Below are 55,285 nucleotides of genomic sequence, written 5' to 3'. Positions count from 1 at the left end.
CCACGAGGTCGTGGTCCGGCAGCGCACCGCCGCCGACGAACAGTCCATCGGCTACTACGTCCTCACCCCGCTGGTGCTCGGCGACGGCGACGACGTGCTGGTCAACCGCGGCTGGATCTCGGCGGGCGACGACCTCACCAAGTTCCCCGACGTCCCGCCCGCCCCCAAGGGCACGGTCACCGTCACCGGCCGGATGATGGCCGACGAGACCACCGCGGTCAGCGGCATCAAGGACACCAAGGGCCTGCCGCCCCGCCAGGTCATGCTGATCAACAGCAAGGAACAGGCGAAGCGGACCGGCCGGCCGATGCTCGGCGGCTACATCGAGCAGAGCGCGCCCGAGCCGCCGGGCGGCACGCCGGAGCTGGTCCCCGAGCCGGACCACGACTCCATCGGCCCGCACATGGCGTACGCCATCCAGTGGTGGCTGTTCGCCGCGGCGGTACCGGTCGGCTGGGTGGTGCTGGTGCGCCGGGAGCGCCGCGACCGGGCGAAGGCGGCCGAGGAGGCCGCAGCGGGCGCGGACGGAGCGGACGGAGCGGACGACGCGACCGAAGTGGCCGAAGTGGCCGGAACGGGACGGGAGAACGGCGGCTCCGCCGACGTAGCCCGGTCGGCCGTCAGCACCGACTAGGGCGCCCGCACCGCGGGAAGGCGAGCTGCGTGCACCCACATATCGAGGACTACGCGCTCATCGGGGACCTGCAGAGCGCCGCGCTCGTCAGCAGCAACGGCTCGATCGACTGGCTGTGCCTGCCCCGCTTCGACTCGCCCGCCTGCTTCGCGGCCCTCCTCGGCAGCCAGGACAACGGCCACTGGCGGCTGGCCCCGCAATCGCCGAAGGCCCGCGCCCACCGCTCGTACCGCGGCGAGTCGCTGATCCTCGACACCATCTGGGAGACCCCGACCGGCCGCGTGAAGGTCACCGACTTCATGCCGCAGCGCGACGTCCAGCCCGATGTCGTACGGATCGTGGAGGGCCTCCAGGGCCGGGTCGAGATGCACGGGGTGCTGCGGCTGCGGTTCGACTACGGGCGGGTGGTGCCCTGGGTGCGGGCCGCCGAGGGCTCCCGGGTCGCGATCGCCGGCCCGGACTCCGTATGGCTGCGCACCCCGGAGCAGGGCCGCACCTACGGCAAGGACCTCAGCACCCGCTCGGACTTCACCGTCGCCGAGGGCGAGCGCACCGCGTTCGTACTGACCTGGCACCCCTCGCACGAGCCGCGACCGGACCAGATCGAGCCGTTCCAGGCGCTGGACGACACGCTGGAGGACTGGCAGGCCTGGTCGGCGCGGTGCCGCTACGACGGGCCGTACCGCGACGCGGTGGTCCGCTCGCTGATCACCCTCAAGGCCCTCACCTACGCGCCCACCGGCGGCATCGTCGCCGCCCCCACCACCTCGCTGCCCGAGGAACTCGGCGGGGTGCGCAACTGGGACTACCGCTACTGCTGGCTGCGCGATGCCAGCCTCACCCTGAACTCGCTGCTGTCCGCCGGGTATCTGGACGAGGCCGCCGCCTGGCGGGACTGGCTGCTGCGGGCGGTGGCCGGCGCCCCGGACGACCTGCAGATCATGTACGGGCTGGCCGGCGAGCGGCGGCTGCCGGAGTACGAGGTGCCGTGGCTGACCGGCTACTGCGACTCCGCGCCGGTGCGGATCGGCAACGGCGCCGTCGACCAGCGCCAGCTGGACGTCTACGGGGAGGTGCTGGACTCCTTCCACCTCGCCCGCGCCGCGGGGCTGCCGGCCGAACCGCACGCCTGGAGCATCCAGCGGTCGCTGATGGACTACCTGGAGTCCAACTGGCGCGACCCCGACGAGGGGCTGTGGGAGATCCGCGGGCCGCGCCGGCACTTCGTGCACTCCAAGGTCATGGCGTGGGTGGCGGCCGACCGGGCGGTGCGGGCCATGGAGGCGAACCCGAAGCTGGGCGGCGGCATCGACCGCTGGCGGGCGATGCGGGACGAGGTCCACCGGGAGGTGTGCGAGCGGGGGTACGACGACGAGCGCGGCACCTTCACCCAGTCCTACGAGACCCGGGACCTGGACGCGGCGACCCTGCTGATCCCCCGGGTGGGCTTCCTGCCCGGTGACGACCCGCGGGTGCGCGGCACCATCGAGGCGGTGCGCCAGGATCTGACCCATGAGGGCCTGGTGCGCCGGTACACCACCGAGGGGGGCTCGGTCGACGGGCTTCCGGGCGGTGAGGGCACCTTCCTGGTCTGCTCGTTCTGGCTCGCCGACGCGCTGCGGATGAGCGGCCGGCGGGACGAGGCGGCGCGGCTCTTCGAGCGGCTGCTGTCGCTGCGCAACGACGTGGGGCTGCTCGCGGAGGAGTACGACCCGGCGGCCGGCCGCCAGCTGGGGAACTGTCCGCAGGCGTTCAGCCACATCGGGCTGGTGGGGACCGCCTTCGGGCTGCTGGACGGGGCGGAGGCAGACTAGGGCCATGGATCTTGGACTCACCGACCGGACGTACCTCGTCACCGGGGCGACCCGTGGCCTGGGTTTCGCCACCGCCCGTGCGCTCGTCGACGACGGCGCGAACGTCGTGATCAGCGGCCGCACCGAGGAGAGCGCCGCCCGGGCCGCCGCCTCGCTGGGCGAACGCGCCCTGGGCGTGGCGGCCGACAACGCCGCCGCCGACACCCCGGCCCGCCTGGTGGCGGCCGCCCGCGACCGCTTCGGCCGGCTGGACGGCGTGCTGATCAGCGTGGGCGGCCCGCCGCCGGGGACGGCCGCGGACAACACCGACGAGCAGTGGCAGGCGGCCTTCGAGTCGGTCTTCCTCGGCGCGGTGCGGCTGGCCCGGACGGCCGCCGCCGAGCTGGACGAGGGCGGCGTGATCGGTTTCGTGCTGTCCGGTTCGGTGTACGAGCCGATCGCCGGCCTGACCGTGTCCAACGGGCTGCGGCCGGGTCTGGCCGGTTTCGCGAAGTCGCTCGCCAATGAGGTGGGGCCGCGCGGCATCCGGGTCCTGGGTGTGCTGCCCGGCCGGATCGGCACCGACCGGATGACCCAGCTCGACGCGCTCTCCGGCGACCCGGAGGGCAGCCGGGCCCGTAACTCCGCGGCGATCCCGCTGGGCCGGTACGGCACGCCCGCGGAGTTCGGCCGGGTCGCGGCGTTCCTGCTGTCGCCGGCCGCTTCGTACGTGACCGGGGTGATGGTGCCGGTCGACGGCGGGGCCCGGCACGGCTTCTGAGGGGGCCGCGGGGCGGGCGGCGGCCCGCTCCGTCCCTCACGTGACGCGTTCGGGGCGGTGCTTGACCTCGCGGAGCCGGATCTCGGCCGGCAGCCGGTCGAGCCCCGCCGAGCGCCGGGCGTGCGTCATCGCCTCGCCGGAGAGCCGGCCGAGCACCTTGCCGGGGTCGGCGTGCGGGGCGAGCGCGAGGACCGCCCGGACGCGGGGTCCGGTGCGGCGGCCGGTGAGCCGTACGGCGGCCCGGTCGACGCCGTCCAGCGCCTCCGTCTCGGCGGTGAGCACCGCCTCCAGCGCCCGCCCGCGCAGTTCCGCGCCCTCGCCGTCGCCGCTGTCGACGAGGATCTCGCCGAGCCGGTGGCGCCGGAACTGCGCCAGCAGCCACCACAGCAGGAGCAGCACGAGGACGGCCAGGGCGGCGATGACCACCGGCCACCACCAGCCCTGGTCGGTCCAGCGGGTGCGCTGGTACGCGGAGAGCAGGACGTCGCCGGGGCGGGACCAGGGCCAGCCGGCCGGCAGCCCGAGGTGCCAGGCCGCGGGCAGGTCGAGCCCGCCCAGCAGCACCAGTCCACCGGTGCCGAACAGCACCACGCCGATCAGGCCGAGCAGCACCCGGTTGGCCCTTCTGCGGGTCCGGCGCATCGCACTCACCCCTTCTTCGGACGCCGGACGTGCACGGTCAGCCGCATCCGGTGGGCCAGGCCCAGCTGGTCGAGGCCGGCACCGAGCGCGGCGTCGAGGTCGGCGCGGACCTCGTCGAGCTCGCGGAAGTGGGAGACCGCCCGCGCCTTGGCCCTGTGCCGGCCGACGGTCATCCGTACGGACTGCACACCGGCGACCTCCATGGCGCGGTCGCGCAGGATCAGCGCGGCGGCCGGGCGGTCGAGACCGGCCCGGACGTCCGGGGCGACCGGCCGCATCGGCAGCATCCGGCGCAGGCCGGGGGTGACGGCGAGCACGATCAGCCAGAGGCCCACCGCCGCGGCGAGCGCCGCGCCGGCCAGCACCCAGGTGTCGTCGAGGTGACGGGTGGCCAGTTCGTCGGCCAGCCACCGGCGCCAGGCCATCGCCTGGCGGTGCGCGCGCACCGCGGCCACGTCGTAGAGCAGCAGTCCCGCGGCGGCCAGCAGCACCAGCGCGACCAGACCGGCCGGGACCCGGCGGGACGACCAGAAGCGGTGGCGGCCGTCGCCCGCGGCGCCGGTGGCGGTGGCGCCGGTGGCGGAACGGGGGGATCCGCCGGGCGGGTTCTCCAGGGTGGGCAGCCGCCGGGTCTCTTCCGGCTCCGCGTCGTCGTCGCTCATCGCACCCTCTCCCGGCCCCGGCCCCGGCCCTCCAGCAGCGGGGAGTGCAGCCGCTCGACCTCCACCGTGACCTCGGGAACCGTCATGTTCGCCAACTCCCCCACGCGCTCGGTCACTCGCCGGCGCACCGCTCCGCACTGCGCGCCGATGTCCGAGGGGTAGCCCAGTTCCACCGCGATCCGTACCCGCGCCTCGCCGAAGTGCGCCAGGTCCTCGCGCCGGTGGACGCTCACCGTGGCGTGCGCGTCCGTGCGGTCCTGCGGGGACTTCGCGCGCAGTGCCTCGCGGGCGGCCCGGGCGGCGATCTTCGCGACCACCCGGTCCGCGAGCCGGGTCGCGCCCCGCTCGCCCGCCGGTACGTCAGCCGCAGCGGTGGGCGGGGACGCCGTCGCCACCCCGGCTCACCGCCGCCGTTCGTCGCGGTCGCCGGTACGGGCGCGGAAGAACTCGCGGGCCTCCACGTCCCCGTCGAGGATCCGGCCCGCGACGAACCCGACCGCGCCCAGCGCCGCCACCAGTACGAACGCGCCGAAGCCGCCGAAGTACCCGGCGAAGCCCAGCGCCATTCCGGCCAGAAGACCGACCACGGCCATGCTCATCGTGCGCTCCTTCGCTGCCACTCCGGACGGGTCCCGCTCACTGGAGCCGCGGTTCCGCTTCCTCTTCTTCGTCCGCTTCGTCGGGGAGCTTGACGTCGCTGACCGCGATGTTGACCTCGACGACCTCCAGGCCCGTCATCCGTTCCACCGCGGCGATGACGTTCTCCCGTACGCTGCGCGCGACCTCGGCGATGGCGACGCCGTAGTCGACCACGATCTCCAGGTCCAGCGCGGTCTGCACCTCGCCGACCTCGGCCTTCACCCCGCGGCTCGCGGTCGCCGCCGCCCGGCCGCCGGGCACCCGGTCGCGGACCGCACCGAACGTGCGGGCCAGGCCGCTGCCCATGGCGTGCACGCCGACGACGTCCCGGGCCGCGAGACCGGCGATCTTCTCCACGACGCCGTCGGCGATGGTGGTCCGCCCACGGGTCGCGGGGTCACCGCCGCCGCGCTTGACCGGCGTCCTGGGTCCGTCCTCTTGCTGGCTCTCGGTCATCACCGTACGTCCCTTTCCGGGAAGAAGGGGATTTCGTCAGTTATGTTCGCTCTTGCCCCGTTTTCGTGGTGTTTCGTTCCCACAGTAGAGGGGCTCGCCCCCGTGCGCTTACGGGATGCGGCATCGGAGTGCTCCCCCTGGCGCCGTTCGGCACACCGCCCTGCCGTACGGGCCGGTCTGCGGCAGGCTGGGGGCGGGGGTCCGAAAGGGGTGACGCGGTGGCCGCTGAACAGGTGGCGCAGACGGTACGGCAGCAGCTCGGGATCGGCCGGGTACTGCCGCTGGGCGGGCCCGCGAACGGGTCCTGGATCACCGAGCAGGCCGCCGCCGGGGCGCTGCGGGCGGCGCTCGGCACGCAGGCCGGAGTGCGGCTCGGCACCCTGCGGCTGTCCGTCGCCGACCCGGCGCACGCCCAAGAACCGGCGGTGCCGGCGCCACCGAGCGCCCTGCCGCCGGGCCCGCTGCGGATCAGTGCGGAGTTCGCCGCGGTCGGCGACCGGCCGCTGCCCGCCGTCGCCGACGAGGTGCGGGCGGCGCTGCTGGAGGCGTCGGTGCAGGGGCTGGGGCTGGTGGTGGCCGCGGTGGACCTGCGGGTGACGGGCCTGCTGGAGGAGGCCGGGGCGAGCCGGGCGGGGCCGGCGCTCACCACCGTCCGCCCGGAGAAGCCGCCCGTGACGGCCGAGCCGGCCGGTGCGGTGCCGGAGGGCCCGGAGGGGATCGCCGCGGCGGCGCTGGCGGTGTCCGGAGTGGCCCGGCTGGCGCCGGTGCTCGGCGGGCGGACCCGGGCGGTGCGGCGCACCGACGGGCATGTGCTGGTCCAGCTGGCCGTGGCGGCCGGCTACCGCCCGCTGGACGTCGCCGTCGCGGTACGCCAGGCGGTGGCGGCCCGGCCGGACGCCCCGCAGACGGTCGCGGTGCTGGTCACGGCGGTGGAGCGGGACTGAGACGGGACACGGAGGCGGAGACGGACGTGGCCCGGCCGGCTGCCGTACGGCGGCCGGCCGGGCCACGTCAGGAGGTGCGCGTCAGGTGCGGCTAGTCGCCGACGCCGGCGAGGTCGCGCAGCCGGCGGGCCTGGGCGGCACGCTCGGCGCGGCGCTGCTCCTCGTAGGTGCGGCCCGCGGCGCCGGCCAGCAGGGCCTTGGTCTCGATGACGGCGTCGCGCGGCGGGGCGACCAGCGCGGCCGCCAGGTCGGACACGGCGGCGTCGAGCTCGTCACCGGGCACCACGAGGTTGGCCAGGCCGATCCGCGCGGCCTCGTCGGCGTGCACGAACCGTCCGGTGGCGCAGATCTCCAGCGCCCGGGCGTAGCCGACGAGTCCGACCAGGGGGTGGGTGCCGGTCAGGTCCGGGACCAGCCCGAGGCTGGTCTCCCGCATGGCGAACTGGGCGTCCTGGGCGACCACCCGCAGATCGCAGGCGAGCGCCAGCTGGAAGCCGGCGCCGATGGCGTGCCCCTGGACGGCGGCGATGGACACCAGGTCGTTCCGCCGCCACCAGGTGAACGCTTCCTGGTACTCGGCGATCGTGGCGTCCAGGGCGTCGTCCGAACCGCGCGCCAGGTCGATGAACGACGGCTCGCCGTCGAAGCCTTCGGGCGTGAACGCCTGCCGGTCGAGGCCCGCGGAGAAGGACTGGCCCTCACCACGCAGCACCGCGATCCGGACGTTCCCCGGCAGCAGCGAGCCCGCTTCGGCCAGCGCCCGCCACATGGCCGGCGACTGCGCATTGCGCTTGGCCGCGTTGGCGAGGGTCACCGTGGCGATGTCGCCGTCCACGGTGAGCCGCACACCGTCCTTGTCGAGCAGAGTCATGAGCGCCTCCGAGTCAGCCAGCCGCACGTGCGTGCGTAAGTGACTGAACGGTAACCTCCCGGCCGACGGATCGGCCGACCGGGGGGAGACCGCTGTTCCGGAGACGCGGCCGTCAGACCGTGGCGGCCTTCTTGCCCCTTGTGGCTCCGCCGCGACCGCGCAGCACCACGCCGGATTCGGTGAGCATCCGGTGCACGAATCCGTAGGAGCGACCGGTTTCCTCGGCCAGCGCCCGGATGCTCGCACCGGAGTCGTACTTCTTCTTCAGGTCTGCCGCGAGCTTCTCGCGCGCGGCGCCGGTCACCCGGCTGCCCTTCTTCAGAGTCTCGGCCACCCGTGCCTCCTCGTGGGAAGTGCGCTCTGGACTCTCATGATCACCCCTCCCCGGCTTCCTGGCCACCCATTCCGCAAGGTCTCTCCGACATCCTTTGCCGCCACGGGCCCGTTCCGAGCGGTCGGAATGCATCATTCCGCTCGTCCCGCGGGCCGAGCGGCCGCCGATCGGGACGAGAAGTGGCAGGTCAGGTGGCGTACGGCCGAAAAGGTGCGCTCCGGGTCGGAGCGGACGGGACGCCGCGCGCAGGCACGCCGGTGTACGAGCCGTTCTCACTCAGATGATGGATCACACGTCGGCCGAATGATCCATACGGCATGATCCCCCGCCCGTTAGCGCACCGCGGGGCGCCGCCGCGGCCCGGCCCACGGCCCCCGGGCCGGGCGCCCGGCTCAGGCCAGCGCGACCAGATCCGCGTAGTCCTGGCCCCACAGATCCTCGACGCCGTCGGGCAGCAGGATGATCCGCTCCGGCTGGAGCGCGTCCACCGCGCCCTCGTCGTGCGTCACCAGGACCACCGCGCCGGCGTAGGTGTGCAGCGCGCCGAGGATCTCCTCGCGGCTGGCCGGGTCGAGGTTGTTGGTGGGCTCGTCGAGCAGCAGCACGTTGGCGGACGAGACCACCAGCGTGGCCAGCGCCAGCCGGGTCTTCTCGCCGCCGGAGAGCACCCCGGCGGGCTTGTCGACGTCGTCACCGGAGAAGAGGAAGGAGCCCAGCGTCTTGCGGATGGCGACCAGGTCCATGTCCGGGGCGGCCGAGCGCATGTTCTCCAGGACCGTGCGGTCCGGGTCCAGGGTCTCGTGCTCCTGGGCGTAGTAGCCGAGCTTGAGGCCGTGGCCCGGGCGGACCTCGCCGGTGTCCGGCTGCTCGACGCCCGCCAGCAGCCGCAGCAGGGTGGTCTTGCCCGCGCCGTTCAGGCCCAGGATGACGACCCGGGAGCCCTTGTCGATGGCGAGGTCGACGTCGGTGAAGATCTCCAGGGAGCCGTAGGACTTCGACAGGCCCTCGGCGGTGAGCGGGGTCTTGCCGCACGGCGCCGGGTCCGGGAAGCGCAGCTTGGCGACCTTGTCGGAGACCCGCACCTCGTCCAGGCCCGAGAGCAGCTTCTCGGCGCGCCGGGCCATGTTCTGCGCGGCGACGGTCTTGGTGGCCTTGGCCCGCATCTTGTCGGCCTGGGAGTTGAGCGCGGCGGCCTTCTTCTCGGCGTTCGCCCGCTCGCGCTTGCGGCGCTTCTCGTCGGCCTCGCGCTGCTGCTGGTAGAGCTTCCAGCCCATGTTGTAGATGTCGATCTCGGACCGGTTGGCGTCCAGGTAGAACACCTTGTTCACGACGGTCTCAACCAGGTCGACGTCGTGCGAGATGACGATGAAGCCGCCGCGGTAGGTCTTGAGGTAGTCGCGCAGCCAGACGATCGAGTCGGCGTCGAGGTGGTTGGTCGGCTCGTCGAGGAGCAGGGTGTCGGAGTCCGAGAAGAGGATCCGGGCCAGCTCGACGCGGCGCCGCTGGCCGCCGGAGAGGGTGTGCAGCGGCTGGGCGAGGATGCGGTCGGGCAGGCCCAGGCTGGCCGCGATGGTCGCGGCCTCCGCCTCGGCGGCGTACCCGCCCTTGGTCAGGAACTCGGTCTCCAGGCGCTCGTACTTCTTCATCGCCTTGTCGCGGGTGGCGCCCTTGCCGTTGGCCATCCGGTCCTCGTTCTCGCGCATCTTGCGCAGCACGGTGTCCAGATCGCGGGCGGACAGGATGCGGTCGCGGGCGAGGACGTCCAGGTCGCCGGTGCGCGGGTCCTGCGGCAGATAGCCGACCTGTCCCGAGCGGGTGACCGTGCCGGCGGCGGGGATGCCCTCCCCCGCCAGCACCTTGGTGAGGGTGGTCTTGCCGGCGCCGTTGCGGCCGACCAGACCGATCCGGTCGCCCTTGGCGACGCGGAAGGAGGCGGAATCGATGAGGACGCGGGCGCCGGCGCGCAGCTCGATGCCGGAAGCGGTGATCACGGGAAAACTCCAGGGCAGGAAGACGGCGGATTGGACGGACGGTCCGAGAGCGGGCTGCGCCGTCTAATGAACCCAGAGGAGAACTGCCATGGGAGGCAGTCTAACGGGCCGGTGCAAGTAGTTTTTCCGGCCGCCGGGTGGGGGCGTACGGCCCGTTCGCCGGTCCCGGGCGCGGGCGACGCCGTGCGCTGCGACACCTCGCGCGGAGCGCGGGAGGGCGTTGTCGGTCCCCGGTGCAAGACTGTGATCCGGGACACATGAAGCCGCCGAGGAAAGGACCGTGATCACGATGCCAGGGACCCCGACGATGTACCCGACGGTGCTCTACCAGGACGCCCGGGCCGCCATCGCCCAGCTGACGGAGGCGTTCGGCTTCACCGTCGGCGCGAAGTACGAGACCGAGGGCGGCCTGGTGCTGCACGCCGAACTCTCCTACGGCAACGGCACGGTGATGCTGGGTTCGAAAGGGCGCGGCGGGGTCTTCGCCGAGGCGATGGAGGAGGCCGGGCCGGTCGGCGTCTACGTCCGCGTGGAGGACACCGACGCCCACCACCGGCGGGCCGAGCGGGCGGGCGTGGAGATCCTGCTGCCGCCCACCGACATGGAGTACGGCTCGCGGGAGTACCTCGCCCGGGACGCCGAGGGCAACGTCTGGAGCTTCGGCACCTACACCCCGGCCGTGGCCGCTGCCGGTGCCGGGCCCTGACCTCCTGGCCCGGGCCGGCACCGGCCGCCGGCGGTCAGGCCCCGCCGGTGTGCACCTGGAACGCCGCCCGGCGCACGGCCTTGGCGAGGGCCGGGTCGGGGTGGGCCGCGGCCAGCGCGACCAGCACCTGGACGGTGCGGGGGTGGCCGACGGCGCGTACCTCTTCGAGGAGGCGGGGCACCGAGCCCTGGACCGCCGAGTCGAGGTGGCGCACGAGCAGCTGGGTCTCGCCGTGGTCGGCGACCGCCGCCGCGGTGTCCACCCACAGCCAGGTCGACTCCTCGCGGGTGAGCACGTCCGGCGCGGTCTCCGGGTCGCCGCCCTCGTGCTCGACGAGCCACAGCAGGGCGTACGGACGCAGCACGGGCTCCTCGGCGGCGGAGCGTACGGCCTGCTCGGCGGGGGCGCCGACGGCCCGCAGCGCCTCGAAGGCCAGGCCGCGCAGCAGCGCGTCCTCACCGCGGGCCACGGTCAGCAGTTCCTCGACGGCCGCGCCGACGGAGCGGGCGGCGAGCCAGGCGCGGTACTCGGCGCGGGCCGGTCCCGGGGTCAGCCGGGCGCAGCCGCGCAGCATCGCCTCCGCGGACTGCTCGATGTTGCCGGCCGGGCTCTGCGCGGCCACGCAGATCTGCTCCAGCTTGACCCACACCGACCAGTTGCCCAGCGGGGTGAGCTGCGCCTCGGCCGCGTCGTCCGCGCTGTGGCAGGCACCGTCCCCGGCCCCGCGCGAAGGCACCAGCGCGCCGACGGTCAGCAGGGCCTCCAGCGCCCAACCCAGGAGTTCGGCCAGCGACGCCCCCGCGGAGTCGTCGGCCGGGTCGGGCGCCGGGTGCGGGGCACCGGGCGCGTGCGCGGCGTCCGGGGCGTCCTGGCCGTAGGGGACCTCGCAGCGTTCCGTGCGGAGTTCGGTGACCCGCTGTTCGAGCATGTCCAGCAGGACCGGCAGGCGTACCGGCCCGGCGGACAGGTGCAGCAGGGAGAGCAGTTGCGGCAGTGCCTCGACGACCTCGGCGACGATCGCGGGGGCGGCGCCGGCCGGGGCGGGGCGGGCCAGCGACCAGGCGTCGAAGAGGGCGACCCAGCCGCGCAGCACGGCGGTGTCGTCGCGGTCCCAGGCGCGCAGCCGCCAGCCCGGGCGGACCAGGCCGTCGTGCAGCTCGATGAGTCCGGCGAGCCGGGCCAGGTCCCAGTCGGTGCGCACCTGCCGCGGCGTCAGGGCGAGCGCGTCCGCGGCGCGTTCCACCGCCGCCGCCGGCAGCGCGCCGTCCGGGCCGGCCCGCAGACCGCCGCCGGTGCCGCCGGCCGCGCCGGGGCCGTCGGCCCAGCGGGCGAGCCGGGCCGCGCCGGCCAGCACGGCGCGGGCCTGGCGGGCCAGTTCCGCGGGCGGCGGGGTGCCCTCGGGCGGGCGGGGCGCCGGCCGCTTGGCCCGGGTTGTCACCGCCCGGCGGGCGGCCGCAACCGGTTGACGGGGGACGAGTCGGAGCCGGGAGTCGCGCGGAGTACGGGACGTCACAGGAGCAGTCTTGCCGCTGACGGCCCGAAAGCCCAATCGGAACCCGGCTTGCGATCTGGTGGGGCGCCGTCATCGCGCCGACCCATCCCGGATGGGGGGAGTTGTCCTTGCGTATGCCGGGGCGTCACCGCGCCGGCCGGGCCGGGGCCGGGGGCCGCGGCGCGCCCGGCAGCACGCCCGGCGGCACACGACACGGCACCCCGGCCGCCGCGCGGGGCGTCACATGAGGGGGGTGAGGAAGCGGCGCAGCGCCTCCTCGTAGCCGACCGGGTCGGCGTTCCACATCGCGGCGTGCGGGGCGTGCGGGACGGCGTGCAGGGTGACCAGGTCGGGGCGGCGGGCGGCGAAGGCGCGGGAGGCCGCCCAGGGGGCGATCCGGTCGTCGGGGCCGTGGAAGATCAGCGTGGGCGCGTTGAGCGCGGCCGGGTCCGCGGCGTCGGCGGGGCGGTGGACGGGCATCCCGGTGACGCCCTCGGCGGCCCGGACGACGAGCGGCAGCAGGGCGCGCGGGACCCCCCGGGCGGCGGCCAGCGCGCGGACGGTGGTGTGCCGGTCCAGGACCGGCGAGTCCAGGATCAGTCCGCTGATCCGGTCGCGCAGCGCGGAGTGGGTGGCGGCGCGCAGCGCCATGGTGGCGCCGACGCCCCAGCCGTGGAGGACGACGTCGCGGGCGCCGTAGCGGACGGCGTAGCGGATCGCCGCGTCCAGGTCGCGCCATTCGCTGTCGCCGAGGTGGTTGATGCCGTCGGAGGTGCGCGGGGCGCCCGGGTCGTTGCGGTAGGCCAGGTCGAGGACGGGCAGCCGGTGGCGGTGCAGGAACGGCATGACCACCATGGGGTGTTCGCGGGTGGTGCCCAGGCCGTGCGCGGTGATGACCCAGGTGTCGCGTACGCCGGGGACGAACCAGGCCGGCAGCGGCCCGAGTTCGCCGGGGACGTCGACGTCGGCGCAGTCGAGGCCGAGGGCGTCGCGGGGGTTGCCGCTGTGCACCTGCGGGGTGAGCCGCATCCGCATACCGGGCCGCAGGGTGCCGTGGGTGACCCGCTCCAGGCGGCGGACGACGGCGTCGGCGGGGTGCGGGGCGCCGTGCACGACGGAGCCGACCTCCGCGTGGCAGCCGGCGCCGGTCAGGCCGTAGGTGCCGGGGCGCAGGGACGCCAGGCTGCGGGTGAGGGCGATCCGCTGGTCGCCGGCGGAGTGCACGGTGAGCCGGGAGTCCCCCGGTAGGGGGTGGTCGGGCGATGGTTTCAGGGCAATGTCGCCGGCGTACCGGCCGACCGCCACGGCGGCCGCCCCGGCACCGGCCACGGTGAGGACGGCCACAGCCGCCGCGGTAACCGGACGCACCCCCTCAGTGTGGGCGGCGGCGCCGGGTGCGGCCACTTGGCGCAGTCGCCGGGGTGACCGCGGGACGGCGGCCGCCCTACTGTGCGGGCCGCCGCCCCGGGTGCGTTCGGGCTCCGGCCGCGGTCAGCCGCGGGCGCCGTTGGGCTGGCCGTAGCCGCCCAGGCGGGTGCCGGCCGCGTCGAGCTGGGCGGGGGACAGCACGGCCGGCGTGCGGCCGGGCACGGAGTGGGCGAGCAGCCAGACCCGGGACATCCACTCCAGCTGGGCGGTGCGGTCCAGGGCCTGGTCGAGGCTGTCGCCGTAGGTGAGGGTGCCGTGGTTCTGCAGCAGGCAGCCGGTGCGGTCGCGGAGCGCCTCCAGCATGTGGCCGGCGAGCTCGTCGCTGCCGTAGAGCGCGTAGGGGGCGACGCGGACGGGGCCGCCGAGTGCCGCGGCCATGTAGTGGACCGGGGGGAGTTCGGGGACGAGGGTGGAGACCGCGGTGGCGTGCGGGGCGTGGGTGTGGACGACGGCGCCGGCGGGGGTGCTGCGGTAGACCGCCAGGTGCATCGGGAGCTCGCTGGTCGGCCGGAGGTGGCCGATGATCTGGCGTCCTTCGAGGTCGACGGCGGTGGTGTCCTGCGGGCCGAGCCGGTCGTAGGGGACGCCGCTGGGGGTGACCAGGATCAGGTCCTTCAGGCGGCACGAGACGTTCCCCGAGGTGCCGACGACCAGGCCGTCGGCGACGGTTCTGCGGGCGGTTTCGACCAGGTCGCTCCAGGCGGCGGCGAGCTGGTCGGGACGGTCCTTCATGGGGTCCTCCGGCGCGGTGCGGCGAGTGCGGATGCAGTGCGCGCCACCGTACGAGCAGGCCGGGGAAGGGTACGCCGGGGGCCCGCCGGAGCGGTATCCCCCATATGGGGATAACTGCGGGACTGGGGCGAATTGGCCGGGGATCGACCGTCTTGGGCGACTGATCCGTTACCTTCGCATTGTCATGCACGTCGCGACCGGCTACGGACCGGCGTAGCCCAGCGAGTTCACCGACGGGTGAGACGAAAGTGACAGCGGGGGCGCCTCCGCGTGAACACTGCGGGGGCGTCATCATCGCGCCCGGCCCAGTTCACCTTCCGTTCACCCGCCCTCCGTACGTTCCGAGCGACACTGACCTTCGAACTGATTGCCTGGGTGAATGGAACACATCACGCTTCTCATCGGGATCGTGATCGTCACGGCCTTGGTGTTCGACTTTACGAACGGCTTCCACGACACGGCCAACGCAATGGCCACCACCATCTCCACCGGGGCATTGCGACCCAAGACCGCGGTGGCGATGTCGGCAGTCCTCAATCTTGTCGGCGCGTTCCTCTCCGTCGAGGTGGCCAAGACCATCTCCGGCGGCATCATCGACGAAGCCTCCGGCATCAGACCGGAGGTGATCTTCGCCGGCCTGGTCGGCGCGATCGTCTGGAACCTGGTCACCTGGCTCGCGGGCCTGCCCTCCAGTTCCTCCCACGCACTCTTCGGCGGCCTCATCGGCGCCACCCTGGTGTCCGTCGGCACCCACGGCGTGCACGGCGAGGCCGTGGTGATGAAGGTCCTGATCCCGGCGGTGGCCGCCCCGTTCGTCGCGGGCCTGGCCTCGATGGCGGCGACCCGGCTCACCTACCGCCTGGCCCGCGGCCGCGACGAGGCCGACACCGCCAAGGGCTACCGCGCCGGGCAGATCGCCTCGGCCGCCCTGGTCTCCCTCGCCCACGGCACCAACGACGCCCAGAAGACGATGGGCGTGATCACCCTCGCGCTGATCACCGGCGGGGTCGTCGCCCCGCACGCCGACCCGCCGCTGTGGGTCATCGCCTCGGCCGGCCTGGCCATCGCGCTCGGCACGTACCTGGGCGGCTGGCGGATCATCCGCACGATGGGCAAGGGCATCACCGACATCCAGCCGCCGCAGGGCTTCGCCGCCCAGACCGGCGCCGCGGCCACCATCCTGGCCTCCTCCCACCTCGGCTTCGCGCTCTCCACCACCCAGGTCTGCTCCGGCTCCGTGATGGGCTCGGGCCTCGGCCGCAAGGGCGGCGTGGTGCGCTGGTCCACGGCCGGCCGGATGGTCGCCGCCTGGGCCCTGACGCTGCCGGCCGCCGGCGCGGTCGCCGCGGGCGCCGCGTTCCTGGCCGGTCAGGGCACCTGGGGCGTGGCCGCGGTGGCGGTCCTCGCGCTGGGCGTCTGCGGTGCGATCTGGGCCGCCTCCCGGCGCAAGCCGATCGACCACACCAATGTCAACGAGGGCCCGGCCGCCGAACCGGTGGGCGTGGTGACCGCCGCGCTGCGCGCCGTCTCCCCTCCCCCGGCCGGCCACCCGGCCCCGGCCGTCGAGACCCCGGCCGTCGACGCCCCGGCCGACGCCCCGGTGCCGGCCCAGGCCGCCGCCACCGACACCCCGACCACCACCGCCCCGCGCGCCCAGGCCGCGACGGTCACCCGCTAGCGGCTCTCACCTAAGGAACCCCATGACCATCGACTGGGCAGCCCTCGGCCAGGTCTTCGGCGTCACCCTCGTGGTGACGGTCGGGCTGGTGGGCCTCTTCACCGTCGGCATCGTCGGCACCTCCCGCAAGCCGGTCCGGGAGGGCGAGGCGGCTGCCGCGACCGCGCCCGGGGCGGGCGCGCGAGCCGGTGCGCTGGCCGCCTTCGCCCTGTGCGCGGCGGCCGTGGCCTACGGCATCTACCTGATCGTCGCCGCCTGACCCCGCCGACGGCGGACAGCGGCACCCGACGACCGGGCCGACGGCGCGAGGCGCCCGGCGGAACACGGCATCAGCCGTCCTCCGCCGGGCGCCTCGCCCGTTGTGCGCCCCGGCCGCTGAGCGCCTCGTCGGCCTCGCGGGCCAGCTCGTCGGCGATGGCCGTACCGCCGCGGCTGCCCAGATACTCCGAGACCCGGATCTGCACGACCTTGCTGAAGGTCTGGTAGTGGGCGCTGCGCGGGCGCGGCTCGGCCGCCAGCAGCGCCGCGTACAGCGTCCTGGTGTACGGCGGCTCCTGGCCCGGCCAGGGCTGCCCGGTGGCGCCGTGCTCGCCCCGTTCGGGCGGCAGCGGGCAGACCGGCGCCTTGCCCGCCGCCCGGTACGCCGAGTCGCGGGTGGCCGCGAAACCCCGTTCCAGCAGACAGCGTTCACTCGCCGGGCCGGTGAGCGCCTCGATCAGCGCGCGGGCCCCCGCCGGCCGCTTGCTGCCGGCGGAGATCGCCAGGTTCTGCCCGCCCAGGACGGAGATCCGCTTGCCGTCGGCGGGCCGGGCCGGCAGCTCGGCGACGTCGAACTGCGTGCCCGGGGTGAGCTTCTCGGCGACCGAGGCGTACTCCACCGGCCAGTTGCGCATGAACAGCGCCCGGCCGTCGGCGAACCAGCGGCGGCTCTCCGTCTCGTCCATGGTCATGGCCGCGTGCGGCATGATCGTGTCCAGCCGGTCCTTGAGGTCCGCGACGCCCAGCTGGAGGGCGCCGACCTGCTCGCCCTTGGTGAAGCTGGTGGCGTCCGGGTCGCCGCCGGTGGCCCAGGCGGACTCCAGGGTGTTGACGGTCAGGCCCTCGTAGGGCCGCAGCTGGGCGACCATGCCGTACATCCGCCGGTCCTCGGGGACCTTGCCGTCCTCGGCCTTGCGGGCGAGAGCGCGGTTGTACGCGCCGGTGACCGTGAGGGCCAGGTCCTTCAACTGCCCCCAGTTGTCGGGCGGTGGGGAGCCGTGGCCGTACTTGGCGAGGATGTCCTTGCGGTAGTAGAGGAGGCCGGCGTCGGTGTTGAAGGGGACGGCCCAGATCTTGTCGTCGTAGTCGACGGTCTTCACCACGCTGTCGAGGAAGTCGCCGTCCAGGCTCGTGCCCCAGGGGCGGATGACGCCCGCCTCGGCGAACTCCGCGGTCCAGGCCACGTCGAGGTTGAGCACGTCGTAGGCGCCGCTGCCGGACTGGCCGGCGGCCAGCAGCTGGCTGCGCTGGCCGTCGGCGGTGTCCGGCAGCTCGACGATCCGCACCGAACGGCCGGTGCGCTTCTCGAAGGCCCGGATGAGGGCCTGGCGGACGCCGGTGCTGCTGAGGTCGCTGCCGGTGGCCAGGACGATCGGGCCCTTCTCGGGGCCGGGCCCGGGGCCGGAGGTGCAGCCGGAGACCGCCGCGGTCAGCGTCAGGGCCAGCGCGGCGGCCTGCCAGGTGGCGCGGGGGTTCCTCACCGGTCCTCCTTGCCCGCGGTGCCGATGGACGCGATCAGGCCGGCCAGCAGATCGGGCGCCTGCGGGCCGCCGGGCACGCACTGCCCCCGGGACGCGCCGGCCAGCCCCTGGAGGGCGAAGGTGTCGCAGCCGGCCTTGTCCAGCACCAGCGTCAGCACCGGCACCGCGGGCTTCTCCTTCAGCAGCGCGGTCAGCCGCTGCTCGACGCCCGCCGCGCGCCGCAGCCTGCCGTCGTCCTCGTCCATGATCAGCACGATGGCCTGGTTGCTGCCGGACGACTTCTTCATCTCCCGTACGGCGGCGGTCAGCGCCTCCTCCATCGCGGCGCCGTGGTCGACGAGGTCGCCCTTGGCGATCTTGTCCAGGGCGGCCTTGCCGGGCGCCGGGTCGACCGTGCCCAGGGGGACGGCCCGGCGCACCGCGTCCGGATCGCCGGGGTGGGCCCGGTCGGGGAAGGTCCACAGGCCGTAGGTGTGGCGGTCGCCGACCATCTCCAGGGCGCGGGACGCGGCGCCGAGGGCGACCGGGAGCTTGCCGCCGTCGGCCATCGAGGTGGAGGTGTCCATGAGGAGCAGCAGCCGGCTGGGCTTCTGCGCCTTGTCGTAGCCGTCGAGCACCCGGGCGACCTGGTCGGTGCCGGCCGTGAACGGGATGACCGGGGCGTCGAGGTCGGCGTTGGCGCGGCTGCTGCGCAGCGGGGAGCCCGGCGCGGGCGCGGGGTCCGTGCCGTCCTTGCCGGGGACCGGGCGGTAGCCCTGCGCGGTGAGCACCGGCCGGCCGCCGTCCGGGGCGCGCAGCCAGTCGGCGAAGTGGTCGACCGCGGCCTGCCGTGCGGTGGCGTCCGTGGTGCCGCGCCAGTCGACGCGGATCAGCGGGTGGTCGAGCGCCGGGACGTTCCTGGGGTAGTACGCGACGTAGCGGTCGCCCGGGGCGAGCGGGCCGTTCAGGGCGGGGCAACTGCCGATCGCCCGGCCGAGGTTGTAGTCGGCCAGGGACTTCTCGGAGACCAGTGGCGCCGAGCGGTCGCCCCGGCCGGCGCCGGCGGCGGCCCGGCCGGTGGCGGCGGTGTCGGCGCCGGTGGCCGGGCGCAGTGAGCACAGCAGCTCGGTGCTGTCCGCGTACTGGCTGCCCGGGGCGGAGAGCCGCTGCTCGGCGCCCTCGGCGAGGGCCGGGTCCGGAGCGCCGGAGGAGCCGATGTGCGAGCCGTCGTTGGCGAGGTAGAGGCCGATGGTGTGCAGCAGGCCGGTGCCGGACAGCACCGGGCTGGGGCGCAGCAGTTTGAGGTCCTGGTGGCCGCTGTCGGTGCCGGTGAGCAGGTCCTGCCAGGAGGCGCCCACCGTCTCGACGTCGTCCAGCCGCTTGCCCGCGGGGATGCCGACGACCAGCGGGCTGTAGGCGACCGGGCCGGTGTTGTGCAGGGTCGCCGGGGAACCCGTGGCGGGCATGCCGCGGCGGGCCTCCTCGTAGTCGGCGGTGGACTCGGGGATCCACAGGTCGGGTTGCGGGCCGGGCCGGTAGAGCGGATCGGTGCCCTTGCCGTCCTGCGCTCCCCCACCGGTGCCCCGGGCCTCGCCCTGCCAGCGGACGGCGGCGGCGAAGCCCTGGTCGATCTGGTCCTTGGCGGCCGAGTAGACGGTGATCTGGGCGCGCCGGCAGCCCGCCGGGAGGTCGCCCTCGCCCTGCAGCGGGCGGGTGTTGGCCTCGGACATCTCGTAGTCGAACGCGGCCTGGCGCAGGGTCGGTTCGGCCTCCGGCGCGGTGAGCAGCCGCAGTTCGAGGGCGGGCGGGCAGTCCGCCGGCGGCAGCACCAGTTGCCGTACCACGAGCCCGGCGGCGATCAGCACCAGGGCGGTGACGAGTGCGAGCAGCAGCTTCAGGCGGGGCCGGACGTGCTGGTTGAACCGGCGGCGTAAGCGGACCCGCGGCGGGGTCGGCAGCCGCGCCTCGGGGGTGGCGAAGGACAGCACGACGTCGTCGACGGTGTTCTGCTTCGCCGACCGGGGTTCCCACACGTCGTCCATCGGCGTCCGCTCCCCGGCGAGCCGGACCCGCAGCTCCCGTACGAGGTCCTCGAAGGTGACGAACCGGCGGCCGGGGATGCCGTTTTGGAGGATCTGCACCAGGGCGCGGGTGAAGACGGTGCCGCCGGCCGGTTCCTCGCCGCTGAAGATCCGGCGGTTGGGCTGGGCGGCCATCAGCAGCGACATGGGCTTGCGGTGGGAGTGGAAGGCGCCGCCGGCGTTGCCCGCGTAGCAGCACTCCAGGACGATCACGATGCGTTCGGCGCGGGCGCTGTCGAGGCAGGAGAGCACCACGTCGTGCCAGGAGACGGTGGTGTGGCTCTGCCGGGGCACCGAGGCGCCGACCATCAGCCGCAGGTCGCCGCCGTCGCTGCCGACCCAGCCGTGGCCGGAGAAGTACACCAGCAGCAGTCCGCGGGCCTCGTCGGCGGCGGTCTTGAGCGCCTGGCTCAGCTCCCACGGCTCGGCCGGCCGGCAGAGGGTGACCTCGTCGGCGGTGAACAGGTCGGTGGCGGTCAGGGCGCGGGACAGCTCGGCGGGGTTGTCCTCCACCGCGGGCAGGCCGCTCAGCGTGGCGTAGTCGTGGACACCGATCAGCAGCGCCCGGTTGATCTTTCCCCGCGCGTCGTATTCGGACATCCGGCTCAGTCCTCGCCGGTGCTGCCGCTCTCGTGCGCCGGGTTGCCGGGATCGGGGTGTCCGGGGCCGCCGTCGCCGATGACCTCGACGGCGGGTCGCTCACCGGCGGCGCGCTCCTCCTTGCGGCGCCGCAGCCATTCCCGCAGGGCGATGCTCATCCCCTTGGTGACCTCGGCGGCGATCGCGCCGACGATGACCAGGATCAGGTCGTCCACGCCCACGGCCATGTCGGCGGGGGCCGGTTCGTCCCCGGCGTCCGTGGTGCGGGTGGGCTGCGGCCGGTGTTCCCAGGTGTGGTCCCGGCGGCTCAGCCAGGGTTCGCGCTCCAGCCAGGCCCGGAGGTCGTCGAGATCCTGCTGCGGATTGTCCGTCCCGGTGACCCTGAGGCGGATCTCCTGACGGTCCTCGTGATGGTCGGCGTGCTCCGGCATCCCCCAGCCCCCTTCCGGCGGCCCCTTCGCCGCCGTGCACCAGATAGTGACGTGGGATCAGGGACCGGGGCAACCGTCTGTGACGCCACCACCACCCTGTGGCGTGCGCCACAAGGCCTGCCGCGGGGCAGCGTCGCAGGTCAAGGGCGAGTTGACGGGCCTTCGCGGACCGTGGTGGACTGCCGGGGCCAATCGGCGACAGATGAGGAAGTCCGGTGAGAATCCGGCGCGGTCCCGCCACTGTCACCGGGGAGCGTTCCTCCGACGAGGGCCACGGTCCGTACGGACGTACGGGCGGGAAGGCCGGGGGTCACGCCGATCCGGGAGCCAGGAGACTCTGGTCGCCGTCACGTCGAGCCAGGGCGAGGACCCTGAGTGAGGACATACCGCCATGCCCGGCCGCCCGTCCCGATCCCCACTGCCCGCTGCCGCAGGGCCCCTTCGAGGACTGACGGCGGCCTGATCCGATGCGCGGCGAACACGCGGGATATGCGTGCGGCGCGGCCCTCGGCTTCCTCGGCGACCTGATCGCGGCGGACCCGCGGCGCGGCCATCCGGTGGCCGCGTTCGGCCGGGCCGCCGCCGCCGTCGAGCGCCGGCTGTGGCGCGACCACCGGGGTCACGGCGCGGCGCACGCCGTGCTGTGCGCGGGCGGTGCGGCGGCCGGCGCGGCGCTGCTGGAGCGGGCCGTACGGCACCGCCGCGGCGCCCGGGTGGCGCTGACCGCGGCCACCGTCTGGGCGGTGCTGGGCGGCACCTCGCTGGGCCGGGAGGCGCGGGCCGTCGGCGGCGCGCTGGAGGCCGGCGATCTGGACGTGGCGCGGGAGCGGCTGCCGCATCTGTGCGGCCGCGATCCCCAGGCACTGGACGGGCCGCAGATGGCCCGCGCGGTGGTGGAGTCGGTGGCCGAGAACACCTCGGACGCGGTGGTGGGCGCCCTGGTGTGGGGCGCGTTCGGCGGGGTGCCCGGTCTGGTGGCGTTCCGGGCGGTGAACACCCTGGACGCGATGGTGGGTCACAAGTCCCCGCGCTACCGGCGGTTCGGCTGGGCCGCGGCCCGGCTCGACGACGTCGCCGGCTGGCCCGGCTCCCGGCTGACCGCCGCGCTGACCGTGCTCGCGGGCCCCGACCGGCGCGGTGCGCTCGCGGCCTGGCGGGCGGACGGCGGGGCGCATCCGAGCCCCAACGCGGGTCCGGTGGAGGCGTCGTTCGCGGGCGCGCTGGGCGTGCGGCTGGGCGGCACGCTGGCGTACGGCGGGCGGGTGGAGCACCGTCCGGTGCTGAACGGCGCGGCGCGGCCGCCCGCGGTGGCGGACATCGAGCGAGCGGTGCGGCTGTCGCGGCGGGTGAGCGCGCTGGCGCTGGTGGCGACGGTGGCGGGACGGCTGGCGGTGGGCGCGGTGCGGCACGGGGTCGCGGGCGGCAGGGGCACGAGCGGGAGGAAGCGCCGGTGAACGGGCAATGCGGGGCGGCCGGGGGGCTCGGCGGCGGGCTGCTGGTGGCCGGTACGACGTCCGACGCGGGCAAGAGCGTGGTGACGGCGGGGATCTGCCGCTGGCTGGTCCGGCAGGGCGTGAAGGTGGCGCCCTTCAAGGCGCAGAACATGTCGCTCAATTCGTTCGTCACCCGCGAGGGCGCGGAGATCGGCCGGGCGCAGGCGATGCAGGCCGCCGCGGCCCGGGTCGAACCGACCGCGCTGATGAACCCCGTGCTGCTCAAGCCGGGCGGCGACCGCAGCAGCCAGGTGGTGCTGCTGGGCAAGCCGGTGGGTGAGCTGAGCGCGCGCGGCTACCACGCGGGGCGGCAGGAGCAGTTGCTGGGGACGGTCACCGACTGCCTCACCGAGCTGCGGCGCACGCACGACGCGGTCATCTGTGAGGGCGCGGGCAGCCCCGCCGAGATCAATCTGCGGCGCACCGACATCGTGAACATGGGCATCGCCCGGGCCGCCCGGATACCGGTCGTGGTGGTCGGCGACATCGACCGCGGCGGCGTCTTCGCGTCGTTCTTCGGCACCACGGCGCTGCTGTCGAAGGAGGACCAGGCGCTGGTCGCGGGGTACCTCGTCAACAAGTTCCGGGGCGATGTGACGCTGCTGGAGCCGGGCCTGGACATGCTGGCGCGGCTGACCGGGCGCCCGACGCTGGGCGTGCTGCCGTACGCGCACGGCCTCGGCATCGACGAGGAGGACGGGCTGCGGGTCTCGCTGCGCGGCGCGGTGCGGGAGAGCGTGGTGGCCCCGCCGCACGGCGCGGACGTGCTGCGGGTGGCGGTCTGCGCCGTCCCGCTGATGTCCAACTTCACCGACGTGGACGCGCTGGCCGCCGAACCGGGCGTGGTGGTGCGGTTCGTGGACCGGCCGGAGGAACTGGCCGACGCGGACCTGGTGGTGCTGCCGGGCACCCGCGGCACGGTCCGCGCCCTCGGGTGGCTGCGCGAGCGCGGGCTGGCGGACGCGGTCGCCCGGCGGGCCGCCGAGGGCCGGCCGGTGCTGGGCATCTGCGGCGGCTTCCAGATGCTCGGCGAGCACATCGACGACGAGGTCGAGTCGAAGGCGGGCGCGGTCGAGGGCCTCGGACTGCTGCCCGTACGGGTCCGCTTCGCGGCGGAGAAGACACTGGCCCGGCCGGTGGGCGAGGCGCTCGGCGAGCCGGTGGAGGGCTACGAGATCCACCACGGCGTCGCCGAAGTGACGGGCGGAGACGAGGCGTTCATGTCCGACGGCGAAGGAAACAGTCTGGACGGGTGCCGGGTGGGTTCCGTGTGGGGCACGCACTGGCACGGTTCGCTGGAGAGCGACGCCTTCCGCCGGGCCTTCCTGCGGCGGGTGGCCGCGGACGCCGGGCGGGCCTTCGTCCCGGCCCCGGACACCCGCTTCGGCGCGCTGCGCGAGGAGCAGCTGGACCGGCTGGGCGATCTGATCGAGGAGCACGCGGACACCCAGGCGCTGCTGCGGCTGATCGAGAAGGGGGTGCCGGAGGGGCTGCCGTTCGTGCCTCCGGGGGCGCCATGAGGGGTACGCAAGGGACGGGATCCGGGCCGGCCGGCGACGTGGAGGACGACACAGCATGACGAGCGCGCACAACACCACCCCGCAGTACCCCTTCACCGCGGTCGTCGGGATGGACGACCTGCGGCTGGCGCTGCTGCTGAACGCGGTGAGCCCGGCGGTCGGCGGGGTGCTGGTCCGGGGCGAGAAGGGCACCGCGAAGTCCACCGCGGTGCGCGCCCTGTCGGCGCTGATGCCGTCCGTCGACGTGGTGGCCGGCTGCCGCTTCGGCTGCGACCCCGCCGCGCCCGACCCCGGCTGCCCCGACGGGCCGCACGGCTCCGGTGCCGCCGAGAGCCGTCCGACGCGGATGGTGGAGCTCCCGGTCGGCGCCTCCGAGGACCGCCTGGTGGGCGCCCTGGACATCGAGCGGGCCCTGTCGGAGGGCGTGAAGGCCTTCGAGCCGGGCCTGCTGGCGGACGCGCACCGCGGCATCCTGTACGTGGACGAGGTGAACCTCCTCCACGACCACCTGGTCGACCTCCTGCTGGACGCCGCCGCGATGGGCGCCTCCTACGTGGAGCGCGAGGGCGTCTCCGTCCGGCACGCCTCCCGTTTCCTGCTCGTCGGGACCATGAACCCCGAAGAGGGCGAGCTGCGGCCGCAGTTGCTGGACCGGTTCGGGCTGACGGTCGAGGTCGCGGCCTCCCGGGAGCCGGAGAAGCGGGTGGCGGTGGTCCGGCGGCGGCTCGCGTACGACGCCGATCCGGCCGGGTTCGCGGCGCGCTGGGCGGCCGAGGAGGCGGCGCTGCGGCAACGCATCGCCGCGGCACGGGAGTTGCTGCCGGAGGTGGTGCTGAGCGACGCGGCGCTGCGGCAGATCGCCGCGACCTGTGCCGCGTTCGAGGTGGACGGGATGCGCGCGGACATCGTGATGGCGCGGACCGCCACCGCGCTGGCCGCGTGGGCGGGGCGGACGGAGGTCCGGGAGGAGGACGTGCGGCAGGCGGCGCTGCTGGCCCTGCCGCACCGCCGGCGCCGCAACCCGTTCGACGCCCCGGGCCTCGACGAGGACAAGCTCGACCGGACGCTGGAGGAGTTCGCCGGACAGGACGACCCGGCGGACGGCGGGGACGATCCGGAGCCGGACGGTCCGGACGGGGGTCCCGACGGGGGCGGCCCGGGCGGCGGGCTGCCGCCGCAGGAGGACGGCCCCCAGGAAGGCGGCCCCCAGCAGGGCGGTCCCCAGGAGTCGCCGGCACCGCCGGGGTCCGAACTGCCGCATCAGCGTGAGCAGGAGACCCCGCAGGCGCCCGAGCCCGCGCCGTCCGGGGACGAGGCCGGGGCCCGGCCGCAGGCGCCGGGCGGGGCGGCCGCGGAGCAGCCGGCGGTGGCGGCCGACGAGCCGTTCAAGGCCCGGCGGCTGGACGTGCCGGGGCTGGGCGAGGGCGCCGACGGGCGCCGCTCCCGGGCCCGTACCGCACACGGCCGGACGACCGGTGCCCGCCGCCCCCAGGGCACTCTGGGCAAGCTGCACCTGGCGGCCACCGTGCAGGCCGCGGCGCCGCACCAGAAGGCGCGCGGACGGCACGGCACCGGTCTGCTGGTGCGCCGGGACGATCTGCGCGAGGCGGTGCGCGAGGGGCGGGAGGGCAATCTGGTCCTGTTCGTCGTGGACGCCTCCGGCTCGATGGCGGCGCGCAAGCGGATGAGCGCGGTCAAGGGCGCGGTGCTCTCACTGCTGCTCGACGCCTACCAGCGGCGCGACAAGATCGGCATGATCACGTTCCGGGGCGCCGGGGCGGAGGTCGCGCTGCCCCCGACGTCGTCGGTCGAGGCCGGTGCGGCGCGGCTCGCGTCGCTGCCCACCGGCGGCCGCACCCCGCTGTCCGAGGGGCTGCTCGCGGCGCACGACGTGCTGCGGGTGGAGCGGATGCGGGACCCCGCGCGCCGCCCGCTGCTGGTCGTCGTCACCGACGGGCGGGCCACCGGCGGCCCCGAGCCGCGGGTGCGGGCCTCCCGGGCGGCGCGGCTGCTGGCCGCCGACGGCACCGCCTCGGTCGTCGTGGACTGCGAGGCCGGGCCGGTACGGCTGGGCCTGGCCGGCGAGCTGGCCCGGGACCTCGGGGGCACCGCCGTCACCCTCGACGCACTGCGCGCGGACAGCGTCTCCGCGCTGGTACGGACCGTTCAGGGCACAAGGACCGTTCACGGCAACAGGAAGGCCGCGTAATGCCGCAGGGACAACCGTCCGTCGTACCGAACGACGGGCTCACCACCCGCCAGCGCCGCAACCGGCCGCTGGTGCTGGTCCACACGGGTCTGGGCAAGGGCAAGTCGACCGCCGCCTTCGGGCTGGCGATGCGGGCCTGGAACCAGGGCTGGCCGGTCGGGGTGTTCCAGTTCGTGAAGTCGGCGAAGTGGAAGGTCGGCGAGGAGCGGGCGCTGCGGGTGCTCGGGGACTCCGGTGAGGGCGGCACGGTCGCCTGGCACAAGATGGGCGAGGGCTGGTCGTGGGTGCAGCGCGACTCGCAGTTCAGCAACGAGGAGGCGGCCCGCGAGGGCTGGGAGCAGGTCAAGCGGGACCTCGCCGCGGAGACCTACCGGCTGTACGTCCTCGACGAGTTCGCCTACCCGCTGCACTGGGGCTGGGTGGACACCGACGAGGTGGTCTCGGTGCTGCGCGACCGGCCCGGCACCCAGCACGTGGTGATCACCGGCCGGAACGCCCCGCAGGCGCTGTGCGACGTGGCCGACCTGGTCACCGACATGACGAAGGTCAAGCACCCGATGGACGCGGGCCAGAAGGGCCAGCGGGGCATCGAGTGGTGAGCGAGGTGGGCGCAGCATGAGCGGCGGGGGCAGGATTCCCCGGCTGGTGATCGCCGCACCGTCGTCCGGCGCGGGGAAGACCACCGTGGCCACGGGCCTGATGGCGGCGTTCGCCGAGGCGGGGCTCGCGGTCTCGCCGCACAAGGTGGGCCCGGACTACATCGATCCGGGCTACCACGCTCTGGCGACCGGCCGCCCGGGCCGCAACCTGGACGCGTACCTGTGCGGCCCGGACCGGATCGCGCCGCTGTTCCTGCACGGCGCGGCGGGCGCGGACCTGGCGGTCGTCGAGGGCGTGATGGGGCTGTTCGACGGGGCGTCCGGCATGGGCGAGCTGTCGTCGACGGCTCAGGTGGCGAAGCTGCTGCGGGCGCCGGTGGTGCTGGTGGTGGACGCCTCCTCGCAGTCCCGGTCGGTGGCCGCGCTGGTGCACGGCTTCGCGTCGTGGGACCCGGAGGTGCGGCTGGCCGGGGTGATCCTCAACAAGGTCGGTTCGGACCGGCACGAGGCGCTGCTGCGGGAGGCGATGGAGTCCTCCGGCGTGCCGGTGCTGGGCGCGCTGCGGCGGGACCGCCGGGCCGGTACGCCGTCCCGGCACCTGGGGCTGGTGCCGGTCGCCGAACGCCGGGCCGAGGCCCTGGAATCGGTGCGGGAGCTGGCCGCGCGGGTCCGCGAGGGCTGCGACCTCCAGGCGCTGCTGGCGCTGGCGCGGACGGTTCCGGAGCTGCCGGACGCGCCCTGGGACCCGGCGGCGGAGGTGCGGGCGGACGCGTCCGGGGACCGGCCGGTGATCGCCGTCGCGGGCGGCGCCGCGTTCACGTTCTCGTACGCCGAGCACGCCGAGCTGCTGACCGCGGCGGGCGCCGAGGTGGTGCCGTTCGATCCGCTGCGGGACGAGCAACTGCCGGCCGGTACGCGGGGGTTGGTGATCGGTGGCGGATTCCCGGAGGTGTACGCGCCGGACCTGTCGGCGAACGCGCCGCTGCGCGCCGCGGTGACCCGCCTGGCCGCCTCCGGTGCGCCGGTGTCGGCCGAGTGCGCCGGGCTGCTGTACCTGTCCCGGGCGATCGACGGGAAGCCGATGTGCGGGGTGCTGCCCGCCGAGGCCCGGATGACCGAACGGCTCACGCTGGGCTACCGGGAGGCGGTGGCGCTGGCGGACAACGCGCTGGCCGCGGCCGGGACCCGGGTGCGCGGCCACGAGTTCCACCGCACGGTCCTGGAGCCGGGTGCGGGCGACGGGCCGGCCTGGGGGCTGACGCATCCGGAGCGGCGGGTGGAGGGCTTCGTGACCGGCGGGGTGCACGCCTCGTACCTGCATGTGCACTGGGCGGCCGAACCGTCGCTGGCGGCGCGGCTGGTGGCGGGCGCGGCGCGGCAGGTGCCGGTGGCCGCACCATGACCGCCGGGTCCGGTGCGGACGGGCCGCCGGCCGTCCTCGACCACCTCGTCCTCGCCACCCCCGATCTGTCGGCGACCGTCGCCGAGGTGGCCGCGCTGACCGGCGTACGGCCGGTGCCGGGCGGCAGCCATCCGGGCCGCGGGACCCGCAACCACCTGCTGGGGCTGGGCGGCGGGGCGTACCTGGAGATCATCGGGCCCGATCCGGAGCAGCCCGCGCCGGACCGGCCGCGGTGGTTCGGCATCGACGCGCTGACCGGGCCGCGGCTGGTCACCTGGGCGGTCCGGGTCACCGGGATCGCGGACCGGGTGGCCGCGGCGCGGGCGCGCGGCCACGACCCGGGCGCGGCGGTGGCGATGTCCCGGCGGACGCCGGACGGCGGCCGGCTCGCCTGGCAGCTGACACCGCCCGGGACGGGCGACGGGTCGGCGCCGTTCCTGCTGGACTGGGGCGCCACCCCGCATCCGTCCGCCGGTCTCCCGGTGCTGCCGCTGGTGGCGCTGCGGGCGGTGCATCCCGATCCGGCGGCGGCGCGGGCCGCGTGGGCGGCGCTCGGCGTCCGGTGGCCGGGGGAACTCACCGCCGGTCCGGACGTGCGGCTGACCGCGGTCGTCGAAGGGCGGTACGGCCGGGTGGCGTTCGGGCGGGGAGCCGTCGCGGTATGAGGCCACGGACGGCCGGTGCACGGGGCGGGCCGGCGGCCCTGGTGGTGGGTGTGGGGGCGCGCCGCGGGGTGCCGGCGTCCGAGGTCCTGGAGCTGATCGGGGCGGCGCGCGCGGCGGCGGGCTGTGCCGGGCGCCCGGTGCTGGCGCTGGCGACGGTGGCGGCGAAGGCGGACGAGCCCGGACTGACTCGGGCGGCGCGGCGGCTGGGGGTGCCGTTGTGGTCGTTCCCGGCGGCGGCGCTGGCGGCCGTGCCGGTGCCGGATCCCTCCGCGGTGGTGGCGGCCGCCGCCGGGACGCCGGGCGTCGCCGAGGCGGCCGCGCTGCTGGCCGCCGGGCCGGGTGCCGAACTGGTCGCCGGCAAGCGGAAGTCGCCGGCGGGCCGGGCGACCTGCGCGCTCGCCCTGGCGGCAGTAACACCCCACGGTGCGCTTACCGCTGGTAGGGAGGGAGCGGCCGCCGCCCCCTCACCCGGTGCCGATATCGTCATGACCTCCCCCGACCCACCCCACCGTGGCACCGAGCGGCGGCGGCCGGTCATCGACGACAAGGCGCCCGACGGCGAAGACACCGGTAGCAAGGAGACCCCGTGACCACCCCTCCCGCACTGCTCATCGCCGGTCACGGCGCCCGTGACGACGGCGCGGCCGAGGCCCTGCGCGCGCTGGTGCGCGCGGTCGGCGAGCGTCACCCCGAGGTCCCGGTCGCCGGCGGGTTCTTCGGCGCCCCGGGTTCGCCGATGCCGCTGGCCGGCGCCGTGGACGGGCTGGCCGGGCGGGGGGTGACCGAACTCGTCGCGGTGCCGCTGCTGCTGGCGCCGACCGGCACGGGCACCGAGACCCTGCCCGCGGCGCTGGCGCGCGCGGCCGCCGGGCATCCGGACCTGCGCCCGGTCTGCGCCGCCGAACCCGGCCCGGACCCGCGGCTGCTGGACGTGCTGGAGCGGCGGCTGGAGGAGGCGCTGGGCGCCGGCTCCCGTACGCCGCAGGACCGGGCCCGGACCACCGTGCTGCTGGTGGGCCGCGGGGCGAGCGATCCGCACGCCAACGCCGAGGTGGCGCGGGCCGCGCGGCTGCTGTGGGAGGGGCGCGGATTCGCGGGCGTGGAGACCGCGTTCGTCGGGCAGACCGCGCCGGACGTGCCGGCCGGGCTGGACCGCTGCCGGGCGCTGGCCGGGCCGGTCCCGGGCGCGGCCGGCCCGGCCCGGGTCGTGGTCCTGCCCTACGCCTTCTTCGCCGACGGGCAGGTGGAGCGGCTGTGGATGCAGACCGAGGGCTGGGCCGCGGCGCATCCGGACATCGAGGTGTTCGGCGCCCAGGTGCTCGGCACCGGGCCCGAGGTGGCCGAGGTGGTCGTGGACCGCTACCGCGCGGCGGTGGCCGGCGACCGGGCGGCGGACGACGGGGCCCCGTACGGCCCGGCGCGGGTGGCGGCGGGCGCCGGGGAGCGGTGAACGTGCCGGCGCCCACCGATGCGGTCCGGCTGCGCGGCTCCGGCCCCGCCGCGCCCGCCGCCGCCCCGTCCGGCCCCTCCCCCGCCCCGGCGGACGAGCCCGATCTGCGGCACCACGGTGATGCCGAAGTGCGGGGCGACGGCGGCGGGTTGACGGATCTGGCGGTCAACGTACGGGCCGGCACTCCCCCGGCCTGGCTCAAGGCGCACCTCGCCGCCTCGCTGGACTCGTTGGCCGCCTATCCGGACGGGCGGGCGGCGCGCCGGGCGGTGGCCGTGCGGCACGGGCTGCCCGTGGAGCGGGTGCTGCTGACGTCCGGGGCCGCGGAGGCGTTCGTGCTGCTGGCGCGGACCGTGCGGGCCCGCCGCCCGGTGGTGGTGCACCCGCAGTTCACCGAACCGGAGGCGGCGCTGCGGGACGCCGGACACGACGTGGAGCGGGTGGTCCTCTCCGAACGGGACGGGTTCCGGCTGGATCCGGACGCGGTGCCCGAGGACGCCGATCTGGTCGTGGTCGGCAACCCCACCAATCCCACGTCGGTGCTGCACCCGGCGGCCGCGCTGGCCCGCCTGGCGCGGCCCGGGCGGACGCTGGTGGTGGACGAGGCGTTCATGGACGCGGTGCCCGGTGAGCGGGAGTCGCTGGCCGGGCGCACGGACCTGCCGGGGCTGGTGGTGCTGCGCTCGCTGACCAAGACGTGGGGGCTGGCGGGGCTGCGGATCGGCTACGTCCTGGCCGGCCCCGGGACCGTGGCGGACCTGGAGCGGGCCCAGCCGCTGTGGCCGGTGTCGAGTCCGGCGCTGGCCGCCGCGGAGGCGTGCAGTGCGCCGGCGGCGCTGGCGGAGGCGGCCGCGGCGGCCGAGGAGATCGCCCGGGACCGGGCCCATCTGCTGGTCCGGCTGGGCGAGTTCGGGGAGATCCGGGTGGCCGGGCCGGCGGCGGGTCCGTTCGTCCTGCTGCGGCTGCCGGGGGCGGCCGGGGTGCGGGAGGGCCTGCGGGCGCGCGGTTTCGCGGTGCGCCGCGGGGACACCTTCCCGGGCCTGGGGCCGGACTGGCTGCGGCTCGCGGTGCGGGACCGGGCCACCACCGACCGGTTCGTGACGGCGCTGGCCGGGGTCCTGCGCTGACCGGCCGGTGCGGGCCCGCCGGGTCCCGTCGCACCACGCTTCAGTTCCGACGGGCCCCGGCGGGGGTGGGGTGTGCCGTACGGGCCGCCTCCGGTCCGTACGGCACACCCCGGGCCGTACCCCGCGGCCGACGCCCCCACAGCACCGGCACGGGGTACGGGGCCGTCAGCCGCCCTGCGGGGCGGCGGCGCGGCGGCGGCGGGTGAGGACCAGGGCCCCGGCGCCGGCCGCGACCAGCAGCGCGGCACCGCCGGCGAGGTACGGGGTGGCCGAACTGCCGCCGGTCTCGGCGAGGTCGGGGCCGGTCTCCCCGGCACCGGCCTGGCTGACCTGGGTGCCGCCGCCGGCCGGCCGGTGACCTCCGCCGCCGCCCGTGCCGCCGCCGTTGGTACCGCCGTTGGTACCGCCGCCGCTCGTGCCGCCGGAACCGCCGTGTCCGGGCGGGGTGGTGGCGTCCGGGGCGGTGCAGCCGGCGCGGACGAGGGTGACCCGGCCGTGCACCTCGGCGACGTTGAGCTTCAGCGGGTTGACCGAGACGTTCAGCTGGAGCGCGGTGGCCGCGGCGGTCTTCCCGGCGACGCTCTTGCGTGAGAGGTCCAGCCGTACGTCGCCCACGCCCGGCACCTTGACGTCCGTCGTGCCGCCCGCGGTGAGCGTGACCTGCTTGCCCAGGACGCGGACGGTGCCGAGGACGTTGGCCTCGGCCCGGGGCCGGTGGCCCGCCTCGCACACCGCCTTGGCGGTGACCTGCTGGACCTCGATCAGGGACAGCAGCGGCAGACCGGGCAGATGCACCTTGGCGTGCAGCAGGTTGGCGTACCCCTCGGCCTTCCGGCGGTCGGTGGTGGCGCGAGCGGTGGCGGCGTCGGCGCGCAGCACGGTGAACGGGCGGCCCCGGTCGATGCCGTCGAGCCGCACGGTGAGCGCGGTCTTGCCGGCCGAGGCGGGCGCGTGCACCTCGTTCAGCACGGCGTTCAGCGGGACGTCGACCGTCTTGTCGAGCAGGCCGACGTTCAGGCCGGTGCGCAGCACGACCGCGTCGGCCTTGCCCCGGGCCGGGCCGTGCCCTCCGGTGGCGTGCGCCGGCGCGGCGCCGAGCAGCACGGCGGGACCGGCCGTGAGCGCGGTGGCGACGACGGCCGCGGCCAGGCGCCGGGGCGTACCGGAGGAGTGGGCGGGACTGGTGGACACGTGTGTGGAACCCCCACGAGAGAAATGGAGCCGCCGGCCGCGCCAATGGGGGACATCACGCGGGCCGGCGACATCGACCCGCACATCGTGTCGGCACCGAGGGTGAACGGGCAGCCACGTGAGGTCAGTTCATCCCAAAGGGTGGTTTCCGCCCGTGGGTTCGATTCCCGCGACATCCCGCACCTCCCTCGCCACAACCGCCCCACCCCCCGGGTGATCCCGGTTGACCGGCCCGCGCCCGGCCGTGCCCGGATCGTGGCCGCGTCCAGGATCCGGAACTCGTTGTCCTGTACACGAAGACCCCGGATAGGGTGCCGCCGTGTCGATCGAGCAGAACAGCCAGCACCCGGACGCACAGCGGGAACAACCGGCCGCGGCGCCTCCGGGCGAGCTGCCCGCCTCCGACCGGGCCGCCCGCCGAGCGGTCACCGTCTTCCCGCTGCTGGTGGTCGCCGCGGGGGCGGTCGGACTGCTGTGGCCGGCGCACTTCACCGGCTGGGCGCCCGCGGTGCCGTGGCTGCTCGGCGTGGTGATGTTCACGATGGGGCTGACGCTGACCCCGCCGGACTTCACGGCGGTCGCCCGGCGGCCCTGGGCGGTGGGGCTGGGCCTGGTCGCCCACTACGTGATCATGCCGGGGCTCGGCTGGCTGATCGCGACCGTGCTGGACCTGCCGCCGCAGCTCGCGGCCGGGGTGATCCTCGTCGGCTGCGCGCCCAGCGGGACCGCGTCCAACGTCGTGACGTTCCTGGCCCGCGGCGACGTCGCGCTGTCCGTGTCGGTGGCGACGGTCTCGACGGTGCTCGCGCCGCTGATCACGCCGGCGCTGACGCTGCTGCTCGCCGGGCAGTTCCTGGCCGTGGACGCCGGGGGCATGGTGACCGACATCCTGAAGACGGTGCTGCTGCCGGTCGTGGCCGGTCTGCTGGTCCGGCTGCTCGCGGGCCGGTTCGTGGACCGTCTGCTGCGGGCGCTGCCCTGGCTGTCCGCGGCGACCGTCGCGGTGATCGTCCTGGTCGTGGTCTCCGGCAGCGCCCCGGCGATCAAGGCGGCGGCGGTGCCGGTGCTGCTGGCCGTGGTGCTTCACAACGGCCTCGGGCTGGCGCTCGGGCACGCCGCGGGCCGCCTGGCCCGGCTGGGCGGGCCGGCGAGCCGGGCGATGGCCTTCGAGGTCGGCATGCAGAACTCCGGACTGGCCGCCTCGCTGGCCACCGCCCACTTCAGCCCGGCCGCGGCGCTGCCCGCGGCGGTCTTCTCGGTGTGGCACAACGTCTCGGGCGCGGGGGTGGCGGCCTGGATGGCCCGCCGGAGGTAGCTCCCGGCCCGAGGAGGTGCCTCAGCCCACGATCTGCCCGCGCAGCACCACCCGGCGCGGCGCCGCCAGCACCCGGACGTCCTCGCGCGGATCGCTCTCGTAGACGACCAGGTCCGCCGGCGCGCCCTCGGTGAGGCCCGGGCGGCCGAGCCACTCGCGGGCGCCCCAGGTGGTGGCCGAGAGCGCGGCGCGGGCCGGCAGCCCGGCCCGGGTCAGCTCGACGACCTCGTCGGCGACCAGGCCGTGCGCCAGCGAGCCGCCCGCGTCGGTGCCGGCGAAGACGGGCACCCCGGCGTCGTGGGCCGCCCGGACGGTGTCGTAGCGGCGGTCGTGCAGCCGGCGCATGTGGTCCGCCCAGCGCGGGAACTTCCCGGCGCCGGCGTCCGCCAGGCGCGGGAAGGTGGCGATGTTGACGAGGGTGGGGACGATGGCGACCCCGCGCTCGGCGAACAGCGGGATGGTCTCCTCGGTGAGCCCGGTGGCGTGCTCGATGCAGTCGATGCCGGCCTCGACGAGCGGGGCGAGGGTCTCCTCGGCGAAGCAGTGCGCGGTCACCCGGGCGCCCAGGCGGTGCGCCTCCGCGATGGCCGCCTCGACCGCGCCCTTGGGCCAGCAGGCCCCCAGGTCCCCGGTGGAGCGGTCGATCCAGTCGCCGACGAGCTTGACCCAGCCGTCGCCGCGGCGGGCCTCCTGGGCGACGTAGGCGACCAGGTCCTCGGGCTCGATCTCATGGGCGTAGTTGCGGATGTACCGCTTGGTGCGGGCGATGTGCCGGCCGGCCCGGATGATCTTCGGCAGGTCCGCGCGGTCGTCGACCCAGCGGGTGTCGGAGGGCGATCCGGCGTCCCGGATCAGCAGGGTGCCGGCGTCACGGTCGGTGAGCGCCTGCTTCTCGCTGGTGGGGGCGTCCACCGGGCCGTGCGCGTCCAGCCCCACGTGGCAGTGCGCGTCGACCAGGCCGGGCAGCGCCCAGCCCTGCACGCTGATGGCATCGCGTGCCAGGGTCGGCCGGTCGTAGGTCACCCGCCCGCCGACCACCCACAGCTCGTCGCGCACGTCGTCCGGTCCGACGAGGACCCTCCCCTTGAGGTGCAGCACCGCACCTTCACTCATGGACGTCATACCGGCACTCTAGGCGGCGCCGGCGCCCTCGCCGGAGACGGCGGTCACAGCGCCGGACGGGCGGCCGGGGACAGGGGCCGACGGGCCGGTGACCGCGATGCGGACGGCCCCTCCGGGACGCTCGCCGGCACGGCGCCGACGCTGTGTGGGCGTTTATTGCCGCAATGTTTCCGAAAAAGCCCCGCGCGCGTTCTTGCCGCATGTTCTTGCGGTGCTTCTCATGGATGTGCCGCACAGCTTTTCCGGGGCCTTGCGCCAGGGGCTCCGGTGGCGAATTCCCAATTTCTTCGAGTACAGCTTCCCGTCTTCTTCTGCCCGCTTTCCCGCAGCTCAAACGCCAAGATTCCGCTAGCGTCGAAGCCCGTAATTCGGACGGATCTCGTGGGCGTTACGGACCTGTGACCGACTCCACAGCCCGTCCGTTTCGCCCCGTACTTCCCGGTCAAATGGGGGCAACCCGCCTCGACGTCGCGCGCCCGGGCGCCCCCGCGCGATAACACATCAGACGGCCCGACGTAACCCCTGCCCGCGATGCAATTTCCTTTTTCCCTGGGTAAATTTAATTTCCATGACCGCCGCACAAGCAGACCATGCAGGTGCCCGTAGCGATATCGGAGAATTTCCGGAGGGCTTCAAGCTCGACACTCCCCGCGTGGAGGACGGAGCCGCGATCTGGCGCATCGCCCGCGACTCCAAGGCGCTGGACCTGAACTCCTCGTACAGCTACCTCCTGTGGTGTCGGGACTTCGCCGCCACCTCCGTCGTCGCGCGCGACGCGGAGGGCGAGCCGGCCGCCTTCCTGACCGGCTACATCCGTCCCGAACGCCCCGAGACCCTCGTCGTCTGGCAGGTCGCCGTCGACGCGGCGCACCGGGGCCGGGGGCTGGCGGCCGCCCTCCTGGACGGGGTGACCACCCGTGCCCGGGAAGAGCTGGGCATCCGTTTCGTCGAAACCACCATCACCCCCGACAACGCCGCCTCCAACCGGCTGTTCGCGTCCTTCGGCGAGCGGCACTCCGTGCCGGTCGAGCGCGAGGTGCTCTTCGACGCCGGGCTGTTCCCCGAGCAGGGCCACGAGCCGGAGGTGCTGCACCTCATCGGCCCGTTCGCGCCCCCGGCCCGGCCCGCGCCCTAGCCCCCAGGGCCGCGCGGCAGCGCCGCCGCGACGGCCGTGCGGCACCGGCACCCCCTCGAACCGCCGGCGCCGCCCAGCCCCCCAACAGACTTCTTCCGCCTCTCGCACTCATCTCCCAGGAGCATGCTGTGACCATCACCCAGCCCGATCTGAGCGTCTTCGAGACCGTGGAGTCGGAGGTGCGCAGCTACTGCCGTGGCTGGCCCACCGTCTTCGACCGCGCGCAGGGCAGCCGCATCACCGACGAGGACGGCCACACCTACCTCGACTTCTTCGCCGGCGCCGGGTCGCTCAACTACGGGCACAACAACCCGGTCCTCAAACGCGCCCTGATCGACTACATCGAGCGGGACGGCATCACCCACGGCCTGGACATGTCCACCACGGCCAAGCGGGCGTTCCTGGAGTCGTTCCAGAACATCATCCTGCGGCCGCGCGACCTGCCCTACAAGGTCATGTTCCCGGGCCCGACGGGCGCCAACTCGGTCGAGGCCGCGCTGAAGCTGGCCCGTAAGGTCAAGGGCCGCGAGTCGATCGTGTCCTTCACCAACGCCTTCCACGGCATGTCGCTGGGCGCCCTCGCGGTCACCGGCAACTCCATGAAGCGGGCCGGCGCCGGCATCCCGCTGGTGCACGGCACCCCGATGCCGTTCGACAACTACCTCGACGGCCAGACCCCGGACTTCCTGTGGTTCGAGCGGCTGCTGGAGGACCAGGGCTCCGGCCTGAACAAGCCGGCCGCGGTGATCGTGGAGACCGTGCAGGGCGAGGGCGGCATCAACGTCGCCCGCGCCGAGTGGCTGCGCGCCCTGGCCGCCCTGTGCGAGCGCCAGGACATGCTGCTGATCGTCGACGACATCCAGATGGGCTGCGGCCGTACGGGTGCCTTCTTCTCCTTCGAGGAGGCGGGCATCGTGCCGGACATCGTCACGGTCTCGAAGTCCATCAGCGGCTACGGCCTGCCGCTCGCGCTCACCCTGTTCAAGCCGGAGCTGGACATCTGGGAGCCGGGCGAGCACAACGGCACCTTCCGCGGCAACAACCCGGCGTTCGTCACGGCCGCCGCGGCGCTCGACACCTACTGGGCCGACGGGCAGATGGAGAAGCAGACCCTGGCCCGCGGTGAGATCGTCGAAGCGCACCTGAAGGCGATCGTCGAGGAGAACCCCGGCGCCTTCGCCGAGTACCGCGGCCGCGGTCTGGTGTGGGGCCTGGAGTGCAACGACAAGCCGCTCGCGGGGAAGATCGCCGCGCGCGCCTTCGAACTGGGCCTGCTGATCGAGACCTCCGGTCCGCAGAGCGAGGTCGTCAAGCTGCTGCCGGCCCTGACCACCACACCCGAGGAACTGGACGAGGGTCTGCGCATCCTCGGCCGCGCGGTCCGCGACTGCGCCTGACCGGCGTTCCGCACCGCACCGCACCACAGATACGACAGAAAGGCAGCCCGCACCGTGATCGTCCGCTCCTTCAAGGACATCGAAGGCACCGACCGCCACGTCAAGTCCAAGTCCGGCACCTGGGAGAGCAAGCGCATCGTGCTCGCCAAGGAGCGGGTCGGCTTCTCGCTGCACGAGACCGTCCTGTACGCCGGCACCGAGACGTCGATGTGGTACGCCAACCACATCGAGGCCGTCGTCTGCGTCGAGGGCGAGGCCGAGCTGACCAACGACGAGACCGGCGAGAAGCACCTCATCACGCCCGGCGTGATGTACCTGCTCGACGGGCACGAGAAGCACACCATGCGGATCAAGCAGGACTTCCGCTGCCTGTGTGTCTTCAACCCGCCGGTCACCGGCCGCGAGGACCACGACGAGAACGGGGTCTACCCGCTTCTCACCGAACCGGACCCCGAGCCCGAGACGGTCTGAGGCGACCTGACGCCTGCCCCGTCCGGCAGAGCCAGGAAGGTACGCAACGCGCGCCCGTATGCCAGATTCCGTACGAGAGGAGAGGAAGGCAACACCATGACCACCGCACCCGAGCGCACCGCCGACCTGTACCCGACCCGCGGCACCTCCGAGGTGATCACTCCGCGGAAGGACCCGGTGGTGTGGTCGCAGCCCGGAACGGCCGGCCCGTTCGCGCCGTCCGAGCTGAGCGACTTCGAACGCGACGGCTTCTTCGCCATCGGGGAACTGCTCACCGCGGAGGAAGTCGCGGTGTACCGCGCCGAACTGGACCGGCTGGTGCTCGACCCGACGATGCGCGCCGACCCGCGCTCCATCGTCGAGCCGAAGTCGCAGAGCGTCCGGTCGGTGTTCGAGGTGCACAAGATCAGCGAGGTGTTCGCCAAGCTGGTCGCCGACCCGCGTGTGGTCGGCCGTGCCCGCCAGATCCTCGGCTCGGACGTCTACGTCCACCAGTCGCGGATCAACGTGAAGCCCGGCTTCGGTGCCTCCGGCTTCTACTGGCACTCGGATTTCGAGACCTGGCACGCCGAGGACGGGCTGCCGAACATGCGCACCGTGTCGGTCTCGATCGCGCTGACGGAGAACTACGACACCAACGGCGGCCTGATGATCATGCCCGGTTCGCACCAGCACTTCGTGGGGTGCGAGGGCGAGACGCCGAAGGACAACTACAAGCGGTCGCTGCAGATGCAGGACGCGGGCATCCCGTCGGACGAGGTGCTGACGAAGATGGCGGACAAGCACGGCATCCGCCTCTTCACCGGCAAGGCCGGCTCGGCGACGTGGTTCGACTGCAACGCCATGCACGGCTCCGGCGACAACATCACGCCGTACCCGCGCAGCAACGTCTTCGTCGTCTTCAACAGCGTGGACAACACGGCCGTGGAGCCCTTCGCGGCCCCGGTCCGGCGCCCGGACTACATCGGCGCGCGGGACTTCACCCCGGTGAGATAGCCGTATGAGGTAGACCGGCGGAAGTACCGGTGGCGCGGCCGCCGCACAGCAGGGTCTGTGCGGCGGCCGCGCTGTGGTTCGGTCCTCCGTCAGCCCTCCAGCGCCGGGTAGTCGAGGTAGCCGGTGTCGTCGCCGCCGTACAAGCTCGCCCGGTCGGGGGTGTTGAAGGGGCCGCCGAGGGCGAGCCGGCGGGGCAGGTCGGGGTTGGCGAGGAACAGCGCGCCGTAGGCGAGCAGATCGGCCTCGCCCTCCTCGACGAGCCCGAGCTCCTCGGGGCCGGTGGGCCGGCCGTCGGTGGCGGGGTTGAGCAGGAACGTGCCGCCGAAGCGCTTGCGCAGCCGGGCCAGCAGGTCCGGGTCGCGGACGTCGCAGGTGTGCAGATAGGCCAGGCCCAGCGGGGCGATCGCCTCGATCAGCGTGGTGTAGGTGGTCTCGGGGGCGGGCTCGGCGATGTCGTTGAAGGGGTTGCCGGGCGAGAGCCGCAGTCCGGTGCGGTGCGCGCCGACGGCGTCTGCGACGGCCCGGACGACCTCGATGGCGAAGCGGGCCCGGGCCTCGTCGGAGCCGCCCCACTCGTCGGTGCGGAGGTTGGCGTTGGGCGCCAGGAACTGGTGGATCAGATAGCCGTTGGCGCCGTGGATCTCCACGCCGTCGAACCCGGCCTCGACGGCGTTGCGGGCCGCCGTGGCGAATCCGGCGATCGTCGCGGCTATCTCCTCGCCGGTCAGCTCGCGCGGGGTGACGAAGTCCGTCGGGCCCTCCTGGGTGAAGCCCTGGCCGGCCGCGGCGACCGCGGAGGGCCCGACCGGCACCAGGCCGTCCGGCAGCAGCACCGGGTGGCCGATGCGGCCGCCGTGCCACAGCTGGGCGAAGATCCTGCCGCCCGCGGCGTGCACGGAGTCGGTGACCGCGCGCCAGCCGGCGAGCTGCTCGGGGGTGTGCAGGCCGGGGGTCAACGGGTAGCCGCGGCCGACCGGTTCGGTCTGCGCGGCCTCGGTGATGATGAGGCCGGCCGAGGCCCGCTGGGTGTAGTAGCGGACCATCGACGGGGTGGGGACGCCCTCCTCGGTGGCGCGGTTTCTCGTCATGGGCGCCATCACGATGCGGTTGGCGAGCGGAATGCCGGCGAGCTCGAAGGGCTCGAATGCGGTGGTCACTGAGGGCCTCTCAACTACGGTGCGACGGCAGGGACATTGCCCATGACGGTTCGTCACCTTCCAACGCCCCGGGCCCGCCCGGCATTCCCGTCACCGGCCGGCTATTTCAGCAGCTCCAGCAGCCGTTCCACGTCGGCCGTCCCGTTGTAGAGGTGGAAGGCCGCGCGCAGCAGGCCGCCGCGCACCGAGATCCGCACGCCGGCCTCGGCCAGCCGCTCCTGCGCGTCGGCCGGTCCGGGGGCGGAGACGATCGCCGAGCCGGGCGCGCCGCGCGGGGTCAGGCCGCGTTCGGCCAGCCCGGCGCGGTACTGGTCGGCGAGCGCGGTGTTGTGGGCGTGGACGGCGGCCACGCCCAGCTCCTCGATGAGGCCCAGGGACGCCGCGGCGCCGACGTACGCGAAGTGGGCGTGCGGTTCGTCGTAGCGGCGGGCGGTGGCGGCCGGCCGGATCAGGCCGTAGTTGGACTCGCCGATGTCCTCGCCGGCCACCCAGCCGGCGTGCGGCGCCGCCGGCCAGGCGGGGCCGGTGCCGTCCGGGCCGCGGTCGCCGCCGAAGGCCATGAAGGTCGTGCCGCGCGGGCAGAGCAGCCATTTGAACGCGCCGCAGACCAGGAAGTCGTAGTCGGTGGCGGCCAGCGGCAGCCAGCCGGCGGCCTGGGTGGCGTCGAGGTAGGTGAGCGCCCCGTGGGCCGCCGCGGCCTCGCGCACCGCCGCGAGGTCGGCGATCCGGCCGTCGAGCGACTGCACGGCGCTGAAGGCGACCAGGGCCGTGCCGGGGCGCACCTCGTCGGCCAGTGCCTCCAGCGGAACGGTGCGCAGGGTGAGGTCGGGGTGGGTGCCGAGCGGGTTGACCAGGGAGCTGAAGTCGCCCTCGGGGGCGAGGACTTCGCTGCCGGGCGGGAGCGAGGCGGCGACGGCCGCGGACTGCACCGCGACCGAGCTGCCGATGGCGACGCGCTCGGCGGGGATGCCCAGCAGCCGGGCGAAGGCGGCCCGGGCGGCGGCCGGCGCGGCGAAGTAGTCGCGGCCCATCGTGCCGTAGGAGGTGGCTTCCTCGACGGCCGCGCGCAGGGCGTCGGCGCTGCGCCGTGGAAGCAGTCCGCTGGAGGCGGAGTTCAGATACGTCGTCTCGGGCGCGAATTCGGCCCCGCCGAGTGGCTCATGTCGCTGCATGTCCCCCACTGTGCTCGGCGGGGCACGCTCCGTCCACGGTGTTCCGGTCCGTGGTCGCGCCCGGTCGGCCGCCGGCCGGCGGTCAGTGGCCGGGCACCGCGCAGCCGTCCGGCCCGCAGACCTCCGCGTCGCCGGCCGGCACGATCTCCACCACACCGTCGGCGTGCGCCCGCTCCAGGGCCTCCCGGAAGACCTCGGCGGGCTGGCCGCCCGATATGCCGTAGCGGCGGTCGATGACGAAGAACGGGACGCCGGTGGCGCCGAGCTCGGCCGCCGCGCGCTCGTCGGCGCGCACCTCCCGGGCGTAGGCGTCGGGGTCGGCGAGCACCCGGGCGACCTCGTCGGCGGGCAGTCCGGCGCCGGTGGCGAGCTCGGCGAGGACGGCGGGGTCGCCGAGCGGCCGGGCCTCGGCGAAGTTGGCGCGGTAGAAGGCGTCGAGCAGCGCCTCCTGGCGGCCGTGCGCCGCGCCGAGGTGCAGCAGGCGGTGCAGGTCGAAGGTGTTGCCGTGGATGCGGTCGGAGCGGTAGCCGAGGCCCTCCTGGGCGGCCGCGGCGGCGACCCGGGCCTCCATCTGCTCGGCCTGGGCACGGCTGACGCCGTACTTGGCGGCGAGCATGTCGAGCACCGGGACGTCCGAGGCGGGCGGCGCCTTCGGGTCCAGCTCGAAGGAGCGGTGCACCACCTCGACCTCGTCGCGGTGCGCGAACGCAGCGAGCCCGGCCTCGAAGCGGGCCTTGCCGATGTAGCACCAGGGGCAGGCGATGTCGGACCAGATTTCGACGCGCATGTGCTGACTTTCCTCGTCGGGACGTGTGCTGCGTGCAACCGCGGGGGGCGCCGGGCTATTCCGCGGGTACCGTCCGGACATGACCTCGCCACAGGGATTCCTCGGGTTCTGGGAGACGACCGGCTCCGCGAAGACCTTCACCCACCCGCTCGATCCGGCCCTGCTGGACGCCTACGTACCGCGTCGGGCGCGGGTGCTGGACTACGGCTGCGGCTACGGGCGGCTGACCGCCGAGCTGGCGGGGCTGGGGTACCGGGGCGTGTGCGGGGTGGACGTCTCGGCGGCGCTGATCGCGCGGGGGCGGCGGGAGCACCCGGAGCTGGACCTGCGGCGGCACGCCGGGCTGCCGCTGCCGTTCGAAGCCGGGTCCTTCGACGCGGCGCTGCTGTTCGCGGTGCTCACCTGTGTGCCCACAGACGCGGACCAGGAGGCGATCACCGGGGAGCTGGGGCGGCTGGTGCGGCCGGGCGGGGTGCTGTACGTGAGCGATGTGCCGCTGCAGGAGGACGCGTTCAACCAGGAGCGGTACCGGCGGTTCGCGGCCCGGTACGGCACGTTCGGGGTGTTCGAGACGCCCGACGGCGGGGTCTTCCGGCACCACGCCCCGGATCGGCTGCGCGGGCTGGTGCGGGCGGCGGGCTTCTCGGTGGTGGCGGAGCGGTCCGGGTCGGTGGGGACGCTGGACGGGCGGCGGGCCGAGCGGCTGCAGCTCATCGCCCGGAGGACGGCGGATCCGGCGGCCGCCGCTGCGGACCGTCCGGAGCCGGGCCGGTCAGGTCCAGCGCCAGAGTGAGGTGGGTGGCGTCGGGCGCGGGGCGGCGGTCCGGGTCGGGGCGCCAGCCGAGCCGGTCGTAGAAGGCGCGGGCGCGGTGGTTGTGCCAGAGGACGTCGAGGACGGCGCGGGAGAATCCGGCCGTGCGCCAGGCGCGTAAACAGGCGGTGTGCAGGGCACGGCCGACGCCGGTGCCCCAGTGGGCGGGGGCGACGTGCAGCTGGTGGAGCGTGACGGTGGGGCGGGCGGTGCCGGTGCGCGGGGCGTTTCCCCGCGCCGTGGAGGCGTCGGGGAGGTAGGCGGCGGCGCCGACGACCGTGCCGTGCTGTTCGGCGCAGAGCGCGGGGGTGTCGGCGCGGTCCAGGACCCGGGCCCAGGCGTCGTGCCAGCGGGCCTGTTCGGCCGGGGTGTCGAAGGGCGTGCCGGGGTGGCGGGCGCGGTGGTACGCGGCGCGGGCGCCGGCGTGCAGGGCGGCGATCGCCGTCAGGTCCGCGTGGGTCGCGCCGCGGACCCGGAGGGCGGTCGTCTCGGGGGCCGGGCACACGCCGGGCCTCACCCGCCCTCGGGGCGGCCGTCGATCCGGCGCGGCAGCCCGAGGGGGTTGCCGTCGCGGAGTTCGGGCGGCAGCAGGGCGGGCGGGGTGTCCTGGTAGACGACCGGCCGCAGCCAGCGTTCCACGGCGGTGCCGCCGACGGAGGTGGCGGTCGAGGTGGTGGCCGGGTAGGGGCCGCCGTGGTGCTGGGCGGGGGCGACCGCGACGCCGGTCGGCCAGCCGTTGACGACGACCCGGCCGGCGAGCGGGGTGACCCGGGCGAGCAGCCGGGCGCCGAGGCCGCCGCCGTCGGCGCCGTCCCCGTCGGTGCCGGCGACCTCCGCGTCGCCGAGGTGGAGGGTGGCGGAGAGGTTCCCGGGCAGGCGGGCGAGGACGGCTCCGATCTCGGCCTCGTCGGTGTAGCGGGCGACGACGGTGACCGGGCCGAAGCACTCCTCCAGCAGCAGGTCGTGCGGGCCGTCGGCGGTGAGGCGGGCGGCCGGCACGGTGAGGAAGCCGGCGCTGACGGTGTGCTCCCCGCCGGCGCCCGGGGTCACCGGGGCCTCGACGTCGGGCAGTTCGGCGCGGCCGCGGACGCCGCCGAGGAACGCCTCGCGCATCCGCCGGTCGAGCAGGACCCCGGCCTCGGTGTCGCTGACCGCGTCGGTCAGCGAGGTCAGCAGCCGGTCCCCGGCCGGCCCGGCGGGCGCCAGCACCAGTCCGGGCTTGACGCAGAACTGGCCGGTGCCCAGGGTCATCGAGCCGGCCAGCCCGGCGCCGATCTGCTCGGCGCGTTCGGCGGCGGCGGCCTCGGTGACCACGACCGGGTTGAGGCTGCCCAGCTCGCCGTGGAAGGGGATCGGGTGCGGGCGGGCCGCGGCCGCGTCGTACAGGGCGCGGCCGCCGCGCACCGAGCCGGTGAAGCCGGCCGCGGCCACCAGCGGGTGGCGGACCAGGTCGAGCCCGGCCTGGAAGCCGTGGACGAGGTGCAGCACGCCGGCCGGCAGCCCGGTCTCGTCGGCGGCGCGGCGCAGCAGCGCGGCGCACAGTTCGGAGGTGGCCGGGTGGTCCGGGTGGGCCTTGACGACGACCGGGCAGCCGGCCGCGAGGGCGCTGGCGGTGTCGCCGCCGGGGACGGAGAAGGCCAGCGGGAAGTTGCTGGCGGAGTAGACCGCGACCACGCCCAGCGGGATCTTGTGGCGGCGCAGGTCGGGCCGGGGCGGGGTGAGGCCGGGGTCGGCGTGGTCGATCCGTACGTCGAGGAACGCGCCCTCTTCGACGAGGTCCGCGAAGGACCGCAACTGGTAGGTGGTACGGGCGAGTTCGCCGGTGAGCCGGCCGGGGCCGAGCGCGGTCTCGGCGTCGGCGGCCTCGATGACCGCCTCGCCCGCCTCGTCGAGCAGGCCGGCGGCGCGGCGCAGCAGTGCGGCGCGCACCCCGCGGTCGGCCAGCGCGTCCCGGACGGCGTGCGCGGCGCGGACCGCGCTGTCCACCTCGGCCGCTGTGGCCTCCACCGCAACCTGCTCCCGCCGCTTCCCGGTTCGGGGGTCGACACTCCAGACTGGTGCTGCCGCTGCCGCTGCCACCGTGCATTCCTCCCGGGTGATGCCGTGCCGAGCTCGTACTGCGTCGTGCCGCGTGGTCCTGCGTCGTGCGGGCCCGTCGCCGTGAGGGGTCCGGAACGTCCGCTCCCGGGCGTGGTGCCCGGTTTCCGGAGGCGCCCGGACCTTGCAGCGGACCGGACACCGTTCGATATGCTGAACGTCGTCCCAGATCTTGAACAATCGGGACTCTATGGCTGTCCGAACAGAGGGGTCAAGGGCGATGTCAGCTGCCGATTCCGGAGGATCGCAGGTCAAGTCCGCCGTGCGGACGGTGGAGCTCCTGGAGTACTTCGCGGGCAGCCCCGGTATGCACTCCCTCGCCTCCGTCCAGGAAGCCGTCGGCTACCCCAAGTCCAGCCTCTACATGCTGCTGCGCACCCTCGTCGACCTCGGCTGGGTGGAGACCGACGCGACCGGCACCCGCTACGGCATCGGTGTCCGCGCGCTGCTGGTCGGCACGTCGTACATCGACGGCGACGAGGTGGTGGCGGTGGCCCGGCCGACGCTGGACCGGCTCTCCGACGACACCACCGAGACCATCCACCTCGCCCGCCTCGACGGCACCAACGTGGTCTACCTCGCCACCCGGCAGTCGCAGCACTACCTGCGCCCGTTCACCCGGGTCGGCCGGCGGCTGCCCGCGCACTCCACCTCGCTGGGCAAGGCGCTGCTCGCCACGTACACCGACGACCAGGTGCGGGCGATGCTGCCGCCGGCCCTCGCGCAGCTGACCGAGCACACGATCACCGACCGCGAACAGCTCATCGAGGAGCTGCACGCGGTGCGCGAGCAGGGGTACGCGGTCGACCGCGAGGAGAACACCCTGGGCCTGCGCTGCTTCGGCATGGCGATCCCCTACCGCACCCCGGCCCGGGACGCGATCAGCTGCTCGGTGCCGGTGGCCCGGCTGACCCCGGCCCATGAGCAGATGATCAAGGACACCCTGTTCGACGCCCGCGACCGGCTGGCCCTGGCGACCCGGCGACTGTGAGACGTCCTTCCCGCCCCGACCGCCACGGTCACCGCCCCGGACGGGCCGGGCTCCGCCTGAGGGGCGGCCGCTGGGTGCACCTGATACTGGGCGGCGCGCTCCTGATGCCGTTCTACCTGGTGGCCTCGGTCGTCACCCCGCTGTTCTGGCCCGGCGCCGACCCGCTGCGCCAAGTGGCCGTGCAGTTCACCGCGTTCGGCTGCGCGCTGCCGCTCGCCGCGGTGGCCGGGCTGCTCTTCCCGCTGCTGCGCCCGCTGGAGGTGGCCGCCGTACGGTCCCTGTGCGGGGTGCCCGGGGAGCGGCTGGCGGACGGACCGGCGCTGACCTGGGCGGCCCGGCGGCGCAGCGCGCTGTGGTTCGTGGCGCATCTGACGGCCGGCGGCATCGTCAGCGGCATGACCCTGACCGCCCCGCCCGCCGCGGTGGTGCTGCTGGTACTGCCGTTCTCCGCGCCCCTCCGGGACTCCGTACCGGCCTGGACGCGGGACCTGCCCGGCGTGCTCGGCCCGCTCGCCGGGCTGGGGCTGCTGGGCCTCGTCCTCGGCACCGCCTGGGTGGCCGGCGCCCTGCTGGCCCGCTGCGCGCCGCCGCTGCTGGGGCCCACCCCCGCCGACCGGCTGGCCGCGGCCGAACGCCGCGCCGCCGACCTGGCGTCCCGCAACCGGCTGGCCCGCGAACTGCACGACGCCGTGGGCCACGCGCTCAGCGCCGTCACCCTCCAGGCGAGCGCGGCCCGCCGGGTCCTGGACGCGGATCCCGAGTTCGCCCGCCGGGCACTGGCCGCCATCGAGGACACCACCCGCGCCGCGGTCGCCGAACTGGACACCGTGCTGGGCCTGTTGCGCGAGGAGGACGGCTCCGACCCGACGCTGCCCGCGCCCACCCTGGACGCCCTGGAGGCGCTGCTGGACCGGACCCGGGCGGCGGGCGTGCCGGTCGAGGCGACCGTGCGCGGCCGCTGCGCCGGGCTGCCGCCGGTGGTCTCCCGGGAGGCGTACCGCATCGTGCAGGAGGGCCTCGGCAACGTCCTGCGGCACGCCGGACCGGTGCCGGTCCGGCTGCAACTCGGCGTGGACGACGGGGAGTTGACGCTTCGACTGGAGAATGCGCTGGCCGCGGCGGCACCGGAGGCGGCGCCCCGGGTGAACAGCGGACGCGGCCTGCGGGGCATCACGGAGCGCGCCCGGCTGCTCGGCGGGGAGGCGACCGCCGGACCGCGGGACGGAACGTGGCGGCTGACCGCCCGGCTGCCACTGGCGGAGACCACGCACGACACGACGGACGACACGGGGAACGGGGCGCCGGGCCGCAGACGGGCCGGGCCGGAGGGGGACGCACCATGACACAGGAACCGGCCACGGAGCCGTCGGCGGAGCGGGACGAGCCGCCGCGCACCCCGCCGCCGCTGCGCATCGTCCTCGCCGACGACGAGCGGATGGTGCGCACCGCGCTGCGCGCGATCCTGGGCGCCGAGCCCGACCTGGAGGTCGTCGGCGAGGCGTCCACCGGAGCCGAGGCGGTGCCGCTGATCCGGTCGCTGCGCCCGGACGTGGTGCTGATGGACGTGCGGATGCCGGAGATCGACGGGATCCGGGCGACCGAGCAGGTGCTCGCCGGGATGCCCGAGCCCCCGCGGATCATCGTCGTGACGACCTTCGAGAACGACTCCTACGTCTACGACGCGCTGCGCGCCGGCGCCAGTGGCTTCCTGCTCAAACGGTCCGGCGCGGACGAACTGGTGCAGGCGGTACGGCTGGTGGCGCGCAGCGACTCGCTGCTGTTCCCGGCCGCGGTGCGCCGGCTGGCCGCCCGGCACGCCGGGCAGCGGGCCGCGGAGGACACCGCCCGGCGGCTCCGGTCCCGGCTGTCGGACCGGGAGGGGGCGGTGCTGCGGCTGATGACCGCGGGCCTGACCAACGCCGAGATCGCCGATCGTCTGGGGGTGGGCCCCGCCACGGTGAAGACCCATGTGGCGGGGGTGCTGGCCAAACTCGGCGTGCGGGACCGCACCCAGGCCGTCATCACGGCGTACGAGTGCGGGTTCGTCCGCCCTACGGCCCCTCCCCCGGCCGGCCCCTGAGCGCGGCCAGCGCCTCCCGTACGGCGGTCAGGTCGTCGTTGCCGGCCAGGCCCGCGTGGTACAGGCGCAGCTCGTCGGCGCCCAGGCGGGCCGCGTGGGCGGCGTCGGCGGCGAGGGTGCGGGGGCTGCCGCCCATGCCGGAGACGATGGTGAGGTTGGCGGCGACCGTCGCGGCGGCGGGGCGCGGGCCGGCGAACGGGCCGAGCACCGCGGCGCGGGCCGCGGCGCCGCCGGTGCAGGGCAGGACCACGCCGTCCGCGTCGGCCAGCGCCTGTGCCGGGTCCACCCCGGGGTTCGCGCCGCAGCGGTGGGCGGCGGGATCGGCGTGCAGCAGCACCCGGAAGCCGTCCGGCGCGGCCGCCCGTACGGCGCCCACCACCGCGCGCCGCAGCCTCCGGGCGGCGCGGTCCCGCCAGGTGCGCAGCACACCCGCCGGCTCCGCGCCGAGCAGGGCCTCGACGGCGGCCCACTCCCCCTCCCGGTCCGTCGGCGCGGCCGCCGGGGAGGCCGTGCCCGCCGACCAGAGCGGCTCCAGGGCGCGCACCACCGCCGCCCTCAACTCCTCGGCGGACGCGCCCAGTCGGCGGTACCCCTCGGCGCAGACCGGGCAGAAGCAGACCGACATCAGGTACTGGGCGGCGCCGGAGAGCGGCACCCCGGCGATCTTGTCGTGGGCGTGCAGATGGGCCAGCCCGTACCAGCCGCAGGACTCCAGTTCCGTACCGCGGGCGCCCGGGCGGACCGCGGCCTCGGCGGCGAGGTCGACGAGGTAGCCGCGCACCTCGGGCCGGGCGATGCACGGCGCCCACGGGTAGGCGTCGCCGTAGGCGTTGCGGACCACGACGGACGGATGCTCGGCGCCCAGGCGGGAGTTGTGCGCCAGGACGACCCAGCTGTGCACCTCCAGGCCCGCGTCGGCCAGCGCCCGGGCGGCCGCGCCGAAGGGGTCCGGGCCGGCCACCCAGTCCGGGGTGTAGGGGCAAAGCTCCCGGCCGGCCCAGCGGGCGGGGTCCGGCGGGTAGAGGACGGCGGAGTGCCGGGCGGTGACGATGCGCTGGCGCGGGTGGCGCGGGGTGAGGGCGCGGGTGGAGTGGTAGGCGGCGGCCAGGGCGACCTGGTCGATGCCGAGACCGGCGAGGCGTGCGGGGGCGTCCGGGTCGCCGATGACGTCCCAGGGGTAGAGGAAGGCGGCGGCGCGCATCAGGCGCCGGTCCCGGGTGCCGCCGCGACCAGCGCCAGGCCGCGGTCGAGCAGTTCGGCCAGCTGCTCCAGATGTGCGGGGGACGGTGCGCTCAGCGGGGGCCGGACCTCGCCGACGTCCGGGCCGCGCAGCCGGACACCCGCCTTGACCAGCGAGACGGCGTAGCCGCGGCCCTGGTTGCGGAGTTCGACCAGCGGCCGGTAGAAGCCGTCCAGCAGCCGCTGCACGGTCTCCTGGTCGCCGGTGGTGAGCGCCCGGTGGAAGGCGAGGGCGATCTCGGGGGCGAAGGCGAAGACGGCGGAGGAGTAGAGGCGCACCCCCAGGCCCAGGTAGGCGGGGCCGGTGAGTTCGGCGGTGGGCAGGCCGTTGAAGTAGAGGAAGTCCTCGCCGGGGGCCTCGGTGCGGACCGCGCTGATGATGCGCTGCAGCAGATCGAGGTCGCCCAGGCCGTCCTTGAGGCCGATGATGCCCGGGGTGCGGGCCAGGGCGGCGACGGTGGACGGGGCGAAGACGGCGTTGTCGCGCTGGTAGACGATGACCGGCAGCGGGGTGGCGGCGGCGAGTGCGGTGTAGTGCCGCAGCAGGCCGTCCTGCCCGGCGACGACGAGGTAGGGCGGCATGGCGAGCAGTCCGTCGGCGCCCGCCCGGTGGGCGAGGCGGGCGAAGTGGGCGGCGAGCGCGGTGCCGTAGCCGGTGCCGGCGATCACCGGGACCCGGCCGGCGGCCTCCTCGACCGCGGCCGCGACGCAGTCGGCGAACTCCTCGGGGCCGAGCGCGTGGAACTCGCCGGTGCCGCAGCAGGCGAAGACCGCGGCCGCGCCCGCGTCGATGCCGCTTCGCACGTGGGCGCGGAAGGCCGTCAGGTCCGGGGCGCCGTCGGGGCCGTACGCGGTCACCGGGAAGAACAGCGGTCCGTCGAGGCGGTCGGCGAGCCGGGGGCCGGCCGCGGTGGGAGGAGGGTGTGCGGTCACTGGGCTCTCCCTGCCATGCCTGCACGTTTCGATACGTGCACGTCTCTGATCGACGTCCATATTTCTGAACGAGCGTCACGCTAGAGCAGCCGCCCCACACCGGTCAAGGGTGCCCAACTTCCCTGACATCAGCGGGATTACAAGCCGATTTACCCGATCCGTCACATGTCTTGACCGGCCATGGTGGCCTCCCTAGCGTGTGGCGTCCACGGACATGAACGCGGTTCCCGTCCGTGCCGTACCGGAGCCGTCCGGCCCACCCCACCGCCCGAGGAGCCCACCGCCCATGACCGCACCCCGCACCGTCCTGCTCACCGGCGCCGCCGGCGGGCTCGGCACCCTGATGCGCGAACTGCTGCCGCCCTACGGGTACCGGCTGCGCCTGTTCGACCAGCGCCCCATCGAGAACACCGCGGGCGAACCGGAGGCCATCACCGCCGAGTTGGCCGACAAGGAGGCGCTGCGCGAGGCGGTGCGCGGGGTCGACGCGATCGTCCACCTCGCCGGGATCTCGCTGGAGGCCCCGTTCGAGAAGATCCTGCGCGCCAACATCGAGGGCACCTACCACCTCTACGAGGCGGCGCGCGAGGCGGGCGTCCGCCGGATCGTCTTCGCCTCCTCCAACCACGCGGTCGGCTTCACCCCGCGCCCGGCCGACGGCTCCGGCGCGATCCCGGTGGACACCCCGCGCCGCCCGGACACCTACTACGGGCTGTCCAAGGGGTTCGGCGAGGACCTCGCCTCGCTCTACTGGGACCTGCACGGCATCGAGACCGTGTCCATCCGGATCGGCTCCTGCTACCCGGAACCGACCACGGTGCGGATGCTGTCGATCTGGCTGAGCCCGGCCGACGCGGCCCGGCTGCTGCACGCCGCGCTCACCGCGCCGGACGTCGGCCACACCGTCGTCCACGGCTCCTCCGCCAACACCCGCCTGTGGTGGGACCTGTCGTCCGCGCGGGCCCTCGGGTACGAGCCCAGGGACGACTCCGAGCCGTACGCCGCGGAACTCCTCGCCGCCCAGGGCGCGCTGGACCCCGGCAATCCGGAACACGCCCACCTCGGCGGCGCCTTCTGCACCGATCCGCCCCGATGGCCGTACTGAGCGCCGGCCGCCGGCCCGGGCGGTGCGCGCGTGGTACGGACCACGGCACGGAACCCGCGCCGCCCACGTGGCGTCCTGGTCTGTGTGCCGGCACACCGCTGGGCACGCACACACGCGCAGGAACGAGGAACGCATCATGGGCATCGTCAGCTGGCTCGTACTGGGGCTGATCGCGGGCATCATCGCCAAGGTCCTGCTGCCGGGGCGGGACCCGGGCGGGATCGTCGGCACGACCCTGATCGGCATCGTGGGGTCCTTCATCGGCGGCTGGCTGTCCACCAAGTTCCTGCACCGCCCGATACCGAAGGACTTCGGCGAACCGTCCATGTGGATCGCCTCGGTCGCCGGTGCGCTGGTCCTGCTGATCGCCTACCGGCTGCTGTTCGGCAACTCCCGCGACCGGCGGTGAGGCGGTGGACGGTGCGGCGGACGGTGGTCAGACGGCCGGGCGGCCGTCCGGCCGCGGGTAATGGAACCGCAAAGGCGGACCGATCGTTGGTCCCGGCATGACCGCTATGACTCCTGGCTCGAACCTCCCGCTCACCGCCGTGCGGGTCGCGGTGGACGTCACCGCCCCCGTACGGCTGGACGTGTCGGGCCTGCTGCTCGGCGCCGACGGCAAGGTGCGCTCCGACGACGACTTCGTCTTCTACAACCAGCCCACGGGCCCCGGTGTGACGTACTCCGCGGCGGCCGGCGGCGACACCATCACGGTGGACACCGCCGCGGTGCCCGACGCCATCGAGAAGATCGTGGTCACCGCGAGCCCGGACGCGCCCGGCGCGACCTTCGCGGGCACCGAGCCGACCGGCACGGTCCGCAACGCCGACGACGGCAGCCTGATCGCCACCTTCACCCCGCCGCGGCTGGGCGCGGAGACCGCGCTGGTGGTCGTCGAGATCTACCGCCGGGCCGGGGCCTGGAAGGTCCGCGCGGTCGGCCAGGGCTACGCCGACGGCCTGGCGGGGATCGCCACCGACTTCGGCGTGAGCGTCGAGGAGCCCGCCGCCCCGGCCGCCGCCCCCGCCGCACCGGCCGCTCCCCCGGCCCCAGCGGCCCCGCCCGCACCGGCCGCTCCCCCGGCCCCGGCCGGCCAGTGGGGCCCGCCCGCCGGCACCCCGGCCCCGGTCTCCCCGCCCGCGGCCGCCGCGCCCGCCGCCCCGGCACCCGGCTCCGGGAAGGTCAACCTCGACAAGGGCCGGGTCAGCCTGCAGAAGAACCAGACCGTCTCGCTGGTCAAGGGCGGCCGCCCGCTGCTCGGCTCGGTCCGGATGGGCCTCGGCTGGGAGCCCGCCTTCCGCGGCAAGAACATCGACCTGGACGCCTCCGTCATCGCCTACGGCCCGGACCGCAAGAAGATCGACAACTGCTTCTTCGGCAAGCTGATGATCCTCGGCGGCGCGATCCAGCACTCCGGCGACAACCTCACCGGCGAGGGCGCCGGCGACGACGAGGCGATCACCGTCCACCTCGGCGGGGTGCCCCCGGAGGTGACCGGCCTGGTCTTCGTCGTGAACTCCTTCTCCGGCCAGAAGTTCTCCGACGTCGCCAAGGCCTACTGCCGCCTGCTGGACGCCCAGAACGGCGAGGAACTGGTCCGCTTCGACCTCACCCACGGCGAACCGCGCACGGGCGTGATGATGGCCAAACTGATCCGCCAGTTCTCCGGCGAGTGGGAGATGACCGCCATGGGCGAGTTCGTCGACGCCCGCACGGTCCGGGGGATGGTCAAACCCGCGGGTCAGGCACTGTGAGCCCGGCGACCCGCGCCAGCCGCTCGTACGACTCGGCCAGCGCCGCGCGGTCGTAGGTGCTGGTGGTGACCAGCACCTCGTCCGCGCCGCTGCGGTCGATCAGCGTGCCGAGGGCGTCGGCCACCTGCTCCTCCGTGCCGTGGACGTGCCCGCGCAGGGCGTCCTCGTAGAAGCCGCGCTCACGGTCGGACATGCCGGCCGTGGCCGCCGGGCCGTCCTCGGCGGGCCGCAGCGGCGGGAAGACGCCGTGGGTGCGGGAGTACGCCAGCGAGCGGGCCTCCGGCAGCAGCAGCCGGCGCGCCGCCGCCTCGGTGTCCGCCACCGCCACCGTCCCGGAGACGACCACGTACGGGCGCTCCCACAGCGGCGAGGGGCGGAAGTCCTGGCGGTAGCCGTCGATGGCGTCCAGCATCCTCTGCCGGCCGCGGACATCGCCGATGACCAGCGCCAGCCCGGCCGCCGCGGCGATCCGCGCGCCGGCCCCGGTCGCCAGGACGAACGCCGGGATCCGCAGGCCCTCCGCGGGCCGCGCGTGGACCTGCGGATGGGCGGTCTGCCCACCGGTGAAGTAGCCGATCAGCTCGGCGAGTTGCGCACCGAAGTCCTCGGTGGCGTCCTTGTCCGTGCCCAGGGCGCGGCGGATCCCGCCGGTGAAGCCGACCGACCGGCCGAGCCCCATGTCGATCCGGCCGGGGAAGAGCGACTCCAGCACCCCGAACTGCTCGGCGACCACCAGCGGCCGGTGGTTGGGCAGCATCACCCCGCCGGTGCCGACCCGGATCCGGGACGTCGCGGCGGCCACCGCGGCGGCGAGCACGGTCGGCGCGGAGCCGGCCACGCCGGGCACGCTGTGGTGCTCGGAGACCCAGAAGCGGTGGTAGCCGAGCTCCTCGACGCGGCGGGCCAGCGCCACCGTGTCCCGCAGGGCGGCCGCCTCCGGGTGCCCTTCCCTGGTGCGGGAGCGGTCCAGGACCGAAAATTGTGTCGTCCGTGTCGTCGAGTTCACCACCCCTGCTTCAACGTCCCGCCGCCCCCAGGATTCCCGTCCCGCCCGCCGGCCGCGGAAGGAGCCTTCGCGATGGCGCAGCAGCAGCCGCAGACCGGCCCGGCCGGGGCCGCCGGCCACCCGGACGGCCCAGCACCCGCGCCGGACCTCCCGCCCCGGGTCGCGAAGGTCTACGGCGAGTGGGACCTGGCCACCGTGCCCGCCTTCGCCGGCGGGTTCATCAACTTCGGCTACTGGGCGGAGCTGGGGGACCTGACCGGCCGGCGGCTGACCGAGGCGGACCGGGTGCGCAGCGAGCAGGACCTCTACCGCCTGGTGCTCGGCACGTTCGGCGAGACGCGGGGGCGCGGCGCCCTGGAGGCCGGCTGCGGGCGCGGGCTGGGCTGTGCGCTGGCGCTGCGGGAGTTCGGGCTGGACCCGGTCATCGGTCTGGACGCGCACCCCGACCAGATCGCCCGGGCCCGGGCGGCGCACGCCGAGCTGCTCGCCGGGGACGCGGGCGGCACCGGGCGGCTGATGTTCGTACTGGGGTCCGCCCAGCGGATGCCGCTGACCGCGGACACCGTCGACTGCCTGTACTCCGTCGAGGCGGTCCAGCACTTCCGCTCCCCGGCCGCCTTCGCCCGGGAGGCGGTGCGGGTGCTGCGGCCGGGCGGCCGGCTGGCGCTGACCACGTTCTTCGCCCGCACCGCGGCGGCCGCCCGGGAGCTGCCCGGGCTGCTGCCGCCGTACGCCGACGGGCTGGACGTGCCGCATGTGATCGACGAGTTCGCCGGGACGCTGGCCGCGGCCGGGCTGCGGGACATCACGGTCCGGGCGATCGGTGACGCGGTGTGGGAGCCGTACGACCGGTACATGGCCCAGCAGCCCGAGCTCTCCGACGACGAGTGGCCGCGCCGCTATCTGACGGCGTACGAGACCGGGCTGCTGGACTACTACCTGCTCACGGCGGTCGCTCCCCGCCGGGCCGGACGCTAGCGCCGGCGGGGCTGCCGCTTCCAGGGGCCGGTGATGGCCAGCATGATGCCGGGCTCCTGGATGTTGGCGAAGAGGGTGCGGCCGTCCGGGGAGAAGACCGGGCCGGTGAACTCGCTGTACTCGGGCTTCCCGGCGGTGCCGATGTTGAGCTCGTTGCGGGCCAGGGGGTAGGTGCGGCCGTCCTCGGTGGCGCCGAAGAGGTGCTGGACGCCCTCGCCGTCCTCGGCGATGATCAGGCCGCCGTAGGGCGAGACGGTGATGTTGTCCGGGCCGTCGAACGCGCCGTCCTCGCCGGGGTCGGGGTTGACGCCGAGCAGCACCTTCAGGGTCAGGGTCCGCCGCCGCGGGTCGTAGAACCAGACCTGCCCGTCGTGCCGGACCGGGCTCTCCTCGCGGGCGTAGGAGGACACCACGTAGGCGCCGCCGTCCGCCCACCACAGGCCCTCCAGCTTGCGGGCGCGGGTGATCTC

The 55,285-nt window shown here is 74.9% G+C and carries 54 protein-coding genes and 1 riboswitch (2 of these 55 only partly in view); of the genes, 29 read left to right on the top strand and 25 right to left on the bottom strand.

The genetic code is table 11. From position 1 onward, the window contains the following. The 3 genes in view from V2J85_RS17170 to V2J85_RS17160 are tightly spaced (at most 29 nt apart) and all read left to right on the top strand, a layout consistent with a single transcriptional unit that may run on beyond the window. Positions 1 to 634, top strand: the 3' portion of a protein-coding gene (locus V2J85_RS17170; protein WP_330822087.1) for an SURF1 family cytochrome oxidase biogenesis protein. It extends 251 nt beyond the left edge of the window; only the last 634 of its 885 coding nucleotides appear in the window; its start codon lies beyond the left edge, outside the window; its stop codon occupies positions 632 to 634. A gap of 29 nt (positions 635 to 663) precedes the next feature. Then, positions 664 to 2,448: a glycoside hydrolase family 15 protein gene (locus tag V2J85_RS17165; RefSeq protein ID WP_261952206.1), complete on the top strand. Its 1,785-nt coding sequence runs from the start codon at positions 664 to 666 to the stop codon at positions 2,446 to 2,448. Positions 2,449 to 2,452: 4 nt separating this feature from the next. After that, positions 2,453 to 3,208 (top strand): SDR family oxidoreductase, encoded by a 756-nt coding sequence (locus V2J85_RS17160; protein WP_261952205.1) that lies wholly within the window; start codon positions 2,453 to 2,455, stop codon positions 3,206 to 3,208. A 36-nt stretch (positions 3,209 to 3,244) separates the two neighbouring features. Here the strand turns inward: V2J85_RS17160 and amaP are convergent, their stop codons facing one another. From amaP to V2J85_RS17135, 5 genes are read right to left on the bottom strand one after another with little or no spacing between them, the layout of a single operon-like run. Continuing rightward, positions 3,245 to 3,850 carry an alkaline shock response membrane anchor protein AmaP gene (amaP, locus tag V2J85_RS17155; protein ID WP_261957183.1) on the bottom strand — a complete coding sequence of 202 codons (606 nt, stop codon included), beginning with the start codon at positions 3,848 to 3,850 and terminating at the stop codon, positions 3,245 to 3,247. Between the two features lie 5 nt (positions 3,851 to 3,855). Beyond that, on the bottom strand, positions 3,856 to 4,512 hold the full coding sequence (locus tag V2J85_RS17150; RefSeq protein WP_261952204.1) for a DUF6286 domain-containing protein: 657 nt from the start codon (positions 4,510 to 4,512) through the stop codon (positions 3,856 to 3,858). After that, positions 4,509 to 4,907: a hypothetical protein gene (locus V2J85_RS17145; RefSeq protein ID WP_261952203.1), complete on the bottom strand. Its 399-nt coding sequence runs from the start codon at positions 4,905 to 4,907 to the stop codon at positions 4,509 to 4,511. Before V2J85_RS17145 ends, V2J85_RS17150 begins: the two co-directional genes overlap by 4 nt. A gap of 6 nt (positions 4,908 to 4,913) precedes the next feature. Further along, positions 4,914 to 5,111, bottom strand: coding sequence for a hypothetical protein (locus V2J85_RS17140; protein WP_261952202.1), 198 nt, complete (start codon positions 5,109 to 5,111; stop codon positions 4,914 to 4,916). A 37-nt stretch (positions 5,112 to 5,148) separates the two neighbouring features. Continuing rightward, positions 5,149 to 5,607, bottom strand: coding sequence for an Asp23/Gls24 family envelope stress response protein (locus V2J85_RS17135; protein ID WP_330822084.1), 459 nt, complete (start codon positions 5,605 to 5,607; stop codon positions 5,149 to 5,151). A gap of 218 nt (positions 5,608 to 5,825) precedes the next feature. On the opposite strand from V2J85_RS17135, the gene V2J85_RS17130 reads away from it, so the two are divergent. Further along, the gene (locus V2J85_RS17130; RefSeq protein WP_330822082.1) at positions 5,826 to 6,551 is read left to right on the top strand and encodes a hypothetical protein; all 726 of its coding nucleotides are present in this window, start codon (positions 5,826 to 5,828) and stop codon (positions 6,549 to 6,551) included. A gap of 91 nt (positions 6,552 to 6,642) precedes the next feature. Here the strand turns inward: V2J85_RS17130 and V2J85_RS17125 are convergent, their stop codons facing one another. From V2J85_RS17125 to V2J85_RS17115, 3 genes are all read right to left on the bottom strand, one after another. Further along, positions 6,643 to 7,422: an enoyl-CoA hydratase/isomerase family protein gene (locus V2J85_RS17125; protein ID WP_261952199.1), complete on the bottom strand. Its 780-nt coding sequence runs from the start codon at positions 7,420 to 7,422 to the stop codon at positions 6,643 to 6,645. A 112-nt stretch (positions 7,423 to 7,534) separates the two neighbouring features. Further along, positions 7,535 to 7,756 (bottom strand): helix-turn-helix domain-containing protein, encoded by a 222-nt coding sequence (locus tag V2J85_RS17120; protein WP_030411710.1) that lies wholly within the window; start codon positions 7,754 to 7,756, stop codon positions 7,535 to 7,537. 392 nt (positions 7,757 to 8,148) lie between these two features. Continuing rightward, positions 8,149 to 9,747 (bottom strand): ABC-F family ATP-binding cassette domain-containing protein, encoded by a 1,599-nt coding sequence (locus tag V2J85_RS17115; protein ID WP_261952198.1) that lies wholly within the window; start codon positions 9,745 to 9,747, stop codon positions 8,149 to 8,151. A gap of 289 nt (positions 9,748 to 10,036) precedes the next feature. Between V2J85_RS17115 and V2J85_RS17110 the strand changes: the two genes are divergently transcribed. After that, positions 10,037 to 10,453: a VOC family protein gene (locus tag V2J85_RS17110; RefSeq protein WP_261957182.1), complete on the top strand. Its 417-nt coding sequence runs from the start codon at positions 10,037 to 10,039 to the stop codon at positions 10,451 to 10,453. Between the two features lie 34 nt (positions 10,454 to 10,487). Here V2J85_RS17110 and V2J85_RS17105 read toward each other — a convergent pair whose 3' ends face one another. From V2J85_RS17105 to V2J85_RS17095, 3 genes are all read right to left on the bottom strand, one after another. Next, positions 10,488 to 11,966, bottom strand: coding sequence for a hypothetical protein (locus tag V2J85_RS17105; RefSeq protein ID WP_261952197.1), 1,479 nt, complete (start codon positions 11,964 to 11,966; stop codon positions 10,488 to 10,490). Positions 11,967 to 12,185: 219 nt separating this feature from the next. Continuing rightward, positions 12,186 to 13,313: an alpha/beta hydrolase gene (locus tag V2J85_RS17100; RefSeq protein ID WP_261952196.1), complete on the bottom strand. Its 1,128-nt coding sequence runs from the start codon at positions 13,311 to 13,313 to the stop codon at positions 12,186 to 12,188. Between the two features lie 123 nt (positions 13,314 to 13,436). Beyond that, positions 13,437 to 14,105: a class II aldolase/adducin family protein gene (locus V2J85_RS17095; protein ID WP_261952195.1), complete on the bottom strand. Its 669-nt coding sequence runs from the start codon at positions 14,103 to 14,105 to the stop codon at positions 13,437 to 13,439. Positions 14,106 to 14,484: 379 nt separating this feature from the next. Between V2J85_RS17095 and V2J85_RS17090 the strand changes: the two genes are divergently transcribed. Together V2J85_RS17090 and V2J85_RS17085 are read left to right on the top strand one after the other, a co-directional pair. After that, positions 14,485 to 15,783 carry an inorganic phosphate transporter gene (locus V2J85_RS17090; RefSeq protein WP_261952194.1) on the top strand — a complete coding sequence of 433 codons (1,299 nt, stop codon included), beginning with the start codon at positions 14,485 to 14,487 and terminating at the stop codon, positions 15,781 to 15,783. A 22-nt stretch (positions 15,784 to 15,805) separates the two neighbouring features. Then, on the top strand, positions 15,806 to 16,042 hold the full coding sequence (locus tag V2J85_RS17085; protein WP_261952193.1) for a hypothetical protein: 237 nt from the start codon (positions 15,806 to 15,808) through the stop codon (positions 16,040 to 16,042). Between the two features lie 70 nt (positions 16,043 to 16,112). On the opposite strand, the gene V2J85_RS17080 is transcribed toward V2J85_RS17085, so the two are convergent. From V2J85_RS17080 to V2J85_RS17070, 3 genes are read right to left on the bottom strand one after another with little or no spacing between them, the layout of a single operon-like run. Beyond that, entirely contained in the window at positions 16,113 to 17,522 is a 1,410-nt protein-coding gene (locus tag V2J85_RS17080) for an extracellular solute-binding protein (RefSeq protein ID WP_261952192.1), read from the bottom strand. Beyond that, positions 17,519 to 20,182: a caspase family protein gene (locus V2J85_RS17075; RefSeq protein WP_330822077.1), complete on the bottom strand. Its 2,664-nt coding sequence runs from the start codon at positions 20,180 to 20,182 to the stop codon at positions 17,519 to 17,521. Before V2J85_RS17075 ends, V2J85_RS17080 begins: the two co-directional genes overlap by 4 nt. A 5-nt stretch (positions 20,183 to 20,187) precedes the next feature. Continuing rightward, positions 20,188 to 20,613 (bottom strand): hypothetical protein, encoded by a 426-nt coding sequence (locus tag V2J85_RS17070; RefSeq protein ID WP_261952190.1) that lies wholly within the window; start codon positions 20,611 to 20,613, stop codon positions 20,188 to 20,190. 204 nt (positions 20,614 to 20,817) lie between these two features. Further along, positions 20,818 to 20,951: riboswitch (cobalamin riboswitch) on the top strand. Between the two features lie 129 nt (positions 20,952 to 21,080). Here V2J85_RS17070 and V2J85_RS17065 point away from each other — a divergent pair. The 9 genes from V2J85_RS17065 to cobC are packed head-to-tail and all read left to right on the top strand — an operon-like array spanning position 21,081 to position 31,078. Then, positions 21,081 to 22,067: a cobalamin biosynthesis protein gene (locus V2J85_RS17065; RefSeq protein WP_261952189.1), complete on the top strand. Its 987-nt coding sequence runs from the start codon at positions 21,081 to 21,083 to the stop codon at positions 22,065 to 22,067. After that, positions 22,064 to 23,626 (top strand): cobyric acid synthase, encoded by a 1,563-nt coding sequence (locus V2J85_RS17060; RefSeq protein WP_261952188.1) that lies wholly within the window; start codon positions 22,064 to 22,066, stop codon positions 23,624 to 23,626. Before V2J85_RS17065 ends, V2J85_RS17060 begins: the two co-directional genes overlap by 4 nt. A gap of 55 nt (positions 23,627 to 23,681) precedes the next feature. Beyond that, positions 23,682 to 25,835, top strand: coding sequence for a putative cobaltochelatase (locus V2J85_RS17055; RefSeq protein ID WP_330822075.1), 2,154 nt, complete (start codon positions 23,682 to 23,684; stop codon positions 25,833 to 25,835). Continuing rightward, the gene (cobO, locus tag V2J85_RS17050) at positions 25,835 to 26,434 is read left to right on the top strand and encodes a cob(I)yrinic acid a,c-diamide adenosyltransferase (RefSeq protein WP_261952186.1); all 600 of its coding nucleotides are present in this window, start codon (positions 25,835 to 25,837) and stop codon (positions 26,432 to 26,434) included. The genes V2J85_RS17055 and cobO overlap by 1 nt, the downstream gene beginning before the upstream one ends. Positions 26,435 to 26,450: 16 nt before the next feature. Next, on the top strand, positions 26,451 to 27,836 hold the full coding sequence (locus V2J85_RS17045; protein WP_261952185.1) for a cobyrinic acid a,c-diamide synthase CobB: 1,386 nt from the start codon (positions 26,451 to 26,453) through the stop codon (positions 27,834 to 27,836). After that, positions 27,833 to 28,501 carry a VOC family protein gene (locus V2J85_RS17040; protein ID WP_330822074.1) on the top strand — a complete coding sequence of 223 codons (669 nt, stop codon included), beginning with the start codon at positions 27,833 to 27,835 and terminating at the stop codon, positions 28,499 to 28,501. Before V2J85_RS17045 ends, V2J85_RS17040 begins: the two co-directional genes overlap by 4 nt. Further along, a complete protein-coding gene (locus V2J85_RS17035; RefSeq protein WP_330822073.1) occupies positions 28,498 to 29,091 on the top strand; it encodes a cobalamin biosynthesis protein in 594 nt (197 codons plus the stop codon). The genes V2J85_RS17040 and V2J85_RS17035 overlap by 4 nt, the downstream gene beginning before the upstream one ends. Then, a complete protein-coding gene (locus V2J85_RS17030) occupies positions 29,088 to 29,951 on the top strand; it encodes a sirohydrochlorin chelatase (protein ID WP_261952182.1) in 864 nt (287 codons plus the stop codon). Before V2J85_RS17035 ends, V2J85_RS17030 begins: the two co-directional genes overlap by 4 nt. A 29-nt stretch (positions 29,952 to 29,980) precedes the next feature. Continuing rightward, positions 29,981 to 31,078: an Rv2231c family histidinol phosphate aminotransferase CobC gene (gene cobC, locus V2J85_RS17025; RefSeq protein WP_410011331.1), complete on the top strand. Its 1,098-nt coding sequence runs from the start codon at positions 29,981 to 29,983 to the stop codon at positions 31,076 to 31,078. A gap of 165 nt (positions 31,079 to 31,243) precedes the next feature. Here cobC and V2J85_RS17020 read toward each other — a convergent pair whose 3' ends face one another. Next, positions 31,244 to 32,269 carry an SCO1860 family LAETG-anchored protein gene (locus V2J85_RS17020; protein WP_330822072.1) on the bottom strand — a complete coding sequence of 342 codons (1,026 nt, stop codon included), beginning with the start codon at positions 32,267 to 32,269 and terminating at the stop codon, positions 31,244 to 31,246. 319 nt (positions 32,270 to 32,588) lie between these two features. Here V2J85_RS17020 and V2J85_RS17015 point away from each other — a divergent pair, with 319 nt between their 5' ends. Beyond that, entirely contained in the window at positions 32,589 to 33,584 is a 996-nt protein-coding gene (locus V2J85_RS17015; protein WP_419836794.1) for a bile acid:sodium symporter family protein, read from the top strand. A gap of 21 nt (positions 33,585 to 33,605) precedes the next feature. On the opposite strand, the gene V2J85_RS17010 is transcribed toward V2J85_RS17015, so the two are convergent. Next, a complete protein-coding gene (locus V2J85_RS17010) occupies positions 33,606 to 34,697 on the bottom strand; it encodes an amidohydrolase family protein (protein ID WP_261957179.1) in 1,092 nt (363 codons plus the stop codon). A 577-nt stretch (positions 34,698 to 35,274) separates the two neighbouring features. Here V2J85_RS17010 and ectA point away from each other — a divergent pair. The 4 genes from ectA to thpD all read left to right on the top strand — a co-directional run bounded on the left by ectA (position 35,275) and on the right by thpD (position 38,705). After that, positions 35,275 to 35,841, top strand: coding sequence for a diaminobutyrate acetyltransferase (gene ectA, locus V2J85_RS17005; RefSeq protein WP_261952180.1), 567 nt, complete (start codon positions 35,275 to 35,277; stop codon positions 35,839 to 35,841). A gap of 128 nt (positions 35,842 to 35,969) precedes the next feature. After that, on the top strand, positions 35,970 to 37,238 hold the full coding sequence (ectB, locus tag V2J85_RS17000) for a diaminobutyrate--2-oxoglutarate transaminase (protein WP_261952179.1): 1,269 nt from the start codon (positions 35,970 to 35,972) through the stop codon (positions 37,236 to 37,238). Positions 37,239 to 37,292: 54 nt separating this feature from the next. After that, positions 37,293 to 37,709: an ectoine synthase gene (locus V2J85_RS16995; protein ID WP_261952178.1), complete on the top strand. Its 417-nt coding sequence runs from the start codon at positions 37,293 to 37,295 to the stop codon at positions 37,707 to 37,709. Between the two features lie 96 nt (positions 37,710 to 37,805). After that, a complete protein-coding gene (gene thpD, locus V2J85_RS16990; protein ID WP_261952177.1) occupies positions 37,806 to 38,705 on the top strand; it encodes an ectoine hydroxylase in 900 nt (299 codons plus the stop codon). 89 nt (positions 38,706 to 38,794) lie between these two features. Here the strand turns inward: thpD and V2J85_RS16985 are convergent, their stop codons facing one another. From V2J85_RS16985 to V2J85_RS16975, 3 genes are all read right to left on the bottom strand, one after another. After that, positions 38,795 to 39,862: an alkene reductase gene (locus V2J85_RS16985; protein WP_330822070.1), complete on the bottom strand. Its 1,068-nt coding sequence runs from the start codon at positions 39,860 to 39,862 to the stop codon at positions 38,795 to 38,797. A 101-nt stretch (positions 39,863 to 39,963) separates the two neighbouring features. Further along, the gene (locus tag V2J85_RS16980; protein ID WP_261952175.1) at positions 39,964 to 41,034 is read right to left on the bottom strand and encodes an aminotransferase class V-fold PLP-dependent enzyme; all 1,071 of its coding nucleotides are present in this window, start codon (positions 41,032 to 41,034) and stop codon (positions 39,964 to 39,966) included. An 82-nt stretch (positions 41,035 to 41,116) separates the two neighbouring features. Then, complete coding sequence (locus tag V2J85_RS16975) at positions 41,117 to 41,821, bottom strand: DsbA family oxidoreductase (protein WP_261952174.1); 705 nt, start codon at positions 41,819 to 41,821, stop codon at positions 41,117 to 41,119. A gap of 79 nt (positions 41,822 to 41,900) precedes the next feature. Between V2J85_RS16975 and V2J85_RS16970 the strand changes: the two genes are divergently transcribed. After that, positions 41,901 to 42,614, top strand: a complete 714-nt coding sequence (locus V2J85_RS16970; protein WP_330822069.1) for a class I SAM-dependent methyltransferase — start codon at positions 41,901 to 41,903, stop codon at positions 42,612 to 42,614. On the opposite strand, the gene V2J85_RS16965 is transcribed toward V2J85_RS16970, so the two are convergent. Then, positions 42,532 to 43,137 carry a GNAT family N-acetyltransferase gene (locus tag V2J85_RS16965; RefSeq protein WP_261952172.1) on the bottom strand — a complete coding sequence of 202 codons (606 nt, stop codon included), beginning with the start codon at positions 43,135 to 43,137 and terminating at the stop codon, positions 42,532 to 42,534. The genes V2J85_RS16970 and V2J85_RS16965 overlap by 83 nt on opposite strands. An 8-nt stretch (positions 43,138 to 43,145) precedes the next feature. Beyond that, the gene (locus V2J85_RS16960) at positions 43,146 to 44,711 is read right to left on the bottom strand and encodes an aldehyde dehydrogenase (NADP(+)) (RefSeq protein WP_261952171.1); all 1,566 of its coding nucleotides are present in this window, start codon (positions 44,709 to 44,711) and stop codon (positions 43,146 to 43,148) included. A 238-nt stretch (positions 44,712 to 44,949) separates the two neighbouring features. Between V2J85_RS16960 and V2J85_RS16955 the strand changes: the two genes are divergently transcribed. The 3 genes from V2J85_RS16955 to V2J85_RS16945 all read left to right on the top strand — a co-directional run bounded on the left by V2J85_RS16955 (position 44,950) and on the right by V2J85_RS16945 (position 47,800). Then, positions 44,950 to 45,720, top strand: a complete 771-nt coding sequence (locus tag V2J85_RS16955; RefSeq protein ID WP_261952170.1) for an IclR family transcriptional regulator — start codon at positions 44,950 to 44,952, stop codon at positions 45,718 to 45,720. Positions 45,721 to 45,824: 104 nt separating this feature from the next. Next, positions 45,825 to 47,063 (top strand): sensor histidine kinase, encoded by a 1,239-nt coding sequence (locus V2J85_RS16950; RefSeq protein WP_330822109.1) that lies wholly within the window; start codon positions 45,825 to 45,827, stop codon positions 47,061 to 47,063. After that, on the top strand, positions 47,060 to 47,800 hold the full coding sequence (locus V2J85_RS16945; RefSeq protein WP_330822068.1) for a response regulator transcription factor: 741 nt from the start codon (positions 47,060 to 47,062) through the stop codon (positions 47,798 to 47,800). Before V2J85_RS16950 ends, V2J85_RS16945 begins: the two co-directional genes overlap by 4 nt. Here the strand turns inward: V2J85_RS16945 and V2J85_RS16940 are convergent. Together V2J85_RS16940 and V2J85_RS16935 are read right to left on the bottom strand one after the other, a co-directional pair. Continuing rightward, the gene (locus tag V2J85_RS16940) at positions 47,772 to 49,001 is read right to left on the bottom strand and encodes a hypothetical protein (RefSeq protein ID WP_330822067.1); all 1,230 of its coding nucleotides are present in this window, start codon (positions 48,999 to 49,001) and stop codon (positions 47,772 to 47,774) included. The two genes, V2J85_RS16945 and V2J85_RS16940, sit on opposite strands and share 29 nt — an antisense overlap. Continuing rightward, on the bottom strand, positions 49,001 to 49,897 hold the full coding sequence (locus V2J85_RS16935) for a 5-dehydro-4-deoxyglucarate dehydratase (protein ID WP_410011330.1): 897 nt from the start codon (positions 49,895 to 49,897) through the stop codon (positions 49,001 to 49,003). The genes V2J85_RS16940 and V2J85_RS16935 overlap by 1 nt, the downstream gene beginning before the upstream one ends. A 361-nt stretch (positions 49,898 to 50,258) precedes the next feature. On the opposite strand from V2J85_RS16935, the gene V2J85_RS16930 reads away from it, so the two are divergent. From V2J85_RS16930 to V2J85_RS16920, 3 genes are all read left to right on the top strand, one after another. Continuing rightward, positions 50,259 to 51,077: an NAD-dependent epimerase/dehydratase family protein gene (locus V2J85_RS16930; protein ID WP_261952166.1), complete on the top strand. Its 819-nt coding sequence runs from the start codon at positions 50,259 to 50,261 to the stop codon at positions 51,075 to 51,077. Between the two features lie 136 nt (positions 51,078 to 51,213). Continuing rightward, positions 51,214 to 51,486, top strand: a complete 273-nt coding sequence (locus tag V2J85_RS16925; RefSeq protein WP_030799231.1) for a GlsB/YeaQ/YmgE family stress response membrane protein — start codon at positions 51,214 to 51,216, stop codon at positions 51,484 to 51,486. Between the two features lie 106 nt (positions 51,487 to 51,592). Continuing rightward, complete coding sequence (locus V2J85_RS16920) at positions 51,593 to 52,831, top strand: TerD family protein (protein WP_261957177.1); 1,239 nt, start codon at positions 51,593 to 51,595, stop codon at positions 52,829 to 52,831. On the opposite strand, the gene V2J85_RS16915 is transcribed toward V2J85_RS16920, so the two are convergent. Continuing rightward, positions 52,806 to 53,837: an MsnO8 family LLM class oxidoreductase gene (locus tag V2J85_RS16915; RefSeq protein WP_261952165.1), complete on the bottom strand. Its 1,032-nt coding sequence runs from the start codon at positions 53,835 to 53,837 to the stop codon at positions 52,806 to 52,808. The genes V2J85_RS16920 and V2J85_RS16915 overlap by 26 nt on opposite strands. Positions 53,838 to 53,909: 72 nt before the next feature. On the opposite strand from V2J85_RS16915, the gene V2J85_RS16910 reads away from it, so the two are divergent. Further along, complete coding sequence (locus V2J85_RS16910) at positions 53,910 to 54,815, top strand: class I SAM-dependent methyltransferase (protein ID WP_261952164.1); 906 nt, start codon at positions 53,910 to 53,912, stop codon at positions 54,813 to 54,815. Here the strand turns inward: V2J85_RS16910 and V2J85_RS16905 are convergent. Next, positions 54,812 to 55,285, bottom strand: partial view of a PhoX family protein gene (locus V2J85_RS16905; RefSeq protein WP_261952163.1) — the 3' end only. It continues 981 nt past the right edge of the window; the window shows 474 of its 1,455 coding nt (coding positions 982-1,455); its start codon lies off the right edge, out of view; the stop codon is at positions 54,812 to 54,814. The genes V2J85_RS16910 and V2J85_RS16905 overlap by 4 nt on opposite strands.

The sequence above is a fragment of the Streptomyces bugieae genome (assembly GCF_036352915.1).
Taxonomy (GTDB): domain Bacteria; phylum Actinomycetota; class Actinomycetes; order Streptomycetales; family Streptomycetaceae; genus Streptomyces; species Streptomyces endophytica.
Note: the sequence above shows the minus strand (reverse complement) of the source record. Positions and strands in the feature narration are given on the sequence as shown.

Bases quoted from the DNA above. Each gene is read 5' to 3' on its own strand.
- V2J85_RS17095 (WP_261952195.1), bottom strand. From the start codon at position 14,105: ATGAAGGACCGTCCCGACCAGCTCGCCGCCGCCTGGAGCGACCTGGTC.
- V2J85_RS17075 (WP_330822077.1), bottom strand. From the start codon at position 20,182: ATGTCCGAATACGACGCGCGGGGAAAGATCAACCGGGCGCTGCTGATC.
- V2J85_RS17150 (WP_261952204.1), bottom strand. From the start codon at position 4,512: ATGAGCGACGACGACGCGGAGCCGGAAGAGACCCGGCGGCTGCCCACC.
- V2J85_RS16970 (WP_330822069.1), top strand. From the start codon at position 41,901: ATGACCTCGCCACAGGGATTCCTCGGGTTCTGGGAGACGACCGGCTCC.
- V2J85_RS17035 (WP_330822073.1), top strand. From the start codon at position 28,498: ATGAGGCCACGGACGGCCGGTGCACGGGGCGGGCCGGCGGCCCTGGTG.
- V2J85_RS16955 (WP_261952170.1), top strand. From the start codon at position 44,950: ATGTCAGCTGCCGATTCCGGAGGATCGCAGGTCAAGTCCGCCGTGCGG.
- cobO (WP_261952186.1), top strand. From the start codon at position 25,835: ATGCCGCAGGGACAACCGTCCGTCGTACCGAACGACGGGCTCACCACC.
- V2J85_RS17045 (WP_261952185.1), top strand. From the start codon at position 26,451: ATGAGCGGCGGGGGCAGGATTCCCCGGCTGGTGATCGCCGCACCGTCG.
- V2J85_RS16910 (WP_261952164.1), top strand. From the start codon at position 53,910: ATGGCGCAGCAGCAGCCGCAGACCGGCCCGGCCGGGGCCGCCGGCCAC.
- V2J85_RS17110 (WP_261957182.1), top strand. From the start codon at position 10,037: ATGCCAGGGACCCCGACGATGTACCCGACGGTGCTCTACCAGGACGCC.
- V2J85_RS16940 (WP_330822067.1), bottom strand. From the start codon at position 49,001: ATGCGCGCCGCCGCCTTCCTCTACCCCTGGGACGTCATCGGCGACCCG.
- V2J85_RS17125 (WP_261952199.1), bottom strand. From the start codon at position 7,422: ATGACTCTGCTCGACAAGGACGGTGTGCGGCTCACCGTGGACGGCGAC.
- ectA (WP_261952180.1), top strand. From the start codon at position 35,275: ATGACCGCCGCACAAGCAGACCATGCAGGTGCCCGTAGCGATATCGGA.
- V2J85_RS16950 (WP_330822109.1), top strand. From the start codon at position 45,825: ATGCCGTTCTACCTGGTGGCCTCGGTCGTCACCCCGCTGTTCTGGCCC.
- V2J85_RS17135 (WP_330822084.1), bottom strand. From the start codon at position 5,607: ATGACCGAGAGCCAGCAAGAGGACGGACCCAGGACGCCGGTCAAGCGC.
- V2J85_RS17160 (WP_261952205.1), top strand. From the start codon at position 2,453: ATGGATCTTGGACTCACCGACCGGACGTACCTCGTCACCGGGGCGACC.
- V2J85_RS17010 (WP_261957179.1), bottom strand. From the start codon at position 34,697: ATGAGTGAAGGTGCGGTGCTGCACCTCAAGGGGAGGGTCCTCGTCGGA.
- V2J85_RS17040 (WP_330822074.1), top strand. From the start codon at position 27,833: ATGACCGCCGGGTCCGGTGCGGACGGGCCGCCGGCCGTCCTCGACCAC.
- V2J85_RS17140 (WP_261952202.1), bottom strand. From the start codon at position 5,111: ATGAGCATGGCCGTGGTCGGTCTTCTGGCCGGAATGGCGCTGGGCTTC.
- amaP (WP_261957183.1), bottom strand. From the start codon at position 3,850: ATGCGCCGGACCCGCAGAAGGGCCAACCGGGTGCTGCTCGGCCTGATC.
- V2J85_RS17055 (WP_330822075.1), top strand. From the start codon at position 23,682: ATGACGAGCGCGCACAACACCACCCCGCAGTACCCCTTCACCGCGGTC.
- V2J85_RS16975 (WP_261952174.1), bottom strand. From the start codon at position 41,821: ATGCGCGTCGAAATCTGGTCCGACATCGCCTGCCCCTGGTGCTACATC.
- V2J85_RS16920 (WP_261957177.1), top strand. From the start codon at position 51,593: ATGACTCCTGGCTCGAACCTCCCGCTCACCGCCGTGCGGGTCGCGGTG.
- V2J85_RS16980 (WP_261952175.1), bottom strand. From the start codon at position 41,034: ATGCAGCGACATGAGCCACTCGGCGGGGCCGAATTCGCGCCCGAGACG.
- V2J85_RS17085 (WP_261952193.1), top strand. From the start codon at position 15,806: ATGACCATCGACTGGGCAGCCCTCGGCCAGGTCTTCGGCGTCACCCTC.
- V2J85_RS16945 (WP_330822068.1), top strand. From the start codon at position 47,060: ATGACACAGGAACCGGCCACGGAGCCGTCGGCGGAGCGGGACGAGCCG.
- thpD (WP_261952177.1), top strand. From the start codon at position 37,806: ATGACCACCGCACCCGAGCGCACCGCCGACCTGTACCCGACCCGCGGC.
- V2J85_RS17070 (WP_261952190.1), bottom strand. From the start codon at position 20,613: ATGCCGGAGCACGCCGACCATCACGAGGACCGTCAGGAGATCCGCCTC.
- V2J85_RS16930 (WP_261952166.1), top strand. From the start codon at position 50,259: ATGACCGCACCCCGCACCGTCCTGCTCACCGGCGCCGCCGGCGGGCTC.
- V2J85_RS16925 (WP_030799231.1), top strand. From the start codon at position 51,214: ATGGGCATCGTCAGCTGGCTCGTACTGGGGCTGATCGCGGGCATCATC.
- V2J85_RS17090 (WP_261952194.1), top strand. From the start codon at position 14,485: ATGGAACACATCACGCTTCTCATCGGGATCGTGATCGTCACGGCCTTG.
- V2J85_RS17065 (WP_261952189.1), top strand. From the start codon at position 21,081: ATGCGCGGCGAACACGCGGGATATGCGTGCGGCGCGGCCCTCGGCTTC.